At 66.2% G+C, this 56,197-nt stretch carries 55 protein-coding genes (1 of these 55 cut by a window edge); 25 read left to right on the top strand and 30 right to left on the bottom strand.

Features of this window, described 5'->3' with window-relative positions; all coding sequences use genetic code 11:
• Positions 1-413: 413 nt before the first annotated feature.
• From SB4_RS16465 to radC, 8 genes are all read right to left on the bottom strand, one after another.
• Positions 414-860 (bottom strand): MaoC family dehydratase, encoded by a 447-nt coding sequence (locus SB4_RS16465; protein ID WP_058753446.1) that lies wholly within the window; start codon positions 858-860, stop codon positions 414-416.
• 10 nt (positions 861-870) lie between these two features.
• Complete coding sequence (locus SB4_RS16470; protein ID WP_058753447.1) at positions 871-2,178, bottom strand: alkaline phosphatase family protein; 1,308 nt, start codon at positions 2,176-2,178, stop codon at positions 871-873.
• Between the two features lie 91 nt (positions 2,179-2,269).
• Positions 2,270-2,662, bottom strand: a complete 393-nt coding sequence (locus SB4_RS16475; protein ID WP_058753448.1) for a BLUF domain-containing protein — start codon at positions 2,660-2,662, stop codon at positions 2,270-2,272.
• An 80-nt stretch (positions 2,663-2,742) separates the two neighbouring features.
• Entirely contained in the window at positions 2,743-3,843 is a 1,101-nt protein-coding gene (gene ychF / locus SB4_RS16480) for a redox-regulated ATPase YchF (protein WP_042484256.1), read from the bottom strand.
• A 91-nt stretch (positions 3,844-3,934) separates the two neighbouring features.
• Entirely contained in the window at positions 3,935-4,129 is a 195-nt protein-coding gene (locus SB4_RS16485; protein WP_058715837.1) for a hypothetical protein, read from the bottom strand.
• 160 nt (positions 4,130-4,289) lie between these two features.
• The gene (locus tag SB4_RS16490; RefSeq protein WP_058753449.1) at positions 4,290-4,892 is read right to left on the bottom strand and encodes a TIGR02466 family protein; all 603 of its coding nucleotides are present in this window, start codon (positions 4,890-4,892) and stop codon (positions 4,290-4,292) included.
• A complete protein-coding gene (gene pth, locus SB4_RS16495; protein WP_058733782.1) occupies positions 4,889-5,464 on the bottom strand; it encodes an aminoacyl-tRNA hydrolase in 576 nt (191 codons plus the stop codon). Before pth ends, SB4_RS16490 begins: the two co-directional genes overlap by 4 nt.
• Before the next feature lie 93 nt (positions 5,465-5,557).
• Positions 5,558-6,244 carry a RadC family protein gene (radC, locus tag SB4_RS16500; RefSeq protein WP_058753450.1) on the bottom strand — a complete coding sequence of 229 codons (687 nt, stop codon included), beginning with the start codon at positions 6,242-6,244 and terminating at the stop codon, positions 5,558-5,560.
• Between the two features lie 94 nt (positions 6,245-6,338).
• On the opposite strand from radC, the gene SB4_RS16505 reads away from it, so the two are divergent.
• The 10 genes from SB4_RS16505 (at position 6,339) to uvrC (ending at position 15,887) form a co-directional block, all read left to right on the top strand.
• Entirely contained in the window at positions 6,339-9,560 is a 3,222-nt protein-coding gene (locus SB4_RS16505; RefSeq protein WP_082670252.1) for an intermembrane phospholipid transport YdbH family protein, read from the top strand.
• Positions 9,561-9,598: 38 nt separating this feature from the next.
• Positions 9,599-9,778, top strand: a complete 180-nt coding sequence (locus SB4_RS16510; RefSeq protein ID WP_241488661.1) for a YnbE family lipoprotein — start codon at positions 9,599-9,601, stop codon at positions 9,776-9,778.
• Entirely contained in the window at positions 9,778-10,158 is a 381-nt protein-coding gene (locus SB4_RS16515) for a YdbL family probable chaperone protein (RefSeq protein ID WP_058753451.1), read from the top strand. The genes SB4_RS16510 and SB4_RS16515 overlap by 1 nt, the downstream gene beginning before the upstream one ends.
• Positions 10,159-10,511: 353 nt before the next feature.
• Positions 10,512-10,829 carry an AtpZ/AtpI family protein gene (locus tag SB4_RS16520; RefSeq protein WP_058716412.1) on the top strand — a complete coding sequence of 106 codons (318 nt, stop codon included), beginning with the start codon at positions 10,512-10,514 and terminating at the stop codon, positions 10,827-10,829.
• Positions 10,830-10,862: 33 nt separating this feature from the next.
• Entirely contained in the window at positions 10,863-11,654 is a 792-nt protein-coding gene (locus tag SB4_RS16525; RefSeq protein WP_058753484.1) for a F0F1 ATP synthase subunit A, read from the top strand.
• 81 nt (positions 11,655-11,735) lie between these two features.
• Complete coding sequence (locus SB4_RS16530; protein WP_007406947.1) at positions 11,736-11,963, top strand: F0F1 ATP synthase subunit C; 228 nt, start codon at positions 11,736-11,738, stop codon at positions 11,961-11,963.
• A 63-nt stretch (positions 11,964-12,026) separates the two neighbouring features.
• Positions 12,027-12,521 (top strand): F0F1 ATP synthase subunit B family protein, encoded by a 495-nt coding sequence (locus SB4_RS16535; RefSeq protein ID WP_058753452.1) that lies wholly within the window; start codon positions 12,027-12,029, stop codon positions 12,519-12,521.
• Entirely contained in the window at positions 12,514-13,176 is a 663-nt protein-coding gene (locus tag SB4_RS16540; RefSeq protein WP_058753453.1) for a F0F1 ATP synthase subunit B family protein, read from the top strand. The genes SB4_RS16535 and SB4_RS16540 overlap by 8 nt, the downstream gene beginning before the upstream one ends.
• 238 nt (positions 13,177-13,414) lie before the next feature.
• Entirely contained in the window at positions 13,415-13,735 is a 321-nt protein-coding gene (locus SB4_RS16545; protein ID WP_042484285.1) for a DMT family transporter, read from the top strand.
• A 232-nt stretch (positions 13,736-13,967) separates the two neighbouring features.
• Entirely contained in the window at positions 13,968-15,887 is a 1,920-nt protein-coding gene (uvrC, locus tag SB4_RS16550) for an excinuclease ABC subunit UvrC (RefSeq protein WP_058753454.1), read from the top strand.
• A gap of 19 nt (positions 15,888-15,906) precedes the next feature.
• On the opposite strand, the gene SB4_RS19800 is transcribed toward uvrC, so the two are convergent.
• Both SB4_RS19800 and SB4_RS16555 read right to left on the bottom strand, forming a co-directional pair.
• Positions 15,907-16,266, bottom strand: a complete 360-nt coding sequence (locus tag SB4_RS19800; RefSeq protein WP_153006295.1) for a hypothetical protein — start codon at positions 16,264-16,266, stop codon at positions 15,907-15,909.
• A complete protein-coding gene (locus SB4_RS16555) occupies positions 16,256-16,987 on the bottom strand; it encodes a hypothetical protein (protein ID WP_153006296.1) in 732 nt (243 codons plus the stop codon). The genes SB4_RS19800 and SB4_RS16555 overlap by 11 nt, the downstream gene beginning before the upstream one ends.
• A 101-nt stretch (positions 16,988-17,088) precedes the next feature.
• Between SB4_RS16555 and recO the strand changes: the two genes are divergently transcribed.
• The 3 genes from recO to SB4_RS16570 are packed head-to-tail and all read left to right on the top strand — an operon-like array spanning position 17,089 to position 20,024.
• Positions 17,089-17,820 carry a DNA repair protein RecO gene (gene recO / locus SB4_RS16560; RefSeq protein ID WP_058753456.1) on the top strand — a complete coding sequence of 244 codons (732 nt, stop codon included), beginning with the start codon at positions 17,089-17,091 and terminating at the stop codon, positions 17,818-17,820.
• A 54-nt stretch (positions 17,821-17,874) separates the two neighbouring features.
• Positions 17,875-18,918 (top strand): 3-isopropylmalate dehydrogenase, encoded by a 1,044-nt coding sequence (leuB, locus tag SB4_RS16565; RefSeq protein WP_058753457.1) that lies wholly within the window; start codon positions 17,875-17,877, stop codon positions 18,916-18,918.
• 5 nt (positions 18,919-18,923) lie between these two features.
• The gene (locus tag SB4_RS16570) at positions 18,924-20,024 is read left to right on the top strand and encodes a glycosyltransferase family 2 protein (protein WP_058753458.1); all 1,101 of its coding nucleotides are present in this window, start codon (positions 18,924-18,926) and stop codon (positions 20,022-20,024) included.
• Between the two features lie 3 nt (positions 20,025-20,027).
• On the opposite strand, the gene SB4_RS16575 is transcribed toward SB4_RS16570, so the two are convergent.
• Positions 20,028-21,272 (bottom strand): phospholipid carrier-dependent glycosyltransferase, encoded by a 1,245-nt coding sequence (locus SB4_RS16575; RefSeq protein WP_058753459.1) that lies wholly within the window; start codon positions 21,270-21,272, stop codon positions 20,028-20,030.
• A gap of 160 nt (positions 21,273-21,432) precedes the next feature.
• Here SB4_RS16575 and SB4_RS16580 point away from each other — a divergent pair, with 160 nt between their 5' ends.
• Together SB4_RS16580 and SB4_RS16585 are read left to right on the top strand one after the other, a co-directional pair.
• On the top strand, positions 21,433-22,785 hold the full coding sequence (locus SB4_RS16580; RefSeq protein WP_241488662.1) for a methyl-accepting chemotaxis protein: 1,353 nt from the start codon (positions 21,433-21,435) through the stop codon (positions 22,783-22,785).
• A 166-nt stretch (positions 22,786-22,951) separates the two neighbouring features.
• The gene (locus tag SB4_RS16585) at positions 22,952-24,790 is read left to right on the top strand and encodes a glycoside hydrolase family 35 protein (protein ID WP_058753460.1); all 1,839 of its coding nucleotides are present in this window, start codon (positions 22,952-22,954) and stop codon (positions 24,788-24,790) included.
• A 127-nt stretch (positions 24,791-24,917) separates the two neighbouring features.
• On the opposite strand, the gene SB4_RS16590 is transcribed toward SB4_RS16585, so the two are convergent.
• Complete coding sequence (locus SB4_RS16590; protein ID WP_241488663.1) at positions 24,918-25,229, bottom strand: hypothetical protein; 312 nt, start codon at positions 25,227-25,229, stop codon at positions 24,918-24,920.
• A 129-nt stretch (positions 25,230-25,358) separates the two neighbouring features.
• Here SB4_RS16590 and SB4_RS16595 point away from each other — a divergent pair, with 129 nt between their 5' ends.
• From SB4_RS16595 to SB4_RS16610, 4 genes are all read left to right on the top strand, one after another.
• Positions 25,359-26,567 (top strand): trans-sulfuration enzyme family protein, encoded by a 1,209-nt coding sequence (locus SB4_RS16595; RefSeq protein WP_058753461.1) that lies wholly within the window; start codon positions 25,359-25,361, stop codon positions 26,565-26,567.
• Complete coding sequence (apaG, locus tag SB4_RS16600) at positions 26,564-26,962, top strand: Co2+/Mg2+ efflux protein ApaG (RefSeq protein WP_058753462.1); 399 nt, start codon at positions 26,564-26,566, stop codon at positions 26,960-26,962. The genes SB4_RS16595 and apaG overlap by 4 nt, the downstream gene beginning before the upstream one ends.
• On the top strand, positions 26,959-27,738 hold the full coding sequence (locus tag SB4_RS16605) for a LysR family transcriptional regulator (protein WP_058753463.1): 780 nt from the start codon (positions 26,959-26,961) through the stop codon (positions 27,736-27,738). Before apaG ends, SB4_RS16605 begins: the two co-directional genes overlap by 4 nt.
• Positions 27,739-27,962: 224 nt before the next feature.
• A complete protein-coding gene (locus tag SB4_RS16610; RefSeq protein ID WP_241488664.1) occupies positions 27,963-28,325 on the top strand; it encodes a TM2 domain-containing protein in 363 nt (120 codons plus the stop codon).
• 42 nt (positions 28,326-28,367) lie between these two features.
• Here the strand turns inward: SB4_RS16610 and hslO are convergent, their stop codons facing one another.
• The 5 genes from hslO to parE form a co-directional block, all read right to left on the bottom strand.
• Entirely contained in the window at positions 28,368-29,282 is a 915-nt protein-coding gene (gene hslO / locus SB4_RS16615; RefSeq protein WP_058753464.1) for an Hsp33 family molecular chaperone HslO, read from the bottom strand.
• 118 nt (positions 29,283-29,400) lie between these two features.
• Positions 29,401-30,324: an ornithine carbamoyltransferase gene (argF, locus tag SB4_RS16620; RefSeq protein WP_058753465.1), complete on the bottom strand. Its 924-nt coding sequence runs from the start codon at positions 30,322-30,324 to the stop codon at positions 29,401-29,403.
• A 51-nt stretch (positions 30,325-30,375) separates the two neighbouring features.
• Positions 30,376-31,566, bottom strand: a complete 1,191-nt coding sequence (locus tag SB4_RS16625; RefSeq protein WP_058753466.1) for an aspartate aminotransferase family protein — start codon at positions 31,564-31,566, stop codon at positions 30,376-30,378.
• A gap of 220 nt (positions 31,567-31,786) precedes the next feature.
• On the bottom strand, positions 31,787-32,176 hold the full coding sequence (locus SB4_RS16630) for a hypothetical protein (protein ID WP_058753467.1): 390 nt from the start codon (positions 32,174-32,176) through the stop codon (positions 31,787-31,789).
• Positions 32,177-32,276: 100 nt separating this feature from the next.
• Positions 32,277-34,256 (bottom strand): DNA topoisomerase IV subunit B, encoded by a 1,980-nt coding sequence (parE, locus tag SB4_RS16635; RefSeq protein ID WP_058753468.1) that lies wholly within the window; start codon positions 34,254-34,256, stop codon positions 32,277-32,279.
• 152 nt (positions 34,257-34,408) lie between these two features.
• On the opposite strand from parE, the gene SB4_RS16640 reads away from it, so the two are divergent.
• Complete coding sequence (locus SB4_RS16640) at positions 34,409-35,269, top strand: outer membrane protein (protein WP_058753469.1); 861 nt, start codon at positions 34,409-34,411, stop codon at positions 35,267-35,269.
• A 204-nt stretch (positions 35,270-35,473) separates the two neighbouring features.
• On the opposite strand, the gene SB4_RS16645 is transcribed toward SB4_RS16640, so the two are convergent.
• Positions 35,474-36,142, bottom strand: coding sequence for a GcrA family cell cycle regulator (locus SB4_RS16645; protein ID WP_058753470.1), 669 nt, complete (start codon positions 36,140-36,142; stop codon positions 35,474-35,476).
• A gap of 87 nt (positions 36,143-36,229) precedes the next feature.
• Between SB4_RS16645 and SB4_RS16650 the strand changes: the two genes are divergently transcribed.
• The 3 genes from SB4_RS16650 to queE all read left to right on the top strand — a co-directional run bounded on the left by SB4_RS16650 (position 36,230) and on the right by queE (position 38,611).
• Positions 36,230-37,081, top strand: coding sequence for an ABC transporter permease (locus tag SB4_RS16650; protein WP_058753471.1), 852 nt, complete (start codon positions 36,230-36,232; stop codon positions 37,079-37,081).
• A gap of 197 nt (positions 37,082-37,278) precedes the next feature.
• Complete coding sequence (gene queC / locus SB4_RS16655; RefSeq protein WP_058753486.1) at positions 37,279-37,974, top strand: 7-cyano-7-deazaguanine synthase QueC; 696 nt, start codon at positions 37,279-37,281, stop codon at positions 37,972-37,974.
• A gap of 4 nt (positions 37,975-37,978) precedes the next feature.
• Positions 37,979-38,611, top strand: coding sequence for a 7-carboxy-7-deazaguanine synthase (gene queE / locus SB4_RS16660; RefSeq protein WP_058753472.1), 633 nt, complete (start codon positions 37,979-37,981; stop codon positions 38,609-38,611).
• Positions 38,612-38,743: 132 nt separating this feature from the next.
• On the opposite strand, the gene SB4_RS16665 is transcribed toward queE, so the two are convergent.
• The 7 genes from SB4_RS16665 to SB4_RS16695 form a co-directional block, all read right to left on the bottom strand.
• Positions 38,744-39,541 (bottom strand): LytR/AlgR family response regulator transcription factor, encoded by a 798-nt coding sequence (locus SB4_RS16665; protein ID WP_058753473.1) that lies wholly within the window; start codon positions 39,539-39,541, stop codon positions 38,744-38,746.
• Positions 39,538-40,671 (bottom strand): sensor histidine kinase, encoded by a 1,134-nt coding sequence (locus SB4_RS16670; protein ID WP_058734316.1) that lies wholly within the window; start codon positions 40,669-40,671, stop codon positions 39,538-39,540. Before SB4_RS16670 ends, SB4_RS16665 begins: the two co-directional genes overlap by 4 nt.
• Before the next feature lie 126 nt (positions 40,672-40,797).
• On the bottom strand, positions 40,798-43,347 hold the full coding sequence (locus SB4_RS16675) for a TonB-dependent receptor (protein WP_058753474.1): 2,550 nt from the start codon (positions 43,345-43,347) through the stop codon (positions 40,798-40,800).
• A gap of 304 nt (positions 43,348-43,651) precedes the next feature.
• Complete coding sequence (ligA, locus tag SB4_RS16680) at positions 43,652-45,790, bottom strand: NAD-dependent DNA ligase LigA (RefSeq protein ID WP_241488665.1); 2,139 nt, start codon at positions 45,788-45,790, stop codon at positions 43,652-43,654.
• A gap of 93 nt (positions 45,791-45,883) precedes the next feature.
• Positions 45,884-46,117: a hypothetical protein gene (locus SB4_RS16685; protein ID WP_153006298.1), complete on the bottom strand. Its 234-nt coding sequence runs from the start codon at positions 46,115-46,117 to the stop codon at positions 45,884-45,886.
• Between the two features lie 90 nt (positions 46,118-46,207).
• Positions 46,208-47,872, bottom strand: coding sequence for a DNA repair protein RecN (gene recN, locus SB4_RS16690; protein WP_058753476.1), 1,665 nt, complete (start codon positions 47,870-47,872; stop codon positions 46,208-46,210).
• 324 nt (positions 47,873-48,196) lie between these two features.
• Positions 48,197-49,135 (bottom strand): outer membrane protein assembly factor BamD, encoded by a 939-nt coding sequence (locus tag SB4_RS16695; RefSeq protein WP_058717112.1) that lies wholly within the window; start codon positions 49,133-49,135, stop codon positions 48,197-48,199.
• Between the two features lie 206 nt (positions 49,136-49,341).
• Here SB4_RS16695 and SB4_RS16700 point away from each other — a divergent pair, with 206 nt between their 5' ends.
• Positions 49,342-50,166, top strand: coding sequence for a pirin family protein (locus SB4_RS16700; RefSeq protein WP_058753477.1), 825 nt, complete (start codon positions 49,342-49,344; stop codon positions 50,164-50,166).
• A gap of 69 nt (positions 50,167-50,235) precedes the next feature.
• On the opposite strand, the gene SB4_RS16705 is transcribed toward SB4_RS16700, so the two are convergent.
• On the bottom strand, positions 50,236-51,681 hold the full coding sequence (locus SB4_RS16705; RefSeq protein ID WP_082670256.1) for a S41 family peptidase: 1,446 nt from the start codon (positions 51,679-51,681) through the stop codon (positions 50,236-50,238).
• A 243-nt stretch (positions 51,682-51,924) separates the two neighbouring features.
• On the opposite strand from SB4_RS16705, the gene SB4_RS16710 reads away from it, so the two are divergent.
• Complete coding sequence (locus SB4_RS16710) at positions 51,925-53,112, top strand: glycosyltransferase (RefSeq protein ID WP_058753478.1); 1,188 nt, start codon at positions 51,925-51,927, stop codon at positions 53,110-53,112.
• On the opposite strand, the gene SB4_RS16715 is transcribed toward SB4_RS16710, so the two are convergent.
• The 4 genes in view from SB4_RS16715 to yajC are tightly spaced (at most 16 nt apart) and all read right to left on the bottom strand, a layout consistent with a single transcriptional unit that may run on beyond the window.
• On the bottom strand, positions 53,094-53,477 hold the full coding sequence (locus SB4_RS16715) for an Mth938-like domain-containing protein (protein ID WP_058753479.1): 384 nt from the start codon (positions 53,475-53,477) through the stop codon (positions 53,094-53,096). The two genes, SB4_RS16710 and SB4_RS16715, sit on opposite strands and share 19 nt — an antisense overlap.
• A 10-nt stretch (positions 53,478-53,487) precedes the next feature.
• Positions 53,488-54,468, bottom strand: coding sequence for a protein translocase subunit SecF (secF, locus tag SB4_RS16720; RefSeq protein WP_058753480.1), 981 nt, complete (start codon positions 54,466-54,468; stop codon positions 53,488-53,490).
• 16 nt (positions 54,469-54,484) lie between these two features.
• Positions 54,485-56,089 carry a protein translocase subunit SecD gene (gene secD, locus SB4_RS16725; protein WP_058734311.1) on the bottom strand — a complete coding sequence of 535 codons (1,605 nt, stop codon included), beginning with the start codon at positions 56,087-56,089 and terminating at the stop codon, positions 54,485-54,487.
• Between the two features lie 4 nt (positions 56,090-56,093).
• A protein-coding gene (gene yajC, locus SB4_RS16730; RefSeq protein WP_058717106.1) for a preprotein translocase subunit YajC crosses the window boundary here: on the bottom strand, positions 56,094-56,197 show its end. It continues 229 nt past the right edge of the window; only the last 104 of its 333 coding nucleotides appear in the window; its start codon lies off the right edge, out of view; it ends in the stop codon at positions 56,094-56,096.

Below are 56,197 nucleotides of genomic sequence, written 5' to 3' on the forward strand. Positions count from 1 at the left end.
GCTATAGCGTTGGGTCGGTCGCGGCGGGATATGGCGGCGGCTATGCGCCCGGCTATTATGGCGGGGGCTATGGTTACGCGCCGTCCTAGTTTGGATGGTACGACAATTTCTATTATCCGGGCACCGGCGTCTATGTCTACGACCGGTATCGTCGGCCTTATCGCTGGAACGACGGTCAGCGCGCCTATTGGGAAGGGCGGCGCGGGGCGTGGAGCGGCGGGCCGATTCGCGACCAGTGGCGCGGATGGGGCCGGGGCGGCTGGCGGGGCGAGGTGCCCGGCGGCTGGCGAGGCAATGGGGCGGTCAGGCCAGCCCCACCACCTCCGCCACGGGCCGAGGGCTGGCGCGGCGGCAATCGCGGGACGCCCGGCGGCTGGCGTGGCGGCCGACCGGGCGGACGCGGACGGCGCTGATCAGGCGCCGCGGGTGCGGATCATGACCGTGGGACGCATGGTCATGACCGCCACATCGTCCTGATTGAGGACCGTCCAGCGACTGGTCACGAAACCCATCTCCGGGCGGCTGGCCGACTGCCGCGTTTCCAGCACCTCGGTCTCGCAATGCAGCGTATCGCCCGGATAGACGGGCTTCAGCCAGCGAAGTTCGTCCACGCCGGGCGAGCCGAGGCTCTGGAAGCCGGTCTCGCGGAAATGCGCGACGATCATCGCCATCGCCATCGACGCGGTATGCCATCCGCTGGCCGACAGCCGCCCGAAATGGGTTGCCGCCGCCGCTTCTTCGGACAGGTGGAACGGTTGCGGATCATAGGCCTTGGCGAAGGCCAGCACCTCCTCCCGCTCGACCCGGTACGATCCGAAACGCGCCACGTCGCCGACCGCGATATCTTCCAGACAGGTCATCCTCTCATCCTTATCGTTTGAAGGTGCGGCGGAACGGCGCATCATTGCCGTCCAGTCCCTGTCCCGGCGGCAGGCCGATCAGGTCGCGGATCAGCGGGGCGATATCGACATTGTCGAACGGCGTCAGCGTCACACCCGATCGGAAAGCCGGGCCATTGGCGATGAACAGCGCCGCCATGCTCGGGTCCTGATTGTCATAGCCGTGGGTGCCGCCTCGGAACGGCTTCTTGGGCGGCTCGGCGCTGATCGTCCACCCCGCCTGGGCTAGGCAGAAATAGGGAGCGATGCGGGGATTGCGCCCATAATGGAAGCGCGCCGGGATATCCTGCCGGCGCCAGCAGTCGAGATGGTCGCGGTGGCCGAGCAGGCGCGCCTCCAGCGCGGCCTCATGCCCCGGCTTGGCGCGGATCATCGCGAAGGGGCCGTCCTCAGACAGCTCGTAATCGGCTGGGTCCAGGAACTGGTCGAGCACGATCATCCGGTCGCTCGACGTGGCGGCCATGCCATGGTCGGCGACGATGATCAGATTGGCGGGCTGGTGCAGCGAGTCCAGCCCTGCGACCAGTCGCCCGATCGCCTGGTCGACCGCCTTGAGCGCGTTGTTCACCTCCACCGAGTCCGGTCCGCCCTTATGGCCGGCCCCGTCGACCTCGTCGAAATAGAGGGTCAGGAAGCGCGGCCGGGTCGCGGCCGGACGGCGCAGCCAATCGATGATCGTATCGACGCGCTGGCGATCGTTTACATTCGCGTTGAACTGCTGCCAGTCATGCGGACGTGTACCGCCAGTGGACGCGCCATGCTCCTCTTCGTCCTGCGCGGTTGCGCCCCAGGCGATGTTGGAGCCGGGCCAGAACATGGTGGCGGTCGGGATGCCCGCCCGCTCGGCGGTGACCCAGACCGGCTCGGCCTCGTCCCACCAATAGGGCTGATCGGAAGACATGGTGAACTTCTCCCCCGGATGCGCGGGGTCGGTGAAGCTGTTGGCGACGATGCCATGCCGGTCCGGCACGACGCCGGTCACCAGGGTCCAGTGATTGGGAAAGGTCTTGGACGGGAAGGACGGGCGCATCGATGCGCTGACGCCCCCGGCGGCCAGCCGCGACAGGTTCGGTGTCAGCCCGCGCTTGAGATACGGGGCCCAGAAGCCATCGATCGACACCAGGATGGTGACCGGTGCCCGCTCTTCCAGCGGCGCGACCGTCGCCGCCGCCTGGGCGGGAGCGGGCGCGGTGACCGGCGAGAGGGCGGGGGGCGTGTGAGGATAGGCGCAACCCGCCAGCAGGGCGAGCGCAAGAGCCGTTAGGGGGAGTCGGATCACGGGCAGCGGTTCCTTTCGAAACCGCCCGATAGCGCCGACTCATGACAGTGGCGAGAGCGCCGATGAGAGTCCGTCGTCCGCGTGATGCGGGTCAGTCGACCGGAAAAAAGCGCCGGATTTCAGGGGCGGCGTTGCGCAGCAGCAGGCGCAGGCGCTCGGCGGCGTCCCGGGGATGATCGCCCGGCAGGCCTGCCATCGCCCATTCGCCGAATTCGGGCGAATCGATCATGCGGTCGTCCAGGACGACGATGTCGGTGTGACGCGGGTCCTTCGCAATCCGCTCATACACCTCGCCGACGCTGTCCGCAGGACCTTCGAGCAGTTGGCGATACTGGCCGTCGCCGATCCACAAGATGCCCGAAATCCCGTCCATGCCGTTGTTCCGGCGCGAGGTTGCCAGGATCGCCTGATGATCGGCGCGCCCATCCGCGCCGACCGAGCGGCTGCTATAGATGATGCGACGATAAGAGCTAACATGGATCATGGCGCCAGGCGTATCGATCCGCTTTCGCCGTGCAAAGAGGGAATGTGCCGGTCGGTAGGACCGAACCGGCACAAATCGGGTCAGACGTTGAAGCGGAATAGCATCACGTCGCCGTCCTGCACGACATACTCCTTGCCCTCCGCGCGCAGCTTGCCCGCATCGCGGGCACCGGCTTCGCCCTTGAAGGCGATATAATCGGGGTAGGCGATGGTTTCGGCACGGATGAAGCCGCGCTCGAAATCGCTATGGATCTCGCCTGCGGCGTTGGGTGCTTTCGCGCCGCGATGGACGGTCCAGGCGCGCGCTTCCTTCGGTCCGACGGTGAAGAAGGTGAGCAGGTCGAGCAGCGCATAACCGGCGCGGATCACGCGGGCGAGGCCGGTTTCCGACAGGCCCAGCTCGGACAGGAACTCGCCGCGATCCTCGGCGGGCATGGTCGCGATCTCGGCCTCGATCGCCGCTGATACGACGACGGCCTGTGCACCCTCGGCGGCGGCCTTCTCGAACACGCGTGCCGAATGGGCGTTGCCGTTCGCCGCGTTCGATTCCTCGACATTGCAGACATAGAGGACGGGCTTGGCGGTCAGCAGCTGTGCCTGGGAAAAGACGCGGGCTTCCTCCTCGTCCTTGGGCACGGTAAGCCGTGCGGGCTTGCCGTCGCGCAGCAACTCCAGCGTCTGGCCCAGCACCGAGGCAGCGATCTTGGCCTCCTTGTCGCCCTGCTGGCCCTTCTTGATGAAGGCGGGGACGCGCTTTTCCAGGCTTTCCAGGTCGGACAGCATCAGCTCGGTCTCGACCGTCTCGGCATCGGCGATCGGATCGACCTTGCCCTCGACGTGAGTCACGTCGCCGTCCTCGAAGCAGCGCAGGACGTGGACGATCGCGTCCACCTCACGGATATTGCCCAGGAACTGATTGCCCAGCCCTTCGCCCTTGGACGCGCCGCGCACCAGCCCGGCGATGTCGACAAAGGCCAGCTGCGTCTCGATGATCTTGGCCGAGCCCGCCACTTCGGCCAGCTGGTACAGGCGCGGATCGGGGACCGCGACGTTGCCGACATTGGGCTCGATCGTGCAGAACGGATAATTGGCGGCCTGCGCCGCCGCCGTTTCGGTCAGCGCGTTGAAGAGGGTGGACTTGCCGACATTCGGCAGGCCGACGATGCCGCAGCGGAAACCCATGCGTCGCTTATCCTGTGGATCAAGGGGAAAGCGCCCCTCTAGCGGCGATGACGATATTTCTCAACCGATGGCGGCGCGTCGGCCTATGGCGTCAGGCGACCCCGACCATCATCGCGGCGGCCCAGCCGAGCAACAGCAGGCCGAGCGCGCTGGAAAAGCCCATCAGGACCAGGCCCATATAATGGAGCATCGGCGGATTGGCCCGCTGCGCCTTCTTGTTCCGGCCAAGACCCGACAGGACGAAGCTCGCCAACATGCCAAAGGTGAAGACACAAAATTCGACCATGGGGTGTAACGTCCGATCCTGGATGGGCTGCGATCCCTGTCTCCCTAGCCTAAACAGGTTAATCACTCGATATCGGCGCGACGAAGCGCCCCTAATCATCGACGGAGCGTTGGAACTTTTCGGCTCGTCGCGGGTATGCGGCGCGTCGTCGTGACCGTTTCTATCGATAGTTGAAGCTGACGCTGATCCGCTCGCCCTTGGCGCCATTGGGCACGACCTCGTGCCGCAACCAGCTCTCCCAGAGCAGCACGGTGCCCGGCCCGGGCGTGGCGGTGGCGAAGGTCGCCAGATCGTCGGGTGCATCGGGGCGGCGCGGCGGCGCGGCCATCAGCATCGGCAGGCGCGGGTCCTCCAGCTTCAATGCGCCCGACCCCTCGGGCATCGCGACATAGAGCGTGCCGGATACGACCGAATGCGGGTGGATATGCGCCGAATGATGCCCGCCCGGCTTCAGGACATTGACCCACAGGCTGTCGAGCTTCAGCTTGCGCCCGCCCAGATCGAAGGCGCATTCCTCGGCGAAGCGCGCGACATGGCGGTCGAGCTTCTTGCGCAGGTCGGCAAAGACCGGATCGCGGATCGGCAGGTCGTTGAGCGAGGCGTAGCTGGTATAGCCGCGATAGCCATGCTCCTTACTCCAGCGCCGCCCGGCGCGATCGTCCTCGGCCAGCGCCCGGCAGCTCTGTTCGATCTCCTCGAGCAGGTCGGCATCGTCGAGCCGGCCTTCGTAGAGGAGCGAGGCGAAGAGACGGCGGACGCTCATGCCGCCTCTCCCAGCCGTAGCGCGACATCGTTGACGAAGCGCACGTCATCGCCTTCCGCCAGCCAATGCGCCTCCGCCGCCACCGCGCCGAGCAGGTCGGACAGCGGATCGATCTCCGCCTTGGCGTAATTGCCCAGAACATAGCCGGTCACCCGGTCCTTATGCCCCGGATGGCCAATGCCCAACCGGATGCGGCGGAAATCGGGGCCCAGATGCTGGTCGATCGAACGCAGGCCGTTATGCCCGGCGGTGCCGCCGCCGGTCTTCACCTTGACCCGGAACGGCGCGATGTCGAGTTCGTCGTGGAAGACGGTCAGCGCCTCGACCCCCAGCTTGTAGAAGCGCAGCGCATCGCCGACGCTCCGGCCGCTCTCGTTCATGAAGGTCGCGGGTTTGAGCAGCAGAATCTTCTGCCCGCCGATCCGCCCTTCCTGGGTCCAGCCCTGGAACTGCTTCTTGACGGGGCCGAAATCGTGCACCTCGGCGATGGCGTCCATCGCCATGAAGCCGACATTGTGGCGGTGCATCGCATATTGCGGCCCCGGATTGCCCAGCCCGGTCCAGACCTGCATGTGGTATTCCTCGTTCGCGTGATGGGGCAGGGCCCTAGCACCCCGGCGCGCGGCATTCCAATGTCGGCGAGCCGCAGCCCGGCAAATCCGCCCTCAAATCAGCCCTTGCGCCCGCAGGCTCACATGCCCCGATGTCCCGATGATCAGGTGGTCGTGCACCGTGATGCCCAGCCGCTTGCCCGCCTCTGCGATGGCGCGGGTCACGTCGATATCGGCGCGGCTGGGCGAGGGGTCGCCGCTGGGATGGTTGTGGACCAGGATGACCGCCGCCGATCCGAACTCCAGCGCGCGGCGGATCACTTCGCGGACATAGACCGGGGCCTGGTCGATCGAGCCCTGACCCATCAGCTCGTCCTGGATCAGCATGTTGCGTGTGTTGAGGTGCAGCACCCGGAACCGCTCCACCCCGTGATGCGCCATGTCGGCATGGAGATAGTCGAGCAGCGCCTGCCAGTTGGACAGGACCGGGCGCTTCGCCGCCTCCGCCTGGACCAGCCGGAGCGCGCAGGCGTGCGCGATCTTCAGCGTCGCCGCCGCCGTCTCACCCACCCCGTCGACACGCTGCAGCGCGACGGGATCGGCGGTCAGCACCCCGCCGATATCGTGGAATTCGCGCAGCAAGGCCTTGGCGATCGGTTTGGTATCGCGCCGGGGAATGGCGGTGGTCAGCAAATATTCGAGCAGTTCATGGTCGAGCAATCCGCCGCCCGCCAGTAATCGCTCCCGCAGGCGCCCGCGATGCCCGCTATGATCGGCCTGCTGGTCGCTGATGTCGCGCATCGTGCCCCTTTCCCCCTTGCGAGGGCAGCATAGGGCAGGCGGCGGGAACTGTCGCCGGGGCTCGTGCGATTGCGTGGCGCGTCGGCCCAAGGCTATGACGCTGGGGAAGGACGGGAGAAGAACGATCGGGGTCGAAGGCGCGAACGAGGAAGCCGAAACGCGCAAGAGCCCCGTCAGGCGGTTCCGGCGGCTTCAGCGAATCCTGATCGCGGTCGCGCTGATCCTGCTGGTCGCCCTTGTCGCGCTGTGGATCGATCGCAAGTCGCTGGCCGGCGGGGCGATCGACCGCGAACTGGCGCGGCGCGGCGTGCCCGCCCGCTATACGATCAGCGATCTGGGGTTCGGTCGACAGCGGCTGACCAACGTCGTGATCGGCGATCCACGCCAGCCCGATCTGGTCGCCGACTGGCTGGAGACGCGCACGCGCATCGGCCTGTCGGGCCCGATGGTGACCGGCGTGCGCGCGGGCAAGGTTCGCCTGCATGGGCGGCTGATCGAAGGACAGATCAGCCTGGGCGCCCTCGACAAACTGATGGGCCCATCCTCGGGCAAGCCCTTTGCGCTGCCCGCGCTCGACGTGGATGTTCGCGATGGCGGCATCCGGCTGGAGACGCCGCATGGCGTGGTCGGGCTGAGCCTGACCGGGCGGGGCGTGCTGAGCGACGGGTTCAGCGGGCGGCTCGGGGTAGTGGCGCCGCGGCTCGCCATCGGGAATTGCGTCATGACCGGGCTCGCCGCGCCGCTCCGGGTGCGTGTGGTGCGCGAGCGGCCGAGTCTGAGCGGGCCGGTGCGGCTCGCGGGTCTGCGTTGCGGCGCGGTGACCGCCCGCGACCTGGCGGCGCGGGTCGACGTCACCCTGCAGCCCGCGCTCGACCAGTGGCGCGGACAGGCCGTGCTGGAGGGCGGCGCGCTGCGTCATCCGGTTGCGGCGACGGCGGCGCTGAGCGGGCGACTCGATTTTACCGGCAATGCGGCGGCGACCAGCGGACGGCTTGACCTGACCGCGCGGGGTGTGACGACCCGGCAGTGGCGCGCCGATCGCGTCGGGATCGCGGGGCGCTATCTGGTCGGGCAGGCGATGCGCTTCGACGGGCATGTCCGCATGGGCGGCGCGCAGGTCGCGCCCGCGATACTCGCCCAGGTGAACGGTTGGAGCCGGGCAACCGCGGGTACGCCGGTGGGGCCCGTGGCGGACGCCGTGCTGCGGGCGGTGGAGCGGAGCGGGCGCGGTTTTGCCGCCGACCTGAAGCTGGCGCTCGACCGGGAAACCGGCGCGCGCGGTCAGGGGCTCTCCATCCGTGTGCCCAGCCTGACGCTGGCGTCGAACAGCGGCGGCCGGGTCGCGCTCGGCGGCGGCGATGGCCTGATCTACGATTCGCGCGGGATCAGGGTCGATACCGCGCTGGCGATGGGCGGCGGTGGCCTGCCCGCGATTCGCGCCACCCTGAAACAGGCGGGCCCGCGCGAACCGATGCGCGGCACGGCGACGATGGCGCGCTATGCCGCCGGTGGCGCGGCGCTGGCGCTGGATCGCGTCGTCTTTTCAGCGGCGGGCAATGGCACGACCGAGGTGACCACCCGGCTGTCGCTGTCCGGGCCGATCAGCGGCGGGCGAATCGACGGGCTGGTCCTGCCCATCGCCGCACGCTGGGACGGCGGTCGGCGGCTGGCGATCAATCCCACCTGCCAGCCGCTGGCGATCGACCGGCTGGCGCTGTCGGGACTTCGGCTGGCGCGGGTGGCGGTGCGGGCCTGTCCGCTGGACGGCGCGCTGGTCCGGCTCGACGGTATGCGGATCGGCGGCGGCGTGCAGCTGGGCGCGACGAGCTTGACGGGCATGATCGGCAGCAGCCCGTTGCGGCTGTCGGCGGGGACGACCCGCTTCGCGCTGGCCGATCGCAGCTTTGCCCTGACCGAGGTGAAGAGCCTGATCGGCCGCCCCGAGTCGCCGACCCGGATCGACGCGGCCACGCTGACCGGCCGAGTCACCTCGCAAGGGATCGCGGGGCAGTTCACCGGCGGCGCAGGGCAGGTGGGGCAGGTGCCCCTGTTGCTGGGCGAAGCGGCGGGGGACTGGCGGCTCGCCGGGGGCGTGTTGAACCTGACCGGCGCGCTTCAGGTGCGCGACGCCCGCGCCGATTCGCCACGGTTCCTGCCGATGGCGGCGCGCGACGTCACGCTGACGCTGGCGGGCAGCCGGATCGATGCCAAGGGCACCCTGTTCGAGCCGACAAAGAATGTGAAGGTGGCGGATGTCACCATCACCCATGCGCTCGACAAGGGCGCGGGCGATGCCGATCTGAGCGTGCCGGGCATCACCTTCACCAAGGAGTTCCAGCCCGAACTGCTCACCCCGGTGACCAAGGGCGTGATCGAGGATGTGCGCGGGCCGATTTCGGGCACGGGGCGGATCGTCTGGGATGCCAGCGGCGTGCGCTCGACCGGGCAATTCGGCACCGAGGGGATCGATCTTGCCGCCGCGCTCGGTCCGGTCAGCGGCATTGCCGGGACGATTCATTTCACCGACCTGCTGGCGCTGGAAAGCGCGCCCGGACAGGTGGCGACCGTCAAGACGATCAATCCGGGCATCCAGGTGACGAACGGCGTCATCCGCTACCAGACCTTGTCCGGCGCGCGGGTGAAGGTGGAAAGCGGACGCTGGCCGTTCGCGGGCGGCCAGCTGACGCTCGACCCCACGCTCCTAGACTTTTCGCAGCCGGTCGAGCGGCGCATGACCTTCCATGTCGAGGGGGCCGCCGCCGACCAGTTCCTGCTCCAGTTCGACTTCCAGAATCTGAACGCCACCGGTGTCTTCGACGGAACCCTGCCGATGATCTTCGACGAACGCGGCGGGCGGATCGAGGGCGGGCGGCTGGTCGTGCGGCAGGGCGGTGGCAGCATCGCCTATCTGGGGGAACTGAGTCAGAAGGATCTCGGTATCTGGGGCAATCTGGCGTTCGGGGCGCTGCGTTCGCTCAATTATCGCAGCTTGCGCATCGACATGAACGGACCGCTGGCGGGCGAGATGGTCACCGATGTCCGCTTTGCCGGGATCAGTCAGGGCAAGGGCGCCAAGTCGAACTTCCTGATCCGGCGGCTGCAGAAGCTGCACTTCATCTTCAATGTGCGGATCAAGGCGCCCTTCCGCGGCCTGCTCGACTCGGCGCAGTCCTTCTACGACCCGCGCCGCCTGATCCAGCGTAACCTGCCCGCGTTGCTCGAGGAGCAGAACAAGCGCGCCGCCCCGCCCGCCAACACGCCCGTCAAACCCGCCACCACTCCTATTCAGCCTGCCGCAAGCGAGACCGTGCCATGACCGTAACAGGATTGAAAATGCTGGTAAGGATGCCGATCTTGGATGCGACACGATGGATGCCGGTCGCGCTGACCCTGATGAGCGGAGGATGCGTCAACATCTCCGCGCCGGAAAAGCCGATCGAGATCAATCTGAACATCAATGTGACGCAGGAAGTGGTATATCGCCTGGATGGCGAGGCCAAATCGCTGATCCAGCAGAATCCGGGGATATTCTGATGAAGACGAAGACGATCATCCTGACGCTGGGGGCGGTGGCGCTGCTGGGCGTGTCGGGCATGGCGATGGCGCAGCGCGATCCGGCCTATGCGGCGGCGCGCGCCGAGGGTCTGGTGGGTGAGCAGCCCGACGGCTATCTGGGCATTGTCGGTGCCGCGACCCCTGCGCTGCGCACGCTGGTCAACAGCATCAACATCCAGCGCAAGGCCGCCTATACGCAGAAGGCGCAGGCGAGTGGTGCAACGGTGGAGCAGATGGCCTTTACCAGCGGCTGCAACCTGATCGCGCAGACCGCGAGCGGCGAGAAGTACAAGACGCCCGAAGGCGTATGGAAGACCCGCACCGGCGCCGCACCGGAGCGTGCCTCGGCCTGCGTGTAATCCCTCTTCCTCCCCTCCCGCAGGCGGGAGGGGCTGGGGGAGGGGAGTCCGGTCGCGATCGAATGCGCGGTGTGAGGAGTGGGCTAAGCTCCGGCGACCAACAGGCAGTATCACTCGCGGAAAGCGCCAGCCCTCCCCCGACCCCTCCCGCCTGCGGGAGGGGAGAAGAATAGGAGATAGGGACGCCATCCTGTCACTCCCCGGACACAACCCTTAACACATCTGTCACAACCTGACCCCCAAGCGGTTGACTTGGGAAGACACGCTTTCTAAACGGGCCTCGCCTTGGCGGGGTCGCTCGCCGTTCGCGCGCATTCTCCCCTTCGGTGACGAAATCAGGTGAGGGTGGCTGCGTGGCGGAGAAGGAACCCGGACAGGACTTTGGCGATGCGGACGATCCGCGTCTGGCCGCGCTGGATCAGCGATTGGCTCAGGCGAAAGCGGAAGGCGCAGCGCGGCAGGGGGTGAAGGTGGACGCCGACAGGGGTTATTCCCAGGGCAGCCGCGTGATCTCCGCGCTGATCGGAAGTCTTGTCGGCAGTGCGTTGATCGGCTGGCTCTTCGACCGCTGGTTCGGCACCGCACCCTGGGCCCTGATCGTGATGCTGTTCCTGGGGATCGGTGTGGCGTTCAGGCAGATCATTCGGATTTCTGGTGAGCGCCCGGAGTAACCGGGCGTTCGTCATATGTGGGAACGAAGCAGCGTGGCGGCAGAATCGGGCGGCAAGATTGATCCGATGCACCAGTTCCTGATCGAGCCGGTGCTCGGTCAGCACTGGGTGGTCGGCGGCTACGACCTTTCCTTCACCAATTCCGCTCTGTGGATGGTGGCGACGCTGGTCGCGCTGTGGGTGTTCATGATCGGCGGCATGAAGCGCGATCTGGTCCCCGGGCGCTGGCAGGCGGCGGTCGAGGGCTTTACCGGTTTCGTGAATTCGATGCTGACCTCGAATATCGGGCCGGAAGGCAAGCGCTTCCTGCCCTACGTCTTCTCGCTGTTCATGTTCATCCTGTTCGCCAACGTGCTGGGCCTGCTGCCCTTCGGCGTGATCAAGGGTGTCCACCCCTTCACCGTGACCAGCCATGTGACCGTGACCGGCGTGCTCGCGCTGATCTCGTTCGCGATCGTGCTGATCGTCGGCTTCGGCCGCCACGGCTTCCACTTCTTCGCGCTGTTCGTGCCGCACGGCACGCCCAAGCTGATGATTCCGCTGATCTTCGTCGTCGAGCTGATGAGCTTCCTGGTGCGCCCCTTCTCGCTGGGTCTGCGACTGTTCGTCGCGATGACCGCGGGGCACATCCTGCTGAAGGTGCTCGCCGCCTTCGTCATCAACGGCATCAACATGGGCCCCGGCTATGCCGCGCTCATCACCCTGCCGAGCTTCCTGCTGATGATCGGCATCACGCTTCTCGAACTGCTGGTCGCCGCGATCCAGGCCTATGTCTTCGCGCTGCTGACCTCGGTCTATCTGAACGACGCCGTCAACCTGCACTGATCCGGTACGGCCAGATCGGGCAGGCGGGCGCGCCGCCGACTTGAATACCCAAACGACCCTTTTTGAACTGGAGTGATTGAAATGGACGCAGAAGCCGCGAAGCTGATCGGTGCCGGTCTGGCCGCTATCGGCATGGGCATCGCCTCGCTCGGCGTGGGCAACGTGTTCGCCAAGTTCCTCGAAGGCGCGCTGCGCAATCCGGGCGCGGCGGACAGCCAGCAGGGCCGCCTCTTCATCGGTTTCGCCGGTGCCGAGCTTCTGGGCCTGCTCGCCTTCGTGACGATGATCATCCTGGTGTTCGTCGCCTAATCATTCGGATCGGCCGGGCGTGTCGCTGACGATGCGCCCGGTTGATATGGCAACGAGGACTCCATGCCCCAGATAGCACAGATCAGTGCGACCTATGCGTCGCAGATCTTCTGGCTCCTGATCACGTTCGGCCTGCTGTATTTTGTGGTCGGTCGTGGGATGGTGCCCAAGATTCAGGCGACCGTCGACGCTCGCGAAGGCCGTATCGCCGGCGATCTGGCGGCGGCGGAGGCCGCACGTGCCGAGGCCGATCGGGTCGAGGCGGCATGGCGCTCCGAAATGGACGCCGCCCGTGTCGCCGCGATGGCCGAAACCAACGCTGCCAAGGCGCGGGCCACCCACGCCTTCGAGGCGCAGGTCAAGGCGGCGGATGCCGACCTGGCCGAACGCCTGGGTCATCATGACCTGGCGATCGCCAATGCCAAGGTCGAGGCCATGGCCAATCTTCAGACCGTGGCGGCCGAGGCCGCACGCGATCTCGTCGCCAAGCTGTCCGGCGTCCAGGTGGGCGAGGATGCTGCGGCGGATGCGGTGCGAAAGGTGAGCGCGCATGGCTAATCATTCCGCAAACGGCGCTGCGGCCAGTGCCGATGCGCTGGTCGCGCAGAACCTGGCCGACGCCGCGTCGGCCGAGGGCATGACGCAGAAGCCGATTCGCGAAGGTGATGGCCTGACCGGTAACACGGTCGCCGCCGCCGAAGCCGAGCATCACGCCGCCAGCCCGACCGCACTGGGTTTCGATTCGACCGGCTGGGTGGCGCTCGCCGCTCTGGTCGTGCTGATCGGCATGCTGGTGAAGAAGGTTCCGTCGATGATCGGTCGTTCACTCGACCAGAAGATTGCCGGTATCCGCGCCCAGCTCGACGAAGCCAACAAGCTGCGTCAAGAAGCCGAAGCGCTGAAGGCCGAATATGAGGCCAAGGCGAAGGCCGCCCATGCCGATGCCGAGGCGATGCGCGCCCAGGCCCAGCATGAAGCGGGTCAGCTGCTCAGCAAGGCCAAGGCCGATGCCGAGGCGCTGATGGAGCGTCGCGCCAAGATGGCCGAGGACAAGATCGCTGCCGCCGAGCGTGCTGCGCTGGCCGAGGTTCGTGCCCGTGCCGCCGAGGCTGCCGCCAAGGCCGCCGGTCTGCTGATCGCCGAGCATCATTCGGCCGATGCGGACCGCGCGATGATCGACCGCACCATTTCGGGGCTCGGTCGCCCGAACTGATCGGCCTTAGGGGCGGAGACAGGACCGCGCTTCGGGTTGGCCCGAGGCGCGGTTCGGTCGTTTCTGGGTTCTCCCCGAGCTTGACTTGGGGAGGGGGACTTCCGGGCAAAGCTCGGCGGTGGAGGGGGCGAACCCCACAACAAATATCCCCGTCACGAGCGGGGCCGCATCGCCGTCTCTTTCGGGTTTCCGGCGACGATGCCCATATCGCCGAGCCCGTGACAAAGGAGACGCTCCGATGGCATGGGTCATTCTGGGCATTGCCGTGATTACCGAGATTTGCTGGGCGCTCAGCCTGAAATGGGCGGCGACCGTCGCCACCTGGCAGGCATCGAGCGTGCCGATCATCCTCAGCTTCGTGAATATGGGCCTGCTCGCGCTCGCCATGCGCGGGCTTCCGGCGGGCACGGCCTATGCGGTGTGGACCGGGCTCGGCGCGGTCGGCGTGGTGATCGGCGGGGCCATCGTCTTCGGTGACAAGATCGCGCCGATCCAGGCGGGCTTCATGGTCCTGACCGTGATCGGCGTGATGGGCACGAAGCTGTTTGCGCAGGGCTAAGCTCAATTCCTCCCCTGCAAGGGGAGGTGGCAGCCCGAAGGGCTGACGGAGGGGTATCACCTTCAGCGGTTACACCCCTCCACCAGCTTCGCTGGTCCCCCTCCCCTTGCAGGGGAGGAATTATCCCTGCGTCCTCTGCGCGCGAAAAACCTTCGCGTCCTCGCGACTTCGCGTGAACCAAAGCCGTCGCGCAGGGTAGCGATCCGCCCCCCGCGACCCTAAATCGCACCCAATGTCCGAGCCTCCCGTCGACCGCTTCAACGAAGAGAAATCCACCTTCACCCTGCGCGGGGCCGATGCGCCCGATCTGAAGGCGGGGGTGGCGGCGATCCGCAACGTGCTGGCGACGCTGCCGCTGCGGCCCGGCGTCTACCGGATGCAGGATGCGCGCGGCGACGTCCTCTATATCGGCAAGGCGCGCGCGCTGAAGAACCGCGTCGCCAACTACACCCAGGTCGATCGCCTGCCCAAGCGGCTCCAGCGGATGGTGTCGCAGACCCGGTCGATGACCATCGTCACGACCAACAACGAGGCCGAGGCGCTGCTGCTCGAAGCGCAGCTCATCAAGCGCTACCGCCCGGCGTTCAACGTCCTGCTGCGCGACGACAAGAGTTTTCCCTTCATTCTGCTGCGCAACGACCATGACTTTCCGCGCATCCAGAAGCATCGCGGCGCCAGGCGCGCGGTCGGCAATTATTACGGCCCCTTCGCCAGCGCGGGCAGCGTCAACAACACGCTGAACGCGCTGCAAAAGCTGTTCCTGCTCCGCTCCTGCACCGACAGCTTCTTCAAGGGGCGCGACCGGCCGTGCCTGCTCTATCAGATCAAGCGCTGCTCGGCGCCCTGCGTCGGCCGAATCGACGAGGCCGCCTATGCCGAGCTGGTCGCCGATGCGAAGAACTTCCTCGGCGGCAAGTCGACCCAGGTCCAGGCCAAGCTCGGCGCGCAGATGCAGGCCGCCGCCGAAGCGATGGACTTCGAACTGGCCGCGATCCTGCGCGATCGGTTGAAGGCGCTGACCTTCATCCAGGGGACGCAGGCGATCAATGCGGAAGGGGTGGGTGACGCCGACATCTTCGCGCTGGCCAATCGCGAGGGGGTGATGGGCATCCAGGCCTTTTTCATTCGCGGCGGCCAGAATTGGGGGCATCGCAGCTTTTTCCCCGCGCACACCAACGACGTGCCCGAGGAGGAGGTGCTGACCAGCTTCCTCACCCAATTCTACGAGGAAGTGCCGCCCGCCAAGACCATCCTGCTCGACCGCGACCTACCCGAAGGCGAGCTTCTGACCGAGGCGCTGGGCGAGCGGGCCGGGTATAAGGTACAGCTCACCGTGCCGCAGCGCGGCGACCGCCGCCGCCTGCTCGACCAGGCCAAGCGCAACGCGGTCGAGGCGCTCGACCGGCGGCTGGCCGAGTCGACCACCCAGGCCAAGCTGCTGCGCGAGGTCGCCGATTTCTTCGACCTGTCCGAACCGCCGCAGCGGATCGAGGTGTACGACAACAGCCATATCCAGGGCACCAACGCGCTCGGCGCGATGGTCGTGGCGGGGCCCGAGGGTTTCCAGAAGGGCCAGTATCGCAAGTTCAACATCAAGGGGAACGAGGCGGCGACCAACGACGATTTCGGCATGATGCGCGAAGTCTTCCGCCGCCGCTTCGCCCGCCAGTTGGAGGAGAATCCGGATCGCGACGACGCGACCTGGCCCGACCTGGTGCTCATCGACGGCGGGCGCGGCCAGCTCAATGCGGCCAAGGCGGTGCTGGAGGATCTGGGCATCGAGGATGTCTGCCTGGTCGGCGTCGCCAAGGGCCCGCATCACGGCCGCGAAGGGCGCGAAGTCTTTCACATGATGGACGGCAGCGAACGGATGCTCCCGGTCAACGCGCCGCTGCTCTTCTACCTCCAGCGGCTACGCGACGAGGTCCACCGCTTTGTGATCGGCGCCCACCGCGACAAGCGCGCCAAGGCCATGGGCGCGAGCCCGCTCGACGAAGTGCCCGGCATCGGCCCGGCGCGGAAGAAGGCGCTGTTGATGCACTTCGGCACGGGGCGGGCGGTGCGCAATGCCAGCCTGGAGGATTTGCAGAAGGCGCCTGGGGTCAGCCAGGCGGTCGCGCAACAGGTGTACGACTTTTATCATAGCCGGTGAGGGCGCGCCTGCTACTGAATTAAAACCGCTTCGTGAACTGGCTTTGTCCAACGATACCAGCGCCACGCATGGTGACGATATAGGCATGACCGGCGATAAGCTTGGCAGGCTGTCCGCTTGCGACGAAACCTACCGGAACCTCACCATATCGAAATTCGGAGCGGCATTTCGCTCCGGCGGGCGCGCCGATCGACCATAACGGGTTTAACTGGTCATCCGATTTGTAGATTGCGACGTCGTCAATGCAACTAGACTTGTTACCCCTGCTTGCCTTGAATGTCAGCGAGGTTGGCGATTCCGATATAGCGATGTCCATTTCTCTTTTGCAGCCGGACGCCATGATGAGCAAGGCGATGCAGCCGGCAACTTTATAGCCCATATACACCGCTCCCGGTCATGCGTCGCTTCAGGATAGCCTGCTCGGCGAGGCTTTTGGGATCGGAATGCCGACGCGCCCGAGCTAAGTTACCCGCCATCTCGGCTTGGCCCTCAAGGGTTTCCGAACCGAAATTCGTCTTGCGATGATTATAGTCGTATAGCTTGTCCGGGTCATAATTCGCGGCCCTCAGCTCACGGGCATAGCGCTTGCCGAAATTGGCGAAGCCCAATCGGTGATATTGGACGACATGCGAATATTCATGCACAAGCAGCTCGATGCCCAGTTCGCTTTTTGTCCATTCCGCATGGTTAAGGTATTTCAAACTGGATTTGGCATAGATCGTATTGCCAACCGTGATCGCCGGGTTTCCGTTTAAAAAAGCCCCCGCCGCGACCAGCGACAGGCCGGGACCGCGTACGATACGGATGCGCCGGGGATCGGGATCATGGCCATAGGCTTCAACAACGATGCGCTGTTCTGAAGCTGTTAGCGGTCGTGCGTAAGGTCCTCGGTCCTTGTCAGCGATCGCGTTGGCCTCTTCATGAAGCAGTTTGCCAAGCATAGCGATATAGGCATCGATGGTTCGGTACGTTGCTGCAATCTTATCGTCGGCCACCCGACGCAGCGCCCGTGATGTCGCCGTAAGCGCTCGCTCGAACAATTGCCATTCCAGGTCGTTCAGCAGACGACGGATAGCGCGTTGGCGATCTGGCGAGAACATGAACTGCCCCTCCTCCAACGCACAAACGGGCCGAGCCCGATCGCAGTTCCCATCGCCATCCCTCATAGCATCCCGCCCCATTCACCCCTACATCCCTTCCCATGCACCGGGTCGCCCCCGCCATCATCCTGTCGGTTCGGCCGCATGGCGAGCATGGGGCGATCGTGCGGGCTTTGACTCGGCAAGACGGGGTGCAGCCGGGCTATGTCCGGGGCGGACGATCGCGGGCGCTCAGGCCGGTGCTGCAACCCGGGAACGGCATCGTCGGCGAGTGGCGGGCGCGGACGGTGGAGCAATTGGCCGCGCTGACCATCGAGCCGGCGCATAGCCGCGCGGGGCTGCATGGCGAGCCGCTGGCCGCCGCGGGGATCGAGTGGTTGTGCGCGCTGACCGCCGCTGCACTGCCCGAGGAGCAGCCTTATCCCGTCCTGTACGACGCGCTCGACGCGGTGCTGACCGCGATCGAGTCGGCGCCCTCGGCGCGCGGCTGGGCGGGGGCGTTGGTGCGCTACGAACTGCTGCTGCTGGGGCAGTTGGGCTTCGGGCTCGATCTGGAGCGGTGCACGGTCACCGGTGGGACGGACGATCTGGCCTTTGTGAGTCCGAAGAGCGGCGCGGCAGTGTCGGTGGGGGCGGCGTTCGGCTATGAGACGAAGTTGTTTCCGTTGCCCGATTTTCTGCGCGAGGGCGGGGTGGGGGACTGGCCCGAAATATTCGCCGCCGGGCGGATCACCGCGCATTTCCTGGCGCGCGATATATTAGCCGGTCTGCGCAACGATCCGATGCCCGCCCGTGCGCGGCTGTTCGATCGGTTCAAAAGGGCGGTTGCGTGACACGGGCCCGCTAAGGCAAAGGGCGCTCCGAACATAGGTAATAAGGGGCCAGCCATGGCATTGATCGCGATCCTCGCCGGTGACGGCATCGGCCCGGAAGTGACGGCGGAAGCGCGGCGCGTGCTGGAGGCGCTGGACCTGGGCCTGACCTTCGAGGAGGCCAAGGTGGGCGGGGCGGCCTATGAAGCCGCCGGGCATCCGCTGCCGCCCGAGACGCTGGAGGTGGCGGGCCGCGCCGATGCGCTGCTGTTCGGGGCGGTCGGCGATCCGCGCTTCGACAATCTCGAGCGCGCGCACCGCCCGGAACAGGCGATCCTGGGCCTGCGCAAGGCGTTCGGCCTGTTCGCCAACCTGCGCCCCGCGCGTTTGTTCGAGGGGCTGGAGGATGCCAGCTCGCTGCGCCCCGACATTGCGCGGCGCATCGACATGGTGATCGTGCGCGAGCTGACCGGCGACGTCTATTTCGGTGCCAAGGGGCGCGGCACCACCGAGGCGGGGCTGCGCGAAGGTCATGACCTGATGCGCTATGACGAGGAAGAGGTCGCGCGGATCGCCCGCGTCGGCTTCGAGACCGCGATGCGCCGCCGTCGCCGGTTGCTGTCGGTGGACAAGGCCAATGTGCTCGAAACCTCGCAGCTGTGGCGCGACGTGGTGATCGAGGTGGCGAAGGATTACCCCGACGTCGTGCTCGACCATATGTATGTCGACAATTGCGCGATGCAGCTGGTGCGCGATCCCGGCCAGTTCGACGTCATCCTGACCGGGAATCTGTTTGGCGATATCCTGTCGGATCAGGCGTCGATGTGCGCCGGGTCTATCGGGATGCTGCCCTCCGCCGCGCTGGGAGCGACGGGCAAGGGGCTGTACGAGCCGATCCATGGCTCGGCCCCCGATATCGCCGGGCAGGGCAAGGCCAATCCGTGCGCGGCGATTCTTTCGTCGGCGATGATGCTGCGCCACTCGCTGGGCCACGCCGAGGCGGCCGACCGGATCGACGCGGCGGTGGCAGGTGCGATCCGTGAGGGCGCGCGGACCGGCGATCTGGGCGGCAGCCTGTCGACCCGCGCCATGGCCGACGCGATCCTCGAACGCCTCTGACGCCCATGAGCGCGCTCCTCGAACTCGCGGTCGTCATCCCGACCTTCAACGAGCGCGCCAATGTGCCCGTGCTCATCGCCAAGCTCGACCAGGCGCTGGCCGGGCGGCGGTGGGAGGCGATCTTCGTCGACGATAACAGCCCCGATGGCACTGCCGATGCCGCGCGCGAGATGGGCAAAGTCGATCCCCGCGTCCGGGTGATTCAGCGGATAGGACGGCGCGGCCTGTCCTCCGCCTGTATCGAGGGGATGTGCGCCACCGCCGCGCCGATGGTGGCGGTGATCGACGGCGATTTGCAGCATGATGAGACGCTGCTGCCCAAGATGCTCGACCGGTTGCAGGTGGAAGGTGATCTCGACATCGTCGTCGGCTCGCGCTTCGTCGATGGCGGCGGGACGGGCGACTGGGACCGCGACCGGGTGGCCAAGTCGGCCTTTGCCACGAAGCTGTCGCAGCGGGTGCTGAACGTGAACCTGTCCGACCCGATGAGCGGCTTCTTCATGGTCCGCACCCATGTCGCGCGCGCGACGGTGCCGCATCTGTCGGGGATCGGCTTCAAGATCCTGCTCGACATCATGAGCGCCTCGCCGCGTCCCCTTCGTGCCGCCGAAATGCCCTATGTGTTCCGACTGCGGACCGAGGGCGAGTCGAAGCTCGATCATGTCGTCGCGATGGAATATCTGATCGCGCTGTACGACCGCCGCTTCGGTAAGGTGGTGCCGGTGCGCTTCGCCATGTTCTCGGCGATCGGGGTGCTGGGGGTGGGCGTGCACATGGCGGTGCTCAGCCTGTTCTTCGTCCTGCTCGGCGCGACCTTCCTTGCCAGCCAGATCGTCGCGGTGGCGGCGGCGATGACGTTCAACTTCTTCCTGAACAATGCGCTGACCTATCGCGACCGGCGCTTGACCGGGTTCAAGCCGTTGCTCGACGGCTGGGTGTCCTTTTGCTTGGTCTGTGCGGTGGGGGCGATCGCCAATGTCGGCGTGGCGGCCTTCCTGCACGACGCACGCGCCAATGAATGGGCGCTCTCGGCCCTGATCGGCGTGCTGGTCGGCGCGGTGTGGAATTACGCGCTGTCGTCGCGCTTTGTGTGGGGGCGCTACTAAACCCTACCGCCAATCCGTGAACCAGGCCCAGCGCAGGAAGGATCGGGGCCCGGCCAGCGCGCCTGCGGTCAGGATCGGGTAGAAATAGACGAACAGGCACACCGCCGCGACCAGATACGCCTCGTCCCAATCGCGCAGGACCCCGCGCCACCGGTCGATCGCCACCGCCAGCGCGACCGACAGCCAGATGGCGGGCAAATAATAGTAATAATAGAATCCCAGCGATTTGGGGATGATCGCCCACACCGCAAAGCCGCCGATCCACAAGGCCGCCGCAAAACCCAGTCGGATGTCGCGTGTGCGCAGCCAGCCCAGCGCACAGGCCGCGACGGCGACCAGCCCGCCCCACATCACCACCGGATTGCCGAGCAGGAAGATGCCCCGCTGCGCCCCGTCCGCCACCTCGTAGAAATACCAGATCGGCCGCCCGATCACCGGCCAGCTCCACCAGCTGGACTGATAGGTATGCGGGGGCAGGACCTGAGTCTGGCGCGCATACATCTCGGCCTGGAAGGGCAGGAGCCGGCCCAGCGTCATCGGATCATGGGTGTAGAAAAAGGCGGGCGCGAAGGTCGCCGCATAGGCCAGTCCCGCCCCCAGGCCGAGCAGCCCCCAGGCCGACCACCAATGGAGGCCCGGCCAGCGGCTGGCGTCCCCGCGCTTCATCAGCACGAAGCCGATCGCGGCATAGCCCAGATAAGGCACCGCCGCCCATTTGGTCCCGACCGCCAGGCCCAGCAGGACCGCGCCCAGCGTCCACCGCCACCGGCTTTGCGCTGCCGAGCCGCGCATTGCCCAGCCCATGGCGGCGACCGCCAGCACGACGAACGCCGCCATGAAGCCGTCGAGCATCGCGATCCGGGCCTGTATCAGCACCATGAAATTGACGAGCGTCAGCACCCCCGCCATCGCGGCGGGACGGGTTCGCCGGGTCATCAGCCATACGATGCCGAACACGCCCGCGACCACCGCCGTACCCGCCAGCGTCGACAGCGCGCGCCAGCCCAGCGGATCGTCGCCGAAGATCATCATGCCCAGCGCGATCAGCGCCTTGCCGAGCAGCGGATGCTCGATATTCACCGGTCCTTCCAGCGCCAACAGCGTGCGCGCGGCGGGCACATAATGAACCTCGTCGAAGACCAGCTTGTGCGGCGTGGTCAGTCGCCAGCTGAACAGCAGCTGTGCGCAAACGAGCAGCGCGATCAGGGCCGGGACCGGACGGTGGAACGGGAGGAGCAGGCGGCGCATGATGCGGTCATGGCGGCCTCGTGCAGGGGGCACAAACGCTTTTTCGGTCGGCACCGTTCTTACAAAGTGTCTAACCGATCCTTTAGATTCGATCGCTATGGTGACTGCCCAAGAGCGGAATGGGTCGGTCGATCGGGGGCGACACGGCCGTAGCGAAGGAATGAGCGATACGATGGGTTGGCTGGGCAAGAAGGAAGCGAATGTCGATGATCGCATGGCAAGGGCCGTGTTCGATCTGTCTCCCGATGCGATGCTCCTATTCTCGGGGGGCAAGTTCGTCTCGGCGAACCCCGCCTCGGCGCGGGTCTATGACCGGCCGCTTTCCGAAATTCTTGGCAAATCGCCCGTGACCTTTTCGGCCCCCTGCCAGGCGGATGGGCGTCCCACCGAAGAGCATGTGGCCGAACGTGTCGGACAGGCGCTGAAGGAGGGCTTCGCGCGATTCGAGTGGCTGAACACCGACAGCCGGGGCACCATCGTGCGCCTGCTCGTTACGCTGATCCCCGCGAATGTCCTGACCCCGCAGGACGTGCTGGTCCTGTGCCAGGAAATGGGTGAAACGATGGCGATGGTCGGCCAGCTGGGCGACGGGCTGTCGCGCCTCGCCAATGGCGACCTGTCGCACCGCATCGTCAAACCCTTTCGTGATGATTACGAGCCGCTTCGTCTGCACTTCAATGAAACGGCCGAAATGCTGGGCGGCTCGATCAGCAAGGTCGACGAGTCCGCGCGGCGGGTTCACAGCGCGGCGCTGGAGATCGGCAAGGCGGCGGGCGATCTGTCGCGCCGGACCGAGCATCAGGCCGCCTCGCTGGAGGAAACCGCCGCCGCGATGCGCCAGGTGACCGAGGCGATCCAGGAAACCGCGCAGTTCGGCTCCAAGGCGGCCGAGGTCGCCGCCTCCGCGCAGAGCAATGCGGCCGAAAGCGGCATGGTCGTCCAACGGGCGATCGACGCGATGAGCGGGATCGAGCGCACCTCCAGCGAGATTTCGGAGATCATCGGCGTGATCGACGGCATCGCGTTCCAGACCAATTTGCTGGCGCTGAACGCTGGGGTCGAGGCGGCGCGCGCGGGCGATGCGGGCAAGGGCTTTGCGGTCGTCGCGAGCGAGGTGCGCGCGCTCGCCCAGCGCTCGGCCGATGCGGCCAAGGATGTGAAGGGGCGGATCGGTGCGTCCGATACGCAGATTCGCGCCGGTGTGCAGCAGGTCGACGCGGCCGGTGCGACCCTGCAGCGTATCGCCGCGCAGGTCAGCGAGATGGCAGCCCTGATCGGCGACATCGCGGGCGCATCGCAGCAACAGGCGAGCAGCGCGTCGCAGATCACCATCGCCATCGGCGACCTGGATGCGGTGACCCAGCAAAATGCCGCGATGGTCGAGGAAGCGACCGCCGCCGCGCGCGAACTGGTCGGCGAGGCCAGCGCGATGAGCGATCAGGTCGGGCGTTTCCGGCTGGCGACGCACCCCGCCCCCATGGCGATGCCTCGGTCGCTGTCCCGCGCTGCCTGACCGGCGGCCCACGCACGCTCCTCTATTCGTCAGACAATTTGACGAACCCCTGTCCGGCATGGCACCCATGGCGGTGACGTGGCGCGGGCATTCCCAATCATAGGGAATCGCCCGCGTCATCTGAGAGGATAAGTGGGAGAGTGACGTGACGCGATGGTCCCGACCGATGATCTTGGCGATTCTGGCGGCCACCGCCCTATCGCCCGCCTATGCCCAGGCACCTGTCGCCAATGACGGACCGGCCCGCAGTTTCGAGGTGAAGGGCAAGGGCTTCCTGCGCAACGGCCAGCCACATCAGGTGATTTCGGGCGAGATGCACTATACCCGCATCCCGCGCGCCTATTGGCGCGATCGTCTGCGCAAGGCCAAGGCGATGGGGCTGAACACCATCACCACCTATTCCTTCTGGAACGCGCATGAACCGCGTCCGGGCGTCTATGATTTCAGCGGCCAGAACGACATCGTCGCCTTCATCCGCGATGCCCAGGCCGAGGGGCTGGACGTCATCCTGCGCCCCGGCCCCTATGTCTGCGCCGAATGGGAGCTGGGCGGTTATCCGTCCTGGTTGCTCAAGGATCGCAAGCTCCTCCTGCGCTCGACCGACCCGCAATATACCGCCGCGGTCGATCGCTGGCTGATGCGGCTGGCGCAGGAGGTGAAGCCGCTGCTGCTGAAGAATGGCGGGCCGATCGTCGCGGTGCAGCTCGAGAATGAATATGGCGCGTTCGGCGACGACCAGGCCTATTTGCGCGGACTGGAGGCGAGCTACAAGCGGGCCGGGCTGGGCGACGGCATCCTGTTCACGTCGAACCAGGCGGGCGATTTGGCCAAGGGATCGCTGCCCAATCTTCCGTCGGTGGTGAATTTCGGGTCGGGTGGTGCTGAGAATGCGGTCGCCAAGCTGGAGGCCTATCGCCCTGACGGCCTGCGCATGGTCGGCGAATATTGGGCGGGCTGGTTCGACAAATGGGGCGAGGAGCATCACGAGACGGACGGCAGGAAAGAGGCCGAGGAAATGGCCTATATGCTCAAGCGCGGCTATTCGATCTCGCTCTACATGGTGCATGGCGGCACCACCTTCGGCTGGATGAACGGGGCGGACTCGCACACCGGCAAGGACTATCACCCCGACACCACCAGCTATGATTATGACGCGCCGATCGATGAGGCGGGCAATCCGCGCTACAAATACGGCCTGATCGCCGCCGCCATCGCCGAGGTGACGGGCAAGCCCGCAGCCCCCACGCCCGCACCGACGGTCGCGACGACCTTCCCGGTATCGGCCGTACGGCGCAGCGCCTCGCTCTGGGACAATCTGCCGACGCCGGTGCGGGCGGCGCAGCCGAAGACGTTCGAGGAGCTCGACCAGAATTACGGGTACGTGCTCTACCGCGTCACCGTGCCCGCAGGCGCGGCGGGTCCGCTGACGCTGAAGGGCATGCACAGCCATGCGCAGGTCTATCTGGACAAGACGCTGGTCGGCACGCTCGACCGGCGGCTGGACCAGGAAACGGTCGAACTGCCGGCGCGGACGAAGCCGACCACGCTGAACATCCTGGTCGAGAATACCGGCCGCGTGAACTATTCCCACGCCATCCGTACCGAGCAGACCGGCCTGACCGGCGCGGTGACGCTGGCGGGGCAGCCGCTCAACGACTGGCAGATGTTCCGCCTGCCGATGGACAATCTGGCGACCCTTAAGCTGTCCGCGAAACCGTGCACCGGGCCCTGCTTCTATGAGGCGACGATGACGGTGGCGAAGCCCGGCGACACCTATCTGGACATGCGGGGTGCGCATAAGGGGCAGTTGTGGCTGAACGACCATAATCTCGGTCGCTTCTGGAGCATCGGGCCGGTCCACACGCTCTATACGCCTGCGCCATGGCTGAAGGCGGGGGCGAACCGGGTGTTGTTCTTTGACCTCACCGGCGATGCGAGTGATACGCTGAGGACGGTGGACAAGCCGATCTATGGCAAGGTGACGAACCACCGCGAGGCGCAGTAGTCGAATTCCTCCCCTGCAAGGGGAGGGGGACCGCCGCGAAGCGGTGGTGGAGGGGTGTCCCCGCTGAGGTGACACCCCTCCGTTAGTCCTCTGGACTGCCACCTCCCCGTGCCGGGAAGGATCGACCTCAGCGCACCGCCGCCGCCTGGTTCGCGACGATCGCCTCGCGCTGTTCCGGGCTCATCGCGGCGGCGTTGACGTCGGCGGCCTTGATCGCATCGGCGCGATCCTCGGCATAGTCGCGGGTCTTTTCGGCCTGCTTGTCGAGCTGCTTGGCCTCGTTCCGCAGCGCGTCGGCTTGGCTTTCCATGCCGTCGGCGCGGTTGTCGGCGGCCTTTTCGACATTCTCGGCCAGCTTGTCGGTGCCCTTGCTGTTGCACGCCGACAGCGACACGAGGCTGGCGGCCAGCAAAAGGCCGATACGTATCGTCATCATCATTCTCCCTGTTGGATCAGCAGGAACAACCGGGACGGGCACATTTTCGTTCCGCTATCGCAACGGCGACACATGTGGCGTCGTGTCGGAATATCCTTGAACCCCGCTTCCCGGACCGGCAAATGAGCGGGCATGAAGCGTAAGACTGGCCAGGACCGTTCGATCACCACCAAGTGGCGTCCCGCGACGCAGGCCGTGCGCGGCGGCACCGCGCGGTCCGAATATGGCGAGACGTCCGAGGCGCTCTTCCTGACCTCGGGCTATTGCTATGACCGGGCAGGGGACGCGGCGGCACGGTTCGCGGGCGAGCAGGAGGGGATGACCTATTCCCGCCTCCAGAACCCGACCGTCGAGATGCTGGAACAGCGCATCGCCCTGCTCGAAGGGGCCGAGGCGTGCCGCACCATGGCGTCGGGCATGGCGGCGATGACGGCGGTGCTGCTCTGCCAGTTGCAGGCGGGCGACCATTTGGTCGGCGGGCGCGCGGCGTTCGGATCGTGCCGCTGGCTGACCGACACGCTGCTGCCTAAGTTCGGCATTTCCACGACCGTGGTCGATGCCCGTGACCCGCAGGCCTTCCTGGACGCGGTGCGCCCCGAGACCAAGGTCTTCTTCTTCGAGACGCCCGCCAACCCGACCATGGATGTGGCCGATCTGGAAGCGATCTGCGCGATCGCGCGCGAGCGCGGCATCACCACGGTGGTCGACAATGCCTTTGCGACCCCGGCGCTCCAGCGGCCGATGGATTTCGGCGCGGACGTGACCGCCTATTCCGCCACCAAGATGATGGACGGACAGGGCCGCGTGCTGGCGGGTGCGGTGTGCGGGACCGAGGACTTCATCACCAACACGCTGCTGCCCTTCACCCGCAACACCGGGCCGACCCTGTCGGCGTTCAACGCCTGGGTGGTGTTGAAGGGGTTGGAAACGCTCGACCTGCGTATCCATCGCCAGTCGGAATCGGCACTGAAGGTCGCGACCTTCCTGGAGGGCCGTGTGCCGCGCGTCCTGTGTCCCGCGCTGCCCAGCCATCCGCAGCATGACCTCGCCATGCGTCAGATGAAGGCGGGCGGCAGCATCTTCGCGCTGGAACTCGATGGCGGCCGCGAACAGGCGCATGGCCTGCTCGATGCGCTGGAGCTGATTGATATCTCGAACAATATCGGCGACTCGCGCTCGCTGATGACCCACCCCGCCTCGACCACCCATGCCGGTGTCGCCGAGGACAAGCGGATCGAGATGGGCATCGGCGAGGGGATGCTGCGCCTGAATGTCGGGCTGGAGGATGCCGACGACCTGATCGACGATCTCGACCAGGCGCTGCGCGTCGTGGGTCTGTGAAGGCGCTCTTTCCCCATGCGCTGACCACCGGGCCGGTGACGGTCCGCGTGTCGGTCAGCTATCTGCCCGAACAGTCCGAGCCGCAGCGCGGGCGTTGGTTCTGGGCCTATCATGTCCGTATCGAGAATGACGGCGAGCAGCCGGTGCAACTGCTCACCCGCCGCTGGATCATCACCGATGGACGCGGCGCGCGCCATTCGGTCGAGGGAGAGGGCGTGGTCGGTGAGCAGCCGGTCATCCAGCCGGGGGCGTCGTACGACTATGTCTCGGGCTGTCCGCTGGCGACGACCAGCGGTGCGATGCAAGGGAGCTATCGCATGATCGGCGCGGATGGCGTGACCTTCGACGCGGCGATTCCCCCATTCGCGCTGATCGCCCCGGCGGTCGCGTCGTGAAGCGGACCCATCTCCCGCTCAACGGCCTGCGCGTCCTCGACGCCGCCGCGCGCCATCTGAGCTTCACCCGCGCCGCCGACGAACTGGCGGTGACCCCGGCGGCGGTCGGGCAGCAGATTCGCGCGCTGGAGGATACGCTAGGCGTCGTCCTGTTCCGCCGCACGACGCGCGGGTTGGAACTGACCCCCGAGGCGGAGGCTGGCTTGGCCCCTCTGCGCGCGGGCTTCTTGCAATTCGAGGATGCCGTGCGCGCCATGCAGGCGGGGCAGTCGTCCAAGTCGCTGACCATCGCCGCGCCGCGCGACGTGACCGAGAAGTGGCTGATGCCGCGCCTCGCCGCCATTGCCGCGAGCGACCCGGACCTGCGCTTCTCGCTGATCGCCTCGGACGAGGGGCTGGACTTCACCGAGGCCAATCTGGACCTCGCCATCCGCTGGGGTGACGGGCCCGGCGGGCTGGAGGGCGAGGCGATCGAGTCGGACGGGATGATCGCGATCGGCCCCGAAGACGCACCGCTGATCGCTTGGCCGGGCGCGCCGGAAGAGGGGGCGCCGCTGGTTCGTGTGACCGATGCCGGCCTCGCCATCGATGCGGTCGCGGCGGGCCTGGGCCGCGCCGTGGTGCCGCAACTGCTCGCCGAGCGCGACCTGGCCGAGGGCCGGGTGGTCGCCACCGGCGAGGCGGTGCCCTCGCGCATGGGATATTGGCTGGTCGCCCCGCTGCCGCAATGGCGCCAGCAGAAGGTCAAGGCCTTGGTCGAGGCGCTGGGGGGGTAAGGCCCGCCCAACCATCCGCATCACCCCGGCGAAGGCCGGGGTCCAGTTGCGATACGGCTAGGGAGCGGATTGCGCCGGGTGGAAGGCAAAGCAAACGGGCTGCAATGCCTCCCACGCATCTTTCCTGCATCATCTCGAAAGCGTCGAACCTGGGCCCCGGCCTTCGCCGGGGAACTATGACGGGATAATTCATTCCCCATTTGTCTTGGCGGCGAAATTGCGCTTTGATCGTCACCAACAGGGGGGAGAGCAAAACCATGTCCGATTTGAATCGAGCCGAAATCGCCCGGTCGCAACTCATGTACGACGCCAGCCGCAAGTCGGTGGGCGTCGCTTACCTGCTGCTGATTTTCCTCGGAGGCTTTGGCGCACACCGCTTTTACCTGGGACGTGTCGGCTCGGGCGTGGCGATGCTGCTGCTGAACTTCATCGGTTGGGTGACGTTGCTGGCCGGTGTCGGCCTGATCCTATTGGGCTTTGCTTGGCTGTGGCTGTTCGTCGACCTCTTTCTCGTGCCGGGTATAGCGAGGCAGTATAATATGCGCCTCGCGAACGACCTGACCGGCGGCTATCCCGCCACGATTTGATCGGGCGACCCTCCCCAAGCATCGCTTGGGGAGGAATAAGCATTACGCCGCCGGTGCCGCGTCGAAGGGCACCGGGAATTTCTTCGCGCAAAAGGCGCAGTCCACTTGGATCAGGCCATCGTCATCGGCCATTTCGCGCCGCTCCTCGACCGAGAATTTGGTGATGACGCTGGCGATATACTCCGCCGAGCAGCGGCAGCCGCGCACGATGGCGGGGCTTTCCGACACGCGGACATTCTGTTCCTCGTTGAACAGCCGCCACACCAAAGTCTCCAGCGGCAGCGCGGCGTCGGCCAACTCCTCGGCCTCCATCGTCTGGCCCAGTGCCTGGACATGCTCCCATTCGGGATGGTCGAGCTTGACGTGCAGCCGCTCGCGGCCTTCCTCGCCCTCGGGCAGGTGCTGGAGGAACAGGCCGCCCGCGACGGTTCGGCCGTCCGGGCCCTTGCTGATCCCGACGCGCAGCAGGCTGGGGATCTGCTCGGACTGGATGAAATAGCTCTCGGCGGCGGCGGACAGCGTATCGCCGTCGAGCGGCACGATGCCCTGATAGCGCTCGCCGGTCACCGCCAGGTCGAAGGTGATCGCCAGGTAACCCTGGCCGAACAGCGCGAACAGCGTCGGCTCGGCGGGCAGCTCGGCCAGCCGGTCCTCGTCATACTGGATATAGCCGCGCAGCTCACCACCGCGATAATCGCACACCAGCAGCCGGATCACGCCGCTGTCGCTGCGCGTCTGGATGGTCAGCTGGCCGCTGGTGTCCTTCAACGTCGCACCCATCAGCGCGGTCAGGGTCAGCGCTTCGGCCAGCAGCCGCTCGATCGCGGGCGGATAGGCATGGGCGGCCAGAATCTCGTCCAGCACCGGGCCCAGCCGCACCAGACGTCCACGCGCATGTTGCTCGGGGATGGTGAACGCGATCGCGCGGTCGAGGTCGGGCAGGGTGATGTCGGTCATGCTCGTGCCTTTACGCACCGGAGGACGTCCGGGCGATATGGTGCCGGTGCGGCAGGGGAAAGAGAAAAGGCCGACGAACCCGCCGGCCTTTCCATAGATAGGGTGGCTCGCGCCCCGATCAACCAATCTGGCCGAAGCACCAGCGCAGGACCGACTTCTGGGCGTGCAGGCGGTTTTCCGCCTCGGGCCAGATCAGCGACTGCGGGCCGTCGATCACGTCGGAGGTCACTTCCTCGTCGCGATGCGCAGGGAGACAGTGGAGGAACTTCGCCTCCGGCTTGGCCAACGCCATCAGCTTGGCATTGACCTGATACGGCATCATCGCGGCCAGCTTTTCCTCGGCATGGGCCTGGCCCATCGAGATCCAGGTGTCGGTGACGACGATATCCGCACCCTCGACCGCCGTGCGCGGATCGGTCGTGCAAGTGGCGCGGCCCTGGCCCAGCTCCAGCGTACCCGGCTCGGGATGATAGCCGGTGGGGCAGGCGGCGACCACGTCGAAGCCGAGCAGCCCGCCCGCCTCGACGATCGAGTGCAGTACATTGTTGCCGTCGCCCAGCCACGCGACCTTCAGGCCGGACAGCGTCTTGCCCGCCTCGATTACGGTCAGCAGATCGGCCATGATCTGGCAGGGGTGCGACAGGTCGGTCAGGCCGTTGATGACCGGCACACTGGCATAATGCGCCATTTCCTCGACCTTGGCATGGTCGTCGGTGCGGATCATGATCGCATCGGTGTAGCCCGACAGGATGCGTGCGGTGTCCGCGATCGTCTCGCCGCGGCCCAGCTGCATGGTCCCGGCGTCGAGCACGATCGAAGTGCCGCCGAGCTGGCGGATCGCCATGTCGAAGCTGACGCGGGTGCGGGTCGAGTTCTTCTCGAAAACCATGGCAAGCACATGGCCCGCCAGCGGCGCATCGGCATCGACGCGGCCCTTGGTGAAACCGGCGCGGGCGGCCTTGCGGGCCTGGGCATCGGTCAGAATGGCGGTCACACCCTCGGGACCGGCGTCGGCGAGGTTCAGGAAGTGGCGGATCGTCATGGGTCTATACTCCGTCGCCCCGGCGGTTCCCCGCCGCCGGGGTGGCAGGGATCAATCGTCGGCGGCGGGGACGTAGACGCGCGCGGCGTCCGACAGCTTCGTCGCGAACTCGGTGATGTGGCTTTCGTCGATGGTCAGCGGCGGCAGGATGCGGATGACATTCTCGCCCGCCGCGACCAGCAGCAGCCCGTGATGGTCGCGGCAATGCGCGACGAAACGGCGGCTGTCGCTCTTCATCTTCAGGCCCTGCATCAGGCCATGGCCGCGCACTTCCTCGAACAGATGGTCGAAGTTCGGGATCATCTGCTCCAGCGTCGAGCGCAGGCGCTTGCCCATCGCCTCGACATGGTCGAGGAAGCCGTCTTCCTGCATCACGTCGAGCACCGCCTCACCGGCCGCCATGGCGAGCGGGTTGCCGCCATAGGTCGAGCCGTGCGTGCCGGCCACCATGCCCTTGGCCGCTTCCTCGGTCGCCAGGCACGCGCCCAGCGGGAAGCCGCCGCCAATGCCCTTGGCCGAGGCCATGATGTCGGGCTTCACGCCATACAGCTCATGCGCGAAGAACTTGCCGGTGCGGCCATAACCGCACTGCACCTCGTCCAGCACCAGAAGCAGGCCATGCTCGTCGCACGCCTTGCGCAGCCCCTGGAGGAATTCCATGCTGGCGGGACGCAGGCCGCCTTCACCCTGGATCGGTTCGACCAGGAAACCGGCGGTGTTCTCGTCGATCAGCGCGAGTGCGGCTTCCAGATCGTCAAACGGCGCATAGGCGAAGCCTGGCAGCAGCGGCTCGAACCCGTCACGCATCTTGGGCTGGTTGGTCGCCGAGATCGCGCCCAGCGTCCGGCCATGGAACGCGTTGTTGAACGTGATCAGCGTGTGGCGCTGCGGATTGCCATTGGCGAAGTGATAGCGGCGCGCGGTCTTGATCGCGCACTCGACGGCTTCGGCACCCGAATTGGTGAAGAACACCGTGTCGGCAAAGGTCGAATCGACCAGCCGCTGCGCGAAATGCTCACCCTGCGGGCTGCCGTACAGGTTCGACACATGCATCAGCGTCGCGGCCTGCTTGGCGATCGCCTCGACCAGTTTCGGATGGCCATGGCCCAGCGCGTTCACCGCGATCCCGGCGGCGAAGTCCAGATATTGCTGACCGTCCTCGCCGTAAAGATAGACGCCCTCGCCTCGGACCGGACGCACCTCGCACCGTGGGTAAACGGGCATCAGGGCGGTGATGGTCACGGGACGTCTCCTTCAAACAGCAAAGGGCGGCACCAAGGGCCGCCCATCCGATACTTACCGGACGGGAGTGCTACGGGTCAACAGGAGCGGGTCGGGTGATCCTCCATCCCGCCGGTCCTTGTGCATTCAGGAGTTTCTGAGTCACGGCCACATTGCCGCGATTATTGGAAGCCCGGTTACCAACCGGGGCGCTGAAGCTGCGCAACGATCGTTTTCGGTGTCACTCCACATCGGATTCATAGTTCGCAAGTGCTGCGATCACGGCGGCATTGGCCGCATAGCGCCGGCGCAATCCGGCCAATGCCGAGTCGGTGTCCTTGCAGGTGCGATTCAGGTCTTTTTCGAGCTGGGCGGCGCGCGCTTCGTCGTCCGCGTCTTCGCCCCGGAGATGGTCGCATTCGTCCCGTCGCGCCTTGAAGGCGACGACATCCGCCGGGAGTGTGTCCGGGGCGACGGTATTGGTGATAGCCGGACCAGCATTGATCGATCGCGGCTCGGGCTTTCCGGTCGGCGGTGCGGAGGCGAGGACTGGGGGCGAAGTCTTCGTGACAGGAGGAGCGGGCGTATCGGCATTCCCAGAGCTCGTTCCACCACATGCGGCAAGGGCCAACGCCAGTCCCAATGTATATGCTCGCATCCGTGCCTCTCTCGAACAACTCGACCGATCGCGGATTGCGCCGCCACCCGTCAAGCCAGGAGCGGCGGCCGGCTCAGGCGTCGATCACCTCTTCGTCCAGCCGTGCCGCATTTTCCTGGATGAAGGCGAAACGGTGGGCCGGGTTGTTGCCCATCAGCCGGTCGACCAGGTCCTTCACGCCCGCCCGTTCCTCATATTCCTGGGGCAGGGTGATTCGGATCAGGCTGCGGGTCGACGGGTCCATCGTCGTTTCGCGCAGTTGGCCGGGGTTCATCTCGCCCAGGCCCTTGAAGCGGGCGACGTCGACCTTCTTGCCCTTGAAGGCGGTGCGCTCCAACTCGGCGCGGTGGGCGTCGTCGCGGGCGTAGAGCGACTTGGCACCGACCGTCAGGCGATAGAGCGGCGGCTGGGCGAGGTAGAGATGCCCGCGGCGCACCAGATCGGGCATTTCCTGGAAGAAGAAGGTCATCAGCAGTGTGGCGATATGCGCTCCGTCCACGTCGGCGTCGGTCATGATGACGATCTTTTCGTAGCGCAGCTGGGTCGGGTCGCAATCCTTGCGGGTGCCGCAGCCCATGGCCAGCGTCAGGTCGGCGATTTCCTGGTTCTGTAGGATCTTGGTCGAGGTCGCGCTCGCGACGTTCAGGATCTTGCCGCGGATCGGCAGGATCGCCTGCGTCTTGCGGTCGCGCGCCTGTTTCGCCGAGCCACCTGCTGAGTCGCCCTCGACGATGAACAGTTCTGTGCCCTCGGGGCTGTCCGCCGAACAGTCGGTCAGCTTGCCGGGCAGGCGCAACTTGCGGGCCGACGTCGCGGTCTTGCGCTTGACCTCGCGCTCGGCCTTGCGGCGCAGCCGCTCGTCCATCCGGTCGAGCACATAGCCGAGCAGCGCCTTGCCGCGATCCATGTTCGCCGAGAGATAATGGTCGAAATGGTCGCGCACCGCCTTTTCGACCAGCCCGGCGGCTTCCGGGCTGGTGAGCCGGTCCTTGGTCTGGCTCTGGAATTGCGGCTCGCGGATAAAGACCGAGAGCATCAGTTCGGAGCCGACCATGACGTCGTCGGCGGTGATATCCTTGGCCTTTTTCTGGTTCACCAGTTCGCCGAACGCGCGCAGGCCCCGGACCAGCGCCTGGCGCAGGCCCTGTTCGTGCGTGCCGCCATCGGGGGTCGGGATGGTGTTGCAATACCAGCTATAGCTGCCGTCGCTCCATAGCGGCCAGGCGACCGCCCATTCGACGCGGCCCTGTTCGCCCGGGAAATCCTGATTGCCGGAGAAGAATTCGGCGGTGGCGCATTCGCGGCCGCCGACCTGCTCCTTCAGATGATCGGCGAGGCCGCCGGGGAATTGGAACACCGCATCGGCGGGCGTATCGTCGGTGATGAGTTCAGCGGCGCAGTGCCAGCGTATCTCGACGCCTGCGAACAGATAGGCCTTGGAGCGGACCAGCTTGTGCAGCCGCGCGGGCTTGAAGTGGAGTTCCGGCCCGAAAATCTCGGTATCCGGTGTGAAGGCGACGCTGGTGCCGCGCCGATTGGGGGCGGCTCCCACGGTTTCCAGCGGACCCAGCGTCGCACCCTGGGCAAAGCGCTGGCGATAGAGGATACGCTCGCGCGCCACTTCGACCACCGTATCCGACGACAGCGCGTTGACCACCGAGATGCCGACGCCGTGCAGACCGCCCGAGGTCGCATAGGCCTTGCCGGTGAACTTGCCGCCCGAGTGGAGCGTCGAGAGGATGACCTCCAGCGCCGACTTGTCGGGGAATTTGGGGTGTGGATCGACCGGGATGCCACGCCCATTGTCGACGATGGTCAGGCGGTTGCCCGGCTCCAGCTTCACCTCGATCCGGGTGGCGTGGCCCGCCACGGCTTCGTCCATCGCATTGTCGAGCACTTCGGCCGCCAGATGATGCAGCGCCCGCTCGTCGGTGCCGCCGATATACATGCCCGGACGGCGCCGCACCGGCTCCAGCCCCTCCAGCACCTCGATCGAGGAGGCGTCATAGGCAGGCTGGGGGCGCGCACCGCCCGCGAACAGATCATTGGACATAACGGGAACTATAGGGCTTCCGGCGCGCTTGCGCCAGCTTCGTGGCGCGTGACCCAAATGCAACAAAACTTTGCCGAAATTCTAATGTGGGATATTTTCACGGCACCGGTCCGTTAGCGCGTCACCTTTATGCCAAGGGTACGGGAGTGAACATGATGAAATTCTGGATGGCGGGGGCCATGGCCTCGGCGTTGGTCGCCACGCCGGTGATGGCGCAGGACAGTGCCTATGCCGGTGAGGACGACGCACCCTTTTCGGGGGCCTATATCGGCGGCAGCTTCGGCTATGACGTGCAGCCCAACGATGTCGGCTCGCGCTTCCTGTTCGACCGCAATCTGGACGGCCGGTTCGGCGATGTCGTGACGACCGCGGCCGGGGCCAATGCCTTCTCGCCGGGCTTCTGCAATGGCCGCGCGCGTAGCGTTCTGTCGCCGCAGAACGCCGCGACCGGTTGCGACAACGACAAGGATGGCATCGCCTATTATGGCCGCGTCGGGCTCGACCATCAGGCGGGCAACATCGTGTACGGCGTGGTCGGCGAGTTCGGTAAGTCGGAGATCACCGACAGCGTCTCGGCCTTTTCGACGACGCCTGCCTGGTACACCTTTACCCGCAGCATCGACTGGGAAGCCTCGGCGCGCGGACGCCTGGGCTATGCGGCGAACAAGACGCTGTTCTACGGCACGTTCGGCGGCGGTTATGCCCGGATCAACCGTGAGTTCGCGACCTCGAACGGATCGAACGCCTTTGCGATCAGCGGCAAGCGCAACCAGTTCGGCTTCCTCGGCGGCGGTGGTATCGAACAGAAGATCGGGCGCAACTTCTCGATCGGCATGGAATATATGTACCACCAGTATCGCGACGACGACACGCGCGTCCGGGTGACGCAGGGTTCGGCACTGGGGAACAACCCGTTCGTGCTGGCCCCGAATACGACGGGTACGGATATCCGCCGGTCGGATGACAAGTTCCGCTGGCACAGCCTTCGCGCCACGGCAGCGTTCCGGTTCTGATGAAAGGGGCGTTTCCTGGTGGAGCCGCCCTTTTTACAGGAGGTGAGGGACGTCCCCGGAAGCAAGCACTTTTGCCCTAAGCGACTTGCTTAGGGTGCCGCGGATCGATCCTGTAGCCACTGTTCCCCAGCCTTCGCCGGGAAACAGGAAAAGAAAAAGCCCGCCGGTCGCGAAACCGGCGGGCTTTTCCTATTCGACCCAAACTCAGCGGACGCGCGGGCCGCCAAAGGGCAAGGGCGGCGGCGGACGGCGGTCGCGGCGGGGCAGCTGTGCCTGATAGGCATGGCCGCAATGCGCGACGCAGTAGGGGAAGCCCGGATTCACCTTGTCGCCGCAGAAGTGGAAGTCCGGCTCGCCCGGATGGCCGATCGGCCATTTGCAGATGCGGTCGTTCAGGTCGAGCAGCGAGGTCTTGCCCGCCATTTCGGGGCTGGGCTTGGCCGGGACCAGACGGCGCGGCGGGGCAGGCGAGGGCGGGGGCTGCTGCTCGCCGGGCGACTGGCGTACGAAGCCGCCGGGGCCGACCGACCGCAGGATCGGTTGCGGCTCGCGCGGCTTGGCGGGTTCGGCTTCGATTTCGCTGTCCGGCTCGTCCTCGGCCACGAAGGGCGATGGCTCAGGCTCGGGTTCCGGCGCGGGAGGGGGCGGCGGAGGTGGAGGTGGAGGTGCGGCTACGACCGGTTCGGCCGCGGGCGCTGCGGCGGGCTCATTGGCCTTCACCGGCGACGGACGCGCCTGCAGGCCCAGGCGGTGCGCCTTGCCGATCACCGCGTTGCGGCTGACCCCGCCCAGAGCTTCGGCGATCTGGCTGGCGGTCTGACCCGCTTCCCACATCGTCCTGAGCGTATCGATCCGCTCATCGGTCCACGACATTCGAAACCTTTCCTCACTTCATCATCGCAACCGCCAGTCATCGTACCGGGTTGCGGGCGGCCACGGCAACCGTTACGCGCTATGGCGATGAGCAGCCAGCCCCCCCTCGGTGAAATCCACTCGGCGGTGCGTGCCGCCCCCGGTGAGCCCGTCATTCGGAACATCAACTGGGGCGGCCTCAGAACCCTCTATATCAAGGAGGTGCGCCGTTTCTTCAAGGTGCAGCTCCAGACGATCTGGGCTCCGTCGGTCACCACGCTTCTTTATCTCATCATTTTCACCACCGCTTTGGGTGGCCGCCACGCTGTGCCGGTCGCTGGCATGCAGGTGCCGTTCGCCGATTTCATCGCGCCGGGCCTGATCGTGATGGGCATGATGAACAATGCCTTCGCCAATGCCAGCTTCTCGCTGCTGGTCGGCAAGATCCAGGGGACGATCGTCGATTATCTGATGCCGCCGCTCTCCACCGCCGAGCTGCTGGCCGCGCTTGTCGGTGGCGCGGTGACGCGCGCGGTGCTGGTCGGGGTGACCGTCTGGGCGGCGATGGCGATCTGGCCTGGAGTGCATGTCACGCCGCACGCGCTCTTCGCGGTGCTGTGGTTCGGTCTGCTCGGCTCGGTGTTCCTGGCGCTGCTGGGCGTGCTGACCTCGATCTGGGCGGAGAAGTTCGACCATGCCGCCGCCGTCACCAACTTCGTGGTGGTGCCGCTGTCGCTGCTGTCGGGCACCTTCTACTCGGTCGACGGGCTGGCCCCCGCCTTCCGCGCGATCAGCCATGCCAACCCGTTCTTCTATGTCATTTCGGGCTTCCGCTATGGCTTTCTGGGCCTCGCCGACTCGCCGGTGACGCTGGGCGGGTTCGTCGTGCTCGGCATCGATATCGTGATGGCGATCCTCTGCTACGTCCTGCTGCGCAAGGGCTGGAAGCTGAAGAACTGAAACGGATCAGCTTTTCCGTTTTTTAACCGTCCTGTTGCTAAAAGAGGGCTCTGCTTCAGCAGCGGAATCTCCCTCGCCCGGGTCCAGCATGCCCGGTCAGGTCCTTGGCGGGATCGGCTTGGCCGTCCCGCCGCTTCTTCCCTCCATGATCCCTGGCATTGCAACCGCGCGCCAATCGGCGTAGCGCGGGCAGCATCATGACATCTTCTGCTCCCATGGCGGTCGTGCTCGTTTCGGGCGGGCTGGACTCGATGATTTCCGCTGCCTCGGCCAAGGCCGCAGGCTACCGCATCCTCGCCCTTTCGGTGGACTATAACCAGCGCCACCAGATCGAACTCGCCGCCGCCCGCCGAGTCGCGCACGAACTGGGCGCCGAACGGCACATCATCCTGCCGCTCGACCTGTCCGCCTTCGGCGGATCGGCGCTGACCGCCGATATCGAGGTTCCCAAGGACGGCGTGCAGCCGGGCATTCCGGTCACCTATGTCCCTGCGCGCAACACGATCTTCCTCAGCCTGGCGCTGGGTTGGGCCGAGGCGGCGGGCGCGCGCGACCTGTTCATCGGCGTCAATGCGCTCGACTATTCGGGCTATCCCGATTGCCGGCCCGAGTTCATTTCCGCCTTCGAGGGGCTGGCCGAGATCGCGACCAAGGCGGGTGTCGAGGGCCAGCCGTTCAAGATCCACGCGCCGCTCCAGCACATGACCAAGGCCGATATCGTGCGCGAAGGCACGCGGCTGGGCGTCGACATGGGGCTGAGCTGGTCCTGCTACGACCCGGCACCGGGCGGGCTGCATTGCGGCCGCTGCGACAGCTGCCGCCTGCGGTCCAAGGGTTTCGAGGAAGCGGGCATCCCCGATCCCACCGCCTATGCGGTCAAGCCGCAGGGCTGAGCCGATGAGCTACGCCGTCAAGGAAATGTTCCTGACGCTCCAGGGCGAAGGCGTGCAGGCCGGGCGGCGCGCGGTGTTCGTGCGCTTTGCGGGCTGCAACCTATGGTCGGGCCGCGAGCAGGACCGGGCGAGCGCCATCTGCCGCTTCTGCGACACCGATTTCGTCGGTGTCGATGGCCTGGGCGGTGGGCGTTTCGCCGATGCGGATGCACTGGTCGCGGCGGTCGAGGGCTTCTGGGGCGAGTCGCGGAACGAACGCTTCGTCGTGCTGACCGGGGGCGAACCGATGCTCCAGGTCGACGATGCCTTGGTCGATGCCCTCCACGCCGCGGGATTCTTCATCGCGATCGAGAGCAACGGCACGATCGCCGCGCATCCGGGCATCGACTGGGTGTGCATCAGCCCCAAGGCAGGGTCTGAGGTCGTCCAGCGTTCCGGGCAGGAATTGAAGCTGGTCTGGCCGCAGGCGGGAATCGACCCGGCCGAGGTCGAGGGATGGGACTTTGCGAACCATCTGCTCCAGCCGCTCGACGATCCCCGGGCGGAAGAAAACCGCGAGGTGTGTATTGCCATGGTGATGGAGCGCCCGCGCTGGCGGCTGACGCTCCAGACGCACAAAATGCTGGGGCTGCGGTAAATTCCATTCCTCCCCTGTAAGGGGAGGGGGACCATGCGGAGCATGGTGGAGGGGTGTCCCCCTCTCGATAGCGGGACACCCCTCCGCCAGGCCTACGGCCTGCCACCTCCCCTTAACGGGGAGGAATAAGAGTCAATGAACGAACCGCGCCACCACGTCGCGGTAGCTGCGCGACACCTTCACCTGCGCGCCCGATTCCAGCAGCAGGAAGCATTCGCCATTGGTGTGCGGCTTGACCTGCTTGACCAAGTCCAGGTTCACGATGGTCGAGCGGTGCACCCGCTGGAAGCGCCGCGGGTCCAGCCGCTTTTCCAAGTCCTTCATCGTCTCGCGCAGGACCAGCGAATTGTCGCCGGTGTTGATGACCATATAGTCGCCCGCCGCCTCGATCATCTCGATCGTGTCGACATCGACGCGGAAGATCTGGCCGCGGTCCTTGATGTTGATGAGCTTCTCGAACCGGCTCGCTGCGACTTCGCCGCCTTCGTTCAGGTCGGTCACTGCGTCGGGGGCATGTTCGGCCAGCACTTCCTTCAGCTTCTCGACCTCGCCGGCACCGCGCTTCTCGTTCAGCCGCTGGCGCACGCGGTCGAGCGTGTCGGCCAGCCGCGCCTCCTCGACCGGCTTCATCAGATAATCGACCGCCTGCGCCTCGAACGCGCGCAGGGCATGGTCGGAATAGGCGGTGACGAAGACGAACAGCGGCGGCTCGACCTCCATCAGGCCCTGGATCACCGAAAAGCCGTCGAAACCCGGCATCTGGATGTCGAGGAAGACGAGGTCGGGCTTGTGCGTCTTGATCGCGCGGATCGCCTCGCGCCCGTTCGAGCAGCGCTCGATAATCTCGACGTCTTCGTGCGCCTGGAGACGGATCTCCAGTCCCTGGATCGCCAGGGGCTCGTCGTCGACGAGGATGGTGCGGATGGTCATGCGGCCTCTCTGTTCACATTCTCAAGCTGGAAGGGGATCTCGATCTCGACCGAGAAGCCTCCAGCCGGCGCGGAGCGGGATTCGAACCGGTGGTCCGGGCCATAAGCCTGGGCCAGCCGTTCGCGGATATTGGACAGTCCAACGCCGGTCGAAACGCTTGAGGAATGGCGGATTTCGTGCAAGCCGGGGCCGGTATCGGATACGGCGATCCGCACCCGTTGCCCGACCAGTCGCACATCGACGCGGATTTCCGCGCCTTCCTCCTGCGGCGTGACGGCGTATTTGATGGCATTCTCGACCAGCGGTTGCAGCAGCAGCGAGGGCAGGCGCGCGCGTTCGGCCCGCGGGTCGATCTCGAAACTCGGGCGCAGGCGATCCTCGAAGCGCATCTTTTCGATTTCGAGATAGAGTTTCAGCGTTTCAACCTCTTGCGCCACGGTCACATGCGCCGTGGGCTCATTCGCCAGCGTGTAGCGGAGGAAGGCTGACAGCCGGCTTAACATCGCATTCGCCCGCTCGGTCTGTTTCAGGAGCACCAGCGTCGAGATCGAATTGAGCGTGTTGAACAAGAAGTGCGGGTTCAACTGATAGCGCAGCATCGCCAGCTGCGCGGTCGAGGCCTGCAGCTCCAGCGCGCGCATCTCATCGATCTGGCTCTCGACGATCAGATAATAGTTGATCGCGAAATACAGCGCCGACCAGCCCGCCAGCACCTCGAAGGTGATGAACAGGTTGCCGAGCAGCAGCGAGACGGTGACGCCCGGCTGCGTCGTGGTGATGAACGAGAAGGAAAAGGCGTTGAGCGCGGCATAGAGGAAGGTCGCGGCGGCTAGTGTGGCCAGTGTCAGGAACACGCCCATCAGGCGTGGGATGCGGCGGTAATAGCCGTACAGCGTCGAGAGCAGCAGGGTGATGCAATAGCCCAGGATCGCCTCGATGATGATCGGGATGATCTTCTCGAGCGAAAAGCCGTTGGACACGCCCACGACCGATCGCTGGACCAGATAGCCCGACCAGCCGACCGCCTGCAGCGTCCAGAAGGCGCGCGCCTTGTTCTCGAAAAACGGCCGGACCGAGGGTTGATCGGTGGCGGCGGGCGAAGCGGAGGAGGTCGCGACGGGCGAGTTCATGGCCATGGCCGGGTGACGTCTACACGGCCTGAGGGGCAAGGGCAAAGATTGGGGGAAGGGGCAAAAAAGAAGGGCCGCCCTTCCCGAAGGAGGGGCGGCCCCGAAGGTCGTCTCTTACGCCTCGGCTTAGAAGCCGAAGTGGATCGACCCGATGAAGGTGCGCGGCGCGCCGAAGGTGTAGCGCGTTGTGCTGGTGTTGGTGGTGCCGGTGCTGAGGTTGCCGAAGTAACGCTCCTTCAGCAGGTTCGACACGTTCAGCTGGAAGAAGGTGTCCTTCAGGCCCAGCGAAGCCATGCTGAACCGCGCGTCCAGATCGACCAGGGTATAGCCCTTGCTGATCAAGTCGTTGACGTCCGTCACGAAACGGTCGCCGGTATGCTTGGCCTGGATGCCGAACGAGACCGGATCGAAGCGGAACTGGGCGCGACCGCCATATTGCCACTTCGGCGTCTCGACGACGAACTTGCCCTTGGTCGCGGCCAGCACCGCACCGGTCTGCGGGTTGATCGCATCCTGGAGCAGTTCGGAGTCGAGGTACGACACGAAGCCGTAGATCGAGAAGTGCTTGCTGGGGTTGATGCCCAGGCTGGCGTCGATGCCCTTGGTCTTGGTCGCGCCGACGTTGCGGTCGATGCTCAGCGTGCCGCCGCCATCGAGCTGCACCAGCGACGAGATGATGCGGTTGTCATACTTGATGTACCAGCCGGCGACCTGCGCCTGGATCAGGCGCGAGGTGTAGCGCAGGCCCAGATCGAACGAGTCGGTCTTTTCCGGCTTCACCGCCGCAACCGGCGAGATTTCGACGGAGTCGAACCCGTACAGGTTGTCGGTACGTGGCACCGAATAGCCCTTCGAGTAGCTGCCGAACATGCCCAGCGTGCTGGTGAAGTTGTAGGTGTAGCCGACATTGGGCAGCACCGCGCTGTAGGTTTCGACGCGGTTGTTATACGGCGCGGCCAGCGTAACGTTGGGGAGCGTCGCATCGAGCGCGCGAACCTGTGCCGCCGTCTGCGACGTGCAATAGGCGTCGTTCGAGCTGCCTGCGATCGTCCAGCAATAGTTGCTGAGGTTACGGCGGAAGAACGGCGCGCGCAGGCCGATGGCCAGCTTGAAGCGGTCCTCGAAGAAAGACCCGCGATATTCACCCGAAATCTGGTGAAGGATTGCATAGGACAGGCGGTTGCGCTTGTTCAGCACGTTGCCCGCTGCATCCTTGACCGCATAGGGGCCTTCGCCGTCGAGAGCGCTGAACGGCTCGCGGGGATCGCCCCACGGGGTGAGCAGGCTGGCTTCGCCGGTCTGACGGTGACGCGCGCGGTCCCAAGTATAGGCGATACGCACCAGGTTGTCGTCGTTGATCTGGTAGCGCAGGCCCGCAATCGCGGTGAAGCGCTGCGTCCGGGTGTTGGACGGGAAGTAGACGCGGACATAATCCAGCGCATCGCCGTCGCCGTTCAGATCGGCACCCGCCGCGATGCCCGCACCGACGCGGGTATATTGGTTGGTGTAGACGTTCTGCAGGAAGCCATCACGCTCCGAGAACACCGCCGTGCCGCCGCCATTGGCGCGAGTGAACGAATAGGCGCCGTCGAAGGTGAACAGCAGCTTGTCGCTGAGCGTCCAGCGCGAGTTCAGGCGGACGTTGCCGGTGTTCGAGGGGTTGGCGTTGTAGCCGTAGTAGTTGCCGCAGGTGCTGCGATCGTCTTGCGTGGTGTTGTTGCCGCGCGCTGCATTGCCCGAGGGCAGGGTGCAGGTGGCGTCGTAGCGATACAGCGACGAGGTGTTGTTGAACACCGTGTCATACTGATCGCGGTTCAGATCGAGCGTATAGGGCGTGGCGGGCGAAATGCCGGTGGTCGGGACCACGCCGGTGCCGAGCACGGTGCGGATGTTGCCTAGGCTGGGGTTGCTGTAGAAGTTGTTGCGGTTTTCGTTATAGTGCGCGGCCAGCGAGATGAAGTCGCCGTTGCTGCCGATCGGCTGATAAATCTTGCCGTTGAACTGGCTCTTGTGGATTTCGCCCGGACCGCGGAACTGGTTGTAGCGCTGGTTGCTGGCCGACACCCATGCCTTGGTGCCGAACGAGGTCAGCTGGCCCAGGTTCAACAGACCGAACACGCGGTTCATGTCGTTGGTGCCGTGCGAATAGACCGCAACGGCATGACGATCGTCGGTCGGGATCAGCGAGCGATAGTTGACCGTGCCGCCCGAGGCGCTGGCGGTCGGCGAGTCGACGTCGGTCGCGCCGAAGTTGACGTTGACCTGCTCGATCAGCTCGGGGTCGAGCTGCTGGTTCGAGTAGATGGCGTAGTTGCCCGAATCGTTCAGCGGAATGCCGTCGAAGGTCAGCGAGATGCGGTTGCCGTCAAAGCCACGGATGCGGATCTGGCCGCCCGACGAGCCATAAGCATCCGAGTTGGTGAAGCTGACGCCCGGAATCTGGTTGATGGTGTCGAGGATCGACTGACCCGGCGCGCGGCGATCGATCAGCTCCTGGGTGATGACGGCCTTCGCCTTGGGCGTATCCGGGATCTGGATGCCGTTGACGCTGGCCGGTCCACGCTGGCCGGTGACGACGACGTCTTCGACTTCGGCCGAGCCGGTCGACTGGGCGAACGCGACCGAAGGAAAGGCGAGCGCGGCGACAGCCGTGCCCAGAAGCAGAGTAGTGCGCATAAATGGTCCCCTTTTCGCGCGCGAAGCGGCGCGGTCCGGCCGTCTTTCGGCTCGGTTGAGCGTGCCCCTGCGCTACGAACATTGCCGTTATGTTACAAAGTTCACGCTTGCGACAGGGGGTGGTTCACTCCGTGTCGAGGCGTTGCAGTTTGGCAACGGTAATGGGAGCGGTAACGCTACTATCTCGCTCTTCTGGCGGTGTAATTTTTAGCGATTGCGGCGGGCTGCGCTTGTCGTCCTACCCTCGCTGGTCCGGCCCGCCCCGGGGCCGGATCGTGACGCCAAAGTCACGATCTGGCCATGCTCAGCTGGCCGCGACCAGCGCGTTCCAGGCGGCTTCGTCGATCACCCGGATGCCCAGGTCCTGCGCCTTTTTCAGCTTCGACCCCGCGCCCGGTCCGGCGATCAGCAGGTCGGTCTTGGCGGAGACCGATCCCGACACGCGCGCGCCCAGCGCTTCGGCCTGGGCCTTGGCCTCGTCACGCGACAGGGTTTCGAGCGTGCCGGTGAAGACCAGGGTCTTGCCGGTCACCTCCGACTCGCGGGTCTGGTGCACGGTGTCGGCGGGCGTGACCTCGCTGAGCAGGTCGTCGACGACCTCGCGGTTATGCGCCTCGGCAAAGAAGTCGAGCAGCGCGTCGGCGACTTCCGGGCCGATCTGCGGCGTGTCGATCGCCGCGACGATCGCGCGCTGGCGGCGCAGCTCGAACTTGCGGTCGGGTTCTCCCAGTGCGGGTACGGTGTCGGCGCGCACCTTGAGCGCGGCGTCGATCATCGCGCGGAAGCCCGCCATCGAGACGAAGCGGCGGGCCAGGTCGCGCGCGGTGATCTCGCCGACATGGCGGATGCCGAGCGCGAAGAGGAAGCGGTCGAGCGATATGTCACGCCGCGCATCGATCGCGGCAAGCAGCTTGTCGACCACCAGCTCGGACATGCGCTCGCGCTGGATCAGCGCCTCGCGGTGCTGGTGCAGGCGGAAGATGTCGGCAGGCGAGGCGATCAGGCCGTCGCGGAAGAACTCCTCGACCCGCACCAGGCCCAGTCCGGTGATGTCGAAGGCGTGGCGCGAGACGAAGTGGATCAGGCGTTCGACGCGTTGCGCCGGGCAGATCAGCCCGCCGGTGCAGCGGATGACGACCTCGCCCTCCTCGCGAGTCGCCAGGCTGCCGCATTCAGGGCAGTGGTCGGGGAAGACGAAGGGTTCTCTGGCGACGTCGCGGGTCAGGTTTTCGACGATCTGCGGGATGACGTCCCCTGCGCGTTGCAGGACCACGCGGTCGCCGGGGCGCACGCCCAACCGCTCGATCTCGTCGGCATTGTGCAGCGTGGCGTTGGTGACGACGACGCCGCCGACCGTCACCGGTTCCAGCCGGGCGACGGGAGTCAACGCACCGGTGCGGCCGACCTGGATGTCGATCTTCTCCAGTGTGGTCTGGGCGCGCTCGGCCGGGAATTTGTGCGCGATCGCCCAGCGCGGCGTGCGTCCGACGATCCCCAGTCGCGCCTGCCAGTCGAGCCGATCGACCTTGTAGACCACGCCGTCGATATCGAAAGGCAGGTCGGCACGCTGCGCCTCGATGGTGCGATAGATGGCTAGTGCCGCCGCGGCATCGGGCACGCGGGCAAAGGCGTCGGCGATGGGAAAGCCCCAGCGGCGCCATGCCTCGACCATGTCGAATTGGGTGTCGACCGGCACGTCGCTCGCCTCGCCCCAGCCATGCGCCAGGAAGCGCAAGGGACGCCCGGCGGTGATCGCCGGGTTCTTCTGGCGCAGCGAACCGGCGGCGGCGTTGCGCGGATTGGCGAACTGGCGGGCCTCCTTGCCCGTTTCGGCCGCTTCCTGCGCCAGCCGGGCGTTGAGCGCGGCGAAATCGGCCTTGCTCATATAAACCTCTCCGCGCACCTCGAACACGGTCGGCGCGTCGGCGGGCAGAGTCTGGGGGATGTCGGCGATGGTGCGGACATTCTCGGTCACGTCCTCGCCGATCGCGCCGTCACCACGAGTCAGCGCCTGGACCAGCCGCCCGTCGACATAGCGCAGCGAACAGGACAAGCCGTCGATCTTGGGTTCGGCGGTCAGGGTGACCGGCTCGTCCTCGGGAAGCTTCAGATAGCGGCGGACGCGGGCGACGAACTCCTCGACCTCTTCGTCGGTAAAGGCGTTGTCCAGGCTGGTCATCGGCCGGGCGTGCGGCACCTTGGCGAGATGGGCGGCGGGGGCAGCGCCGACCTGGGTATTGGGCGAGTCGGTGCGGATCAGGTGCGGGAAGGCCGCCTCGATCGCGCTATTGCGGCGGACCAGCGCGTCATAGTCTGCGTCCGAAATCTCGGGCGCATCCTCGGTATGATAGAGGCGGTTGTGATGGGCGATCTCGCGGGCGAGGCTGTTCAGCTCGGCGGCGGCTTCGAGATCGGTCTGGGGCAGGGGGGGCTGGGGCGTCACGCGGCCCGTGCTAGTCCAGCCCCGGTCGCGGGATCAAGATGGCGGCGTGCGAAGGACGTCAGGACGCCCGGCAATGTGCCGGCCCACACCGGGTCAGGATAGGGGGGCGGCACCGGACGGCATGAAGGATTTCGGCGTCGCGCAGGGCAGCTCATTGACGTCGCAGCCATTTTCGAGGAGCCAGCAGCGCGCCTCGTCGATATGGATCGCGACGCGAGAAAGATCGAGCTTGTCCGCCAGCGCCAGACAGGACTGAAGCCCCGCCAGCAATGCGGTCATATCGTTTGCGCTGGGCGGCATGGGAGAAGAAGTGAGTCGGCTCAGCATCGGTTAGGTCCAATGGGATCACGAAAACGTTCCGGCGCTTGCGCCTTACCACAATCGCGTATCACGTATAAAATAATTTTCCACTAATTGTCAGTGGCACTCCAACAGTCTGTCGGCCTGGGCGCGCGCTTCGTCGGTGATGGTCGCGCCGGACAGCATGCGAGCGATCTCTTCGCGCCGCTCGACCTCGCTCAGGCGGCGCACGCCGGTACGGGTGACGGTGCCGTCATGGCTCTTGGCGATCAGCAGATGCGCGGCCCCGCGCGCCGCCACCTGCGGGCTGTGCGTGACGACGAGCAGCTGGGTCCGCTGGGCCAGACGATGCAGCCGGTCGCCGATCGCCGAGGCGACCGCGCCGCCCACGCCGCGATCGATCTCGTCGAAGATCATGGTGGATGCGCCGCCTTCCTCGGCCAGCGCAACCTTCAGCGCCAGGATGAAGCGCGACAATTCGCCGCCGCTGGCGATCTTCATCAGGGGCGCGAAGGGGGCGCCGGGATTGGTCGAAATCTCGAATTCCACCCGGTCCTTGCCCGCCGCCGACCAGCCGCTCGACTCGACCGGCGCGACGACGGTGCGGAAGCGCGCGGCGTCGAGCTTGAGCGGTGCAAGCTCGTTCTTCACCGCCTGGTCCAGCCGCTCGGCGGCGGCGGCCCGGGCTGTCGAGACTTGCGCGGCGACCTTGTCATAGGCGGCGCGGGCAGTCGCGACCGCCGCCTCCAGCCGTCCGATGCCTTCCTCGCCCGCATCGAGCCGCTCCAGCCGCCCCTGCAGCTGTTCGGTCAGCGCAGCCAGATCGTCGGGCTGGACCCGGTGCTTGCGCGCCATGCCGCGCAGCTCGAACAGGCGCGCTTCGTCCTCCTCCAGTGCGCGGGGGTCATAGGCCAGCTCGCGCTGCGCCTCGACCAGCCGCTCCTCGGCCAGCGATGCCTCGATCACCGCGCGGTCGATCGCGGCGAGCGCGTCGGCCAGCGCCGGATGGTCCTCGCCGATACGCTCCAGCACGCGGGCGGCTTGGCGCAGGCCCGCCAACGCGCCGTCAGAACCCTGCAGATGCTCGTCGATCGCGCCGAGTTCGCCCGCGATCTTTTCCGAACGCTGCATGGTGCGGCGACGGTCGGCCAGCGTCTCTTCCTCGCCGGGCTCCGGGGCGAGCTTGGTGAGTTCGGCGACCGCATGTTCCAGCCATTCGCGGTCGCGCGCCGCCGTCTCGATCTCGTCGCGGGCGGTCGCCAATGCGGTCTCCGCCTCGCGCAAGGCGGCCCAGGCGATCCCGACCGCATGGGTATCGATCCGCCCGAAGCTGTCGAGCATCATCCGGTGGCCGCGTGGGTTCAGCAGGCCGCGATCGTCATGCTGGCCGTGAATCTCGACCAGGAAGGGCGCGATCTCTCGGAGCAACGCGGCGGAGGCGGGCTGGCTGTTGACGAAGCCCCGGCTACCGCCATCGGCCTTGACCTGGCGGCGCACGATCAGCGGCTCGCCGGGTTCGACCTCGATCCCCGCCTCGTCCAGGATCAGCGACAGGCGGCTGTCGGGGGCGGGGGGCTCGAAACTGGCGGTGACGATCGCCTGCCCCGCGCCGTGGCGGACCAGTCCGCTATCGCCGCGCCCCCCCAGCGCCAGGCCCAGCGCGTCGAGCAGGATCGACTTGCCCGCCCCGGTCTCGCCCGTCAGGACGCCCAGGCCACGGCCGAAATCGAGGTCCAGCGCCTCGATCAGGACGACATCACGAATGGACAGCGCGGTCAGCATGGCGCGCGATATAAAGGCAAACGCCGCGCGATGTTATCCCCCGCGGCGAAAATGATCCCGATTTGTTCGGGGCGACACGTGCAGCCAACCGACAGCGAAGCCAATTCCTTCCCTCGCCCCTCATAGAGGGGAGAGGGTTGCGCAGACTTAGGCTTTGCGAAAGCAAAGGCTTAGTCGTAGCTGGGTGAGGGGTGGATGCTCGCATAAGCGAGCGCGAGCCCAAAGCTCGCTCAACCCCTCACCCAAGCTGCGCTAGCCAGCAGGCTGGCAAGCTCCGCTAACCCTCTCCCCTATCCAGGGGAGAGAAGAAAAGACGTAGAAATTTTATCCCGTCGGCGAACTGTTGTTGCCGGTCGGCGTCGGGCGGCCCGGCGCGGCGGCGCTGGGCGTCACGGTGCCGCCGCCGCCACCCGGCTGGCCGATATTGACCGAGCCCGGCGTGCCGGTCGGCACGATGGGCTGGCCCGGCTGGATCGCGGGGATCGGCTGCACCGGATATTCGCGCATCAGCTTATAGGCGCGGTTGTACCAGTCGCTGCCCGGATAATTGGCGCCCAGCACGGCGGCGGCGCGCTCGGCCTCGGGGCGGACGCCCAGCGCCAGATAGGTCTCGGTCAGCCGCATCAGCGCCTCGGGCGTGTGGCTGGTGGTCTGATACTTGTCGACGACGGTGCGGAAGCGCATCGACGCGGCCAGCCACTGATGGCGGTCCTCGTAGAAGCGGCCGATCTCCATCTCCTTGCCCGCCAGGTGATCGTTGACCAGATCGACCTTCAGTCGCGCATCGGCGGCATAGCGGGAATTGGGATAGCGGCGCATCAGCTCACCCAGAGCGTCCAGCGCCTGGCGGGTGATCTTCTGGTCGCGGGTCACGTCCTGGATCTGCTCGTAATAGCCGAGCGCGATCAGGTAATAGGCATAGGGCGCGTCGCGATTGCCGGGGTGAACCGACAGGAAACGCTGCGCCGACTGGATCGACTGGGTATAGTCGCGGCCGAGATAATAGCTGAACGCGCTCATCAGCTGTGCGCGGCGGGCCCAGATCGAATAGGGGTGCTGGCGCTCCACCTCGTCGAACAGCAGCGCCGCTTCCTTGTAGCGGTGCTGGTCCAGCCGGTTCTTGGCGGCCGTGTACAGCGTGCCCACGTCGCGCGCGACATAAGGCAGGTCGGTGCGGGTACGGTTGCGGGCGCAACCCGCGATCGGAAGGGCCATGGCGGCGATGAGCGCCAGCGACAGCGCACGGGAACGGGGGTTACGCATCGCGCATGTCCTTAGCGCAGCATTGGGGCGGGGAACAGTCCTTCCGCGCACATGGCATCACGACGGATTCGCGGGCGGAACGGCTTGCCTTCGGCTATCGGCTCGCGGCATGGGCGGGCGCGACGATGACCGGGCGGACTGCGGGGCGGAACGGCCCGGCGCACCGACGGTTTCACCGTCGCCCGATCGGAAGGATTGAACGACCCATGCCCGCCACGCTGCTCCACACCCACCGCGTCGAAAAGCCCTGGGGGCGTCACACGCTGTATCCCGGGTTCGAGGATGCTCCGGCCGATGGTGCGCCGATCGGCGAAGTGTGGTTCCAGGAGCCTGGCGACACCTCGCCCGATCTGCTCATCAAATATCTCTTCACCAGCGAGAAGCTGTCGGTCCAGGTGCATCCCGACGACGAACAGGCCCAGGCCCGTGGCCTGCCGCGCGGCAAGGACGAATGCTGGACGATCCTGACCGCCGAGCCCGATTCGACCATCGCGCTGGGGCCCAAGGCACCGATGACCAAGGAGCAATTGCGGGCCGATGCGCGGAACGGCTCGGTCGAGGCCGATCTCGACTGGGTGCCGGTGAAGGAAGGCGACTTCTATTACGCCCCCTCGGGCACGATCCATGCGATCGGCGCGGGGCTGACCGTGATCGAGGTGCAGCAGAATAGCGAAACTACCTATCGCCTGTATGATTATGGCAGCGACCGCGAACTGCATTTGGAGGACGGTGTCGATGTCGCGCATCTGACCCCGTATCAGCCGATCGTCTCGCCGGGCCCGGCGGGTGAGGGACGCGATATCCTGGTCGAGGGGCCGAAATTCGTGCTCGAGCGCTGGGCGGCGGGCGAACATGCGGTGACCTTGCCCGAGGGCCGGACGGCTTGGCTGATCCCGATCACCGGTTCGGGCGAAGTCGCAGGCGTCGCGTTCCAGGCAGGCCAGTGCCTGACGGTGACGGGCACCGAGACGATCACCCTGTCGGCCGATGGCGATGCGTTGTTCGCTTATGCGGGGACGCAGCGGCTGTAAGAGTTGAGGGCACCACCCTCCCTTCCCGGGTGGGAGAGGGAGGGCGGTCCTTCGGACGAGATTGCGGGTTTAGAATAGCCCGGGCACGTCCCGCTGCGCGGGCGAGGGGTTGTTCGGCTGAACCAGCTTGCGCGGGCCGTCGCTGACTGACAGTGCGCGGAACGACGATGTGCTGATCGGTGTACAGCTCTTACCCTGCAGGAAGTTCAGCGCGGCGCGGGTCGAGGCTTCCTGCGGATCGCCCATCTTGCGGGTCAGGTCGTCCCCCGCCTGGCAAGTGGCGCTCATTCGGCTGGCCAGTCCGTCATAATAATCGCCCTGGCGATTGGCGTTCTGGGAGGCAAAGGCGATGACGCGCAGCCGGTCGTCGCAAGCCGCATTGTCGAGCCCGATCTGCCCCACCGGCTTGCCATAGGTATTGGCGCCGATCAGGCCGCTGTTCGATCCCATGTAGGGCAAGCTGCGATTAATGACCAATTCGCTCGCCGAGGCGGTGCCACCGGTGCCGATAAAGGCGATGCGGGTCGGCGCGATCGATTCGGGCTGTGGCGCGAAATAGTCCGTCTCGTTCTGCGCCGACTTGCTGGGACGCAGCGTCACATATCCCAGCACGTCTGTCTTCTGACGCGCGCCGCCGAGCAGGTTGTTGAATAGGTCGGCGATATTGACGGCGCCGCCGCCATTATAGCGGAGATCGACGATCACTTGGGTGATCCCCTGCTGCTTGAAGGTCGCGAAGGCGGCGCGCAGCTGTGGATCGGCGGTGCTGATGAAAGTGCGCAGATTTATGTAACCGTAACGCTGGCCGTTTTCGACGATCACCTGCGTGCCGTAATTGGGCGAGACTGGCTGGATGGTATAACTGGCCTTGGTCAGCGTGACGTTGCGGACATTGCCCGACGGATCGGCGACGCGCAGCACGCGGGTGGTCCCCGCCGTATCGGGCCCGAGTGCGTTTTCGATTCCGTTATTTTGGTCTGCGCGCACGATGTCCGAGATCGAGCGGATGGTCGAGCTGGAGGTGCCGATCCCCTGAATCTCGGTTCCGCGATCGATCCCGGCGGCGAGCGCGACACCGCTTTCGAAGGATTCGGCGACCATCAGCTTGGTCTGGGTCGAGTCGGCGGTCAGGCGAAAGCCGAATCCGGCGTCCGAGCCGGAATTGTAATAGGCGTCCTCCTCCTTGATGGAGGTGATGTGCGTAAAATAGCGATCCTTGCGCTGGGCGCGCGCTGTCGCGGTCAGCGCGTCGATATAGTCGCTGATATTGGTATATTGGCTGGGGTCGAGGCTGGTCGGCAGCGTCTCCGGGAAGAGATACCATTCGTTCATCTGGGCCAGCACCCAGTTCTGGCGGTCGCGCAGCGAACATCCCGCCACCGCCGTCGATCCGCCGCCGCCACCGCCGGATGCGATCTGGCCGCCACCACTGCTGCCGCCGCCGCCGCCATCGCCGCAACCTGCCAGCATGGCTGTCAAAGCCAAAAGCGCGCCGAACCGTCCCATCTGCTTCATGAAAACCCCCTCGAACGGGATGACCGCATCCCGCCGTGTCAATGTGTCCGTGTCGAACTGTCCGGCGCATGAACGATTCGAGCGGGTGTCGATCATCGATCGACAATCTTACGCTGCCATGACGTATCCGGTGCTGACAAGACGATGCTGACGCGCAAACATCGTGGCGATCATCGTCCGGGGCGGTTACGAACAAAGCTCGGCCAAGCGGGCCGTAGGCGGTGATGGGGATCGGAAGAGCGGATGATGCATGTCCTGACCCTGTCCAGCCTGTTTCCCGACGCGACTCGGCCCAATTTTGGCATCTTCGTCGAACGGCAGACCACGGCGTTGGCGTCGCGGCCGGGCGTCTCGGTCCGGGTGGTCGCGCCGATCGGCCTGCCCATCCGGCCACTGGCGGGGGCCGCGCGTTTCCGGGCGCAGGCCGCACTGCCCGAGCGGGAGGACTGGCACGGGCTGGACGTGTCGCGGCCGCGCTTCACGACCCTGCCCGGCACGGGCGGACGGTTTCACGTCATGGCGCTACGCCGGGCGCTGGTTCCCGTACTCGACCGGCTGCGCGACGAGCAGCGGTTCGACGTGATCGACGCATCCTTCTTCTTTCCCGATGGTCCAGCAGCGGTGGCGCTGGGGCGGCGATATGGCGTGCCCGTGTCGATCAAGGCGCGCGGGGCCGATATTCATCATTGGGGCCGCATGTCCGCCACGCGCAGCCAGGTCGCGCGAGCGGCGACGCAGGCGGACGGCCTGCTGGCGGTCAGCGATGCGATGGCCGAGGATGTGGCTGCGCTGGGCGTGTCACGGCATCGGATTCGCGTCCATCACACCGGCGTCGACCAGGCCCGCTTCCAGCCGATCGAGCGGGCGGCGGCCAAACAGGCGCTGGGCGTCGCCGGGCCGCTCGTCATCTCGCTGGGGGCGCTGATCCCGCGCAAGGGGCACGGCGTGGTCATCGATGCGGTTGCGCGCCTGCCCGGCGTCACCTTGGTCATCATCGGGGAGGGGGCCGAGCGTGCCGCGCTGATCGCCCGCGCCGAACGAGCGGGGGTGGCGGAACGGGTCCGGCTGATCGGCGGTGTGCCGCACGCGGACCTGCCCGAGTGGCTGGGCGCGGCGGACGTCATGGCGCTGGCCTCGGTGTCGGAGGGACTCGCCAATGCCTGGGTCGAGTCGCTCGCCTGCGGCACGCCGGCCGTCATTACCCCGGCGGGCGGCGCGGCCGATGTCGTGACCAGCCGGGCGGCGGGCCGGATCGCGCAAGCCGACCCAGACTCCTTTGCCACTGCCATTCGTGAGTTGCTCGATCAACCGCCCGATCCGTGGGCGACCCGCGCGGCGGTGCGCGACTTTACCTGGACGGCCAATGCAGCGGCACTGCACTCGCATTTAGCGGAATTGGTGGCGGTAAGAGGTCAGGCGTCGAGCGGGTAGAGGGCAGCGACGATCTTGCGACCTTCGCCGCGCAGCACGCCCCAGGAGCGGGCGGCGGCGCGGCTGTCCATCACCTCGACGCCCAGGCCGCGCGCTTCCAGCGCGGCGACGAAGGCGGCGGGCGCGCGGCGCAGGGTGGCGCCGGTGCCGAGCAGCAGGAATTCGGGCGCCTCGTCGACCAGCGCGGCCACCGCTCCGGCGGTCAGCAAGTCGAAGGGCGGGGGGCTCCAGGGCTCATGCCAGTCGGGCGCGAGGAGCAGCGCCGGATAGGCGATCTCGCCGACCCGATAGCCCGTGGCGGCAAAGCCACGGACGATCGGGCCGGGCGCGGTCGGATCGCGCGTGATGCGGATCGAGTCGCTCATGATGGGCGACTCAGCCCTCGCGCGGGGTGATGCGCTCGGCGTCGGACACCTTGCGCTTGTCGGTGGTGCCCGGCTTCTCGCGGTTCGGCTCGGCGCGCAGGCCCAGCGTGATGAGCAGCGAGGACGAGACGTATATCGACGAATAGGTGCCGACCACGATGCCCAGGATCATCGCGGCGGTGAAGCCGCGCAGCACATGGCCGCCCAGCAGCAGCAGCGCGATCAGCGCCAGCAGGATCGTGACCGAGGTCATGACCGTGCGCGGCAGCGTTTCGTTCACCGACAGGTTGATGATCTCGCGCATGTCCATCTTGCGATAGCGGCGCATATTCTCGCGGATGCGGTCGTCGATGACGATCTTGTCGTTGATCGAATAGCCGATGATGGTCAGGAACGCCGCGATGATCGTCAGGTCGACTTCAAAGCGGGTGACCGCGAAGAAGCCCAGCGTCACCAGAAGATCGTGGACGATCGCGACGATCGTCGACACGCCGAACTGCCATTCGAAGCGGAAGATGGCGAACAGGCCGATGCCCAGCACCGCCAGCACCACCGCCAGCACGCCGTGCTTGATCAGCTCGCCCGAAACCTTGCCCGACACCGTGTCGTAACGGCTGAAGGTCGCGCCGGGGAATTGCTGGCCCAGCACGGCCTCTACCTTGCGGACGACGGCATTGGTCGCGCCATCGTCGTTCGAGGTGGGGGCGGGCAGGCGGATGCTGATGGTCCGGCCGTCGCCGACCGTCTGGATATTGGCTTCGCCGACGCCCAGCCCGTCGATGACCGAACGGACCCGGTCGACCGACGGCGGATTGGGGAATTTTTCTTCGATCATCAGGCCGCCGACGAAGTCGACGCCCAGATTGAGGCCCTTGGCGAACGTGACCCCGACCGCCAGCAGGGTGAGCGCGAGCGTCAGCCCGAACGCCCAGCCGCGCAGGCGGACAAAGTCGATGTTCGTATTGTCGGGGACGAGTTTCAGGAGGCGCATGATCTGTTCTCCTGCCTCAAATGTTGATGGTCTTGGGCTTTTCGCGGCGCAACCATAGCGCCACGAGCATCCGGGTGAAGGTGACGGCGGTGAACACGCTGGTCACGATGCCGATCAGCAGCACGACCGCGAAACCCTTGACCGGGCCCGAGCCGAGCACGAGCATGATGATGCCCGAGATCGCGTGGGTGACGTTCGCCTCGAAGATCGTGCGGCTGGCCTCCTTGTAGCCCAGCTCGACCGACTGGACGACGCTTCGTCCCCGTCTGCGTTCCTCGCGGATACGCTCGTTGATCAGCACGTTGGCGTCGACCGCGGTGCCGATGGTCAGGATGAAGCCCGCAATGCCGGGCAGGGTCAGTGTCGCCTTGATCATCGCCATGACGGCCAGGATGACCAGCACGTTGATGACCACCGCCAGGTTCGCATACATGCCGAACCGGCCATAGGTGACCGCCATGAATACGATCACCGCGACCGCCGCGATCGCCGAGGCCAGGATGCCCGCGCGGATCGAGTCGGCGCCCAGGTCGGGGCCGACGGTGCGTTCCTCGATGACCTTCAGGTCGATCGGCAGCTTGCCTGAGCGCAGCGCGATGGCGAGTTCGTTAGCCGACTGGGCGGTGAAGTTGCCGTTGATGACGCCGCGACCGCCCAGGATCGGGGTTTCGATGTTCGGGGCCGAAATCACCTTGTTGTCGAGGATGATCGCGAAGGGCTTGCCGACATTCTCCTGGGTGATGCGCGCGAACTTGCGGCCACCCTGTCCGTCGAAGGTGAAGGCGACCTGTGCCGCATTGGTCTGCTGGTCGAAGGTCTGCTGCGCGTCGATCAGCTGGTCGCCGGAAATGACGACCGGACGCTTCACCGCGATCACCGGAATGCCCAGCGGATTGCCCGGATAGGGCAGGACCTGGCTACCGGCGGGGGCATTGCCCTTCAGCAGGTCGGCCGGGTTCGCGGTGGTGTCGACCAGCTTGAATTCCAGCTTGGCGGTCTTGCCGAGCAGATCCTTCAGCGCCTGCGGATTCTGGAGGCCGGGCACCTGCACGACGATACGGTTGGTACCCTGCTGCAGGATGGTGGGCTCCTTGGTGCCCAGTTCGTCGATACGGCGACGCACGACCTCGGTCGCGGTCTTCATCGCGGTGTCGATCGCCTGGGTCAGGCCCGCCTGGGTCGGCTTCAACACGAAGCGCGAGGTGTCGACGACCGAGATGTCCCATTCGCGCTGGCCGGTCAGGCCCGCACCGCCGCCGGTGATCGACAGCAGCCGCTCGCGGGCCGCATCGACCTGCGACGGATCGCGCAGCATGAAGCTGAGCTGGCCGCCCCGGACCGAGATGTCACCGATGTCGATGCGCGGATTGCCGCGCCGCATCTCGGCCGCGACCTGGTCGCGCATCGTCTCCAGCCGCGAATTGGCGAGATCATCGGTATCCGCTTCCAGCAGCAGATAGCTGCCGCCCGCCAGGTCCAGGCCCTTGCTGACGCGCGGATGGGGGATCGCCCCCCATGTGTCCGTCATGCTCTCGGGCAGGAAGCTCGGGATCGCCAGCAGGCACAGGGCCGCCAGAAACGCGACGATGGAAGCGACCTTCCAGCGGGGGAAATCCAGCATGGGATCAGTCGTTCGCGGGCTTGGCGGTGGGGTCGATGACGTCGGTCAGCGTCGCCTTGACCACACGAACGCGGACGTTCGGGGCGATCTCGACCTCGACCAACTGGT

The sequence above is a fragment of the Sphingomonas sanguinis genome (assembly GCF_001476905.1).
GTDB lineage: Bacteria > Pseudomonadota > Alphaproteobacteria > Sphingomonadales > Sphingomonadaceae > Sphingomonas > Sphingomonas sanguinis_B.

Bases quoted from the DNA above. Each gene is read 5' to 3' on its own strand.
- SB4_RS16465 (WP_058753446.1), bottom strand. From the start codon at position 860: ATGACCTGTCTGGAAGATATCGCGGTCGGCGACGTGGCGCGTTTCGGA.
- SB4_RS16475 (WP_058753448.1), bottom strand. From the start codon at position 2,662: ATGATCCATGTTAGCTCTTATCGTCGCATCATCTATAGCAGCCGCTCG.
- ychF (WP_042484256.1), bottom strand. From the start codon at position 3,843: ATGGGTTTCCGCTGCGGCATCGTCGGCCTGCCGAATGTCGGCAAGTCC.
- SB4_RS16485 (WP_058715837.1), bottom strand. From the start codon at position 4,129: ATGGTCGAATTTTGTGTCTTCACCTTTGGCATGTTGGCGAGCTTCGTC.
- SB4_RS16490 (WP_058753449.1), bottom strand. From the start codon at position 4,892: ATGAGCGTCCGCCGTCTCTTCGCCTCGCTCCTCTACGAAGGCCGGCTC.
- pth (WP_058733782.1), bottom strand. From the start codon at position 5,464: ATGCAGGTCTGGACCGGGCTGGGCAATCCGGGGCCGCAATATGCGATG.
- radC (WP_058753450.1), bottom strand. From the start codon at position 6,244: ATGCGCGACATCAGCGACCAGCAGGCCGATCATAGCGGGCATCGCGGG.
- SB4_RS16505 (WP_082670252.1), top strand. From the start codon at position 6,339: ATGACGCTGGGGAAGGACGGGAGAAGAACGATCGGGGTCGAAGGCGCG.
- SB4_RS16515 (WP_058753451.1), top strand. From the start codon at position 9,778: ATGAAGACGAAGACGATCATCCTGACGCTGGGGGCGGTGGCGCTGCTG.
- SB4_RS16530 (WP_007406947.1), top strand. From the start codon at position 11,736: ATGGACGCAGAAGCCGCGAAGCTGATCGGTGCCGGTCTGGCCGCTATC.
- SB4_RS16535 (WP_058753452.1), top strand. From the start codon at position 12,027: ATGCCCCAGATAGCACAGATCAGTGCGACCTATGCGTCGCAGATCTTC.
- SB4_RS16540 (WP_058753453.1), top strand. From the start codon at position 12,514: ATGGCTAATCATTCCGCAAACGGCGCTGCGGCCAGTGCCGATGCGCTG.
- SB4_RS16545 (WP_042484285.1), top strand. From the start codon at position 13,415: ATGGCATGGGTCATTCTGGGCATTGCCGTGATTACCGAGATTTGCTGG.
- uvrC (WP_058753454.1), top strand. From the start codon at position 13,968: ATGTCCGAGCCTCCCGTCGACCGCTTCAACGAAGAGAAATCCACCTTC.
- SB4_RS19800 (WP_153006295.1), bottom strand. From the start codon at position 16,266: ATGGGCTATAAAGTTGCCGGCTGCATCGCCTTGCTCATCATGGCGTCC.
- SB4_RS16555 (WP_153006296.1), bottom strand. From the start codon at position 16,987: ATGTTCTCGCCAGATCGCCAACGCGCTATCCGTCGTCTGCTGAACGAC.
- recO (WP_058753456.1), top strand. From the start codon at position 17,089: ATGCACCGGGTCGCCCCCGCCATCATCCTGTCGGTTCGGCCGCATGGC.
- leuB (WP_058753457.1), top strand. From the start codon at position 17,875: ATGGCATTGATCGCGATCCTCGCCGGTGACGGCATCGGCCCGGAAGTG.
- SB4_RS16570 (WP_058753458.1), top strand. From the start codon at position 18,924: ATGAGCGCGCTCCTCGAACTCGCGGTCGTCATCCCGACCTTCAACGAG.
- SB4_RS16575 (WP_058753459.1), bottom strand. From the start codon at position 21,272: ATGCGCCGCCTGCTCCTCCCGTTCCACCGTCCGGTCCCGGCCCTGATC.
- SB4_RS16580 (WP_241488662.1), top strand. From the start codon at position 21,433: ATGAGCGATACGATGGGTTGGCTGGGCAAGAAGGAAGCGAATGTCGAT.
- SB4_RS16585 (WP_058753460.1), top strand. From the start codon at position 22,952: ATGATCTTGGCGATTCTGGCGGCCACCGCCCTATCGCCCGCCTATGCC.
- SB4_RS16590 (WP_241488663.1), bottom strand. From the start codon at position 25,229: ATGATGATGACGATACGTATCGGCCTTTTGCTGGCCGCCAGCCTCGTG.
- SB4_RS16595 (WP_058753461.1), top strand. From the start codon at position 25,359: ATGAAGCGTAAGACTGGCCAGGACCGTTCGATCACCACCAAGTGGCGT.
- hslO (WP_058753464.1), bottom strand. From the start codon at position 29,282: ATGACCGACATCACCCTGCCCGACCTCGACCGCGCGATCGCGTTCACC.
- argF (WP_058753465.1), bottom strand. From the start codon at position 30,324: ATGACGATCCGCCACTTCCTGAACCTCGCCGACGCCGGTCCCGAGGGT.
- parE (WP_058753468.1), bottom strand. From the start codon at position 34,256: ATGTCCAATGATCTGTTCGCGGGCGGTGCGCGCCCCCAGCCTGCCTAT.
- SB4_RS16640 (WP_058753469.1), top strand. From the start codon at position 34,409: ATGATGAAATTCTGGATGGCGGGGGCCATGGCCTCGGCGTTGGTCGCC.
- SB4_RS16645 (WP_058753470.1), bottom strand. From the start codon at position 36,142: ATGTCGTGGACCGATGAGCGGATCGATACGCTCAGGACGATGTGGGAA.
- SB4_RS16650 (WP_058753471.1), top strand. From the start codon at position 36,230: ATGAGCAGCCAGCCCCCCCTCGGTGAAATCCACTCGGCGGTGCGTGCC.
- queC (WP_058753486.1), top strand. From the start codon at position 37,279: ATGACATCTTCTGCTCCCATGGCGGTCGTGCTCGTTTCGGGCGGGCTG.
- queE (WP_058753472.1), top strand. From the start codon at position 37,979: ATGAGCTACGCCGTCAAGGAAATGTTCCTGACGCTCCAGGGCGAAGGC.
- SB4_RS16665 (WP_058753473.1), bottom strand. From the start codon at position 39,541: ATGACCATCCGCACCATCCTCGTCGACGACGAGCCCCTGGCGATCCAG.
- SB4_RS16670 (WP_058734316.1), bottom strand. From the start codon at position 40,671: ATGAACTCGCCCGTCGCGACCTCCTCCGCTTCGCCCGCCGCCACCGAT.
- SB4_RS16675 (WP_058753474.1), bottom strand. From the start codon at position 43,347: ATGCGCACTACTCTGCTTCTGGGCACGGCTGTCGCCGCGCTCGCCTTT.
- SB4_RS16685 (WP_153006298.1), bottom strand. From the start codon at position 46,117: ATGCTGAGCCGACTCACTTCTTCTCCCATGCCGCCCAGCGCAAACGAT.
- recN (WP_058753476.1), bottom strand. From the start codon at position 47,872: ATGCTGACCGCGCTGTCCATTCGTGATGTCGTCCTGATCGAGGCGCTG.
- SB4_RS16695 (WP_058717112.1), bottom strand. From the start codon at position 49,135: ATGCGTAACCCCCGTTCCCGTGCGCTGTCGCTGGCGCTCATCGCCGCC.
- SB4_RS16700 (WP_058753477.1), top strand. From the start codon at position 49,342: ATGCCCGCCACGCTGCTCCACACCCACCGCGTCGAAAAGCCCTGGGGG.
- SB4_RS16705 (WP_082670256.1), bottom strand. From the start codon at position 51,681: ATGAAGCAGATGGGACGGTTCGGCGCGCTTTTGGCTTTGACAGCCATG.
- SB4_RS16710 (WP_058753478.1), top strand. From the start codon at position 51,925: ATGATGCATGTCCTGACCCTGTCCAGCCTGTTTCCCGACGCGACTCGG.
- SB4_RS16715 (WP_058753479.1), bottom strand. From the start codon at position 53,477: ATGAGCGACTCGATCCGCATCACGCGCGATCCGACCGCGCCCGGCCCG.
- secF (WP_058753480.1), bottom strand. From the start codon at position 54,468: ATGCGCCTCCTGAAACTCGTCCCCGACAATACGAACATCGACTTTGTC.
- secD (WP_058734311.1), bottom strand. From the start codon at position 56,089: ATGCTGGATTTCCCCCGCTGGAAGGTCGCTTCCATCGTCGCGTTTCTG.